General features: G+C 52.2%; 44 protein-coding genes and 1 pseudogene (2 of these 45 cut by a window edge). 35 read left to right on the forward strand and 10 right to left on the reverse strand.

The window, feature by feature from the left end:
* Both NST23_RS03840 and NST23_RS03845 read left to right on the forward strand, forming a co-directional pair.
* Positions 1 to 1,777, forward strand: partial view of a chitobiase/beta-hexosaminidase C-terminal domain-containing protein gene (locus NST23_RS03840; RefSeq protein ID WP_340963148.1) — the final stretch only. Its footprint begins 3,629 nt before the window's first position; the window shows 1,777 of its 5,406 coding nt (coding positions 3,630–5,406); its start codon lies beyond the left edge, outside the window; the stop codon is at positions 1,775 to 1,777.
* 308 nt (positions 1,778 to 2,085) lie between these two features.
* Positions 2,086 to 2,958, forward strand: a complete 873-nt coding sequence (locus tag NST23_RS03845; protein ID WP_281869621.1) for a class I SAM-dependent methyltransferase — start codon at positions 2,086 to 2,088, stop codon at positions 2,956 to 2,958.
* 88 nt (positions 2,959 to 3,046) lie between these two features.
* Here the strand turns inward: NST23_RS03845 and NST23_RS03850 are convergent, their stop codons facing one another.
* A complete protein-coding gene (locus NST23_RS03850) occupies positions 3,047 to 3,562 on the reverse strand; it encodes a DoxX family membrane protein (protein ID WP_229049817.1) in 516 nt (171 codons plus the stop codon).
* Positions 3,563 to 3,885: 323 nt separating this feature from the next.
* On the opposite strand from NST23_RS03850, the gene NST23_RS03855 reads away from it, so the two are divergent.
* The 16 genes from NST23_RS03855 (at position 3,886) to NST23_RS03930 (ending at position 26,895) form a co-directional block, all read left to right on the forward strand.
* Positions 3,886 to 9,291, forward strand: coding sequence for an Ig-like domain-containing protein (locus tag NST23_RS03855; RefSeq protein WP_340963150.1), 5,406 nt, complete (start codon positions 3,886 to 3,888; stop codon positions 9,289 to 9,291).
* Between the two features lie 353 nt (positions 9,292 to 9,644).
* Positions 9,645 to 10,583, forward strand: a complete 939-nt coding sequence (locus NST23_RS03860; protein ID WP_340963152.1) for an ABC transporter permease — start codon at positions 9,645 to 9,647, stop codon at positions 10,581 to 10,583.
* An 88-nt stretch (positions 10,584 to 10,671) separates the two neighbouring features.
* Positions 10,672 to 11,472, forward strand: coding sequence for an ABC transporter permease (locus tag NST23_RS03865; RefSeq protein ID WP_371736949.1), 801 nt, complete (start codon positions 10,672 to 10,674; stop codon positions 11,470 to 11,472).
* Positions 11,473 to 11,524: 52 nt separating this feature from the next.
* The gene (locus NST23_RS03870) at positions 11,525 to 12,514 is read left to right on the forward strand and encodes an ABC transporter ATP-binding protein (protein WP_122966354.1); all 990 of its coding nucleotides are present in this window, start codon (positions 11,525 to 11,527) and stop codon (positions 12,512 to 12,514) included.
* On the forward strand, positions 12,511 to 13,479 hold the full coding sequence (locus tag NST23_RS03875; RefSeq protein WP_340963154.1) for an ABC transporter ATP-binding protein: 969 nt from the start codon (positions 12,511 to 12,513) through the stop codon (positions 13,477 to 13,479). Before NST23_RS03870 ends, NST23_RS03875 begins: the two co-directional genes overlap by 4 nt.
* Before the next feature lie 52 nt (positions 13,480 to 13,531).
* Positions 13,532 to 14,638 carry an aminopeptidase gene (locus NST23_RS03880; RefSeq protein WP_340963157.1) on the forward strand — a complete coding sequence of 369 codons (1,107 nt, stop codon included), beginning with the start codon at positions 13,532 to 13,534 and terminating at the stop codon, positions 14,636 to 14,638.
* Positions 14,639 to 14,683: 45 nt separating this feature from the next.
* Complete coding sequence (locus NST23_RS03885) at positions 14,684 to 15,685, forward strand: dipeptidase (RefSeq protein WP_122966351.1); 1,002 nt, start codon at positions 14,684 to 14,686, stop codon at positions 15,683 to 15,685.
* Positions 15,686 to 15,706: 21 nt separating this feature from the next.
* The gene (locus NST23_RS03890; RefSeq protein WP_173598713.1) at positions 15,707 to 17,026 is read left to right on the forward strand and encodes a transcriptional regulator; all 1,320 of its coding nucleotides are present in this window, start codon (positions 15,707 to 15,709) and stop codon (positions 17,024 to 17,026) included.
* A gap of 167 nt (positions 17,027 to 17,193) precedes the next feature.
* The gene (locus NST23_RS03895; RefSeq protein WP_340963160.1) at positions 17,194 to 18,837 is read left to right on the forward strand and encodes an ABC transporter substrate-binding protein; all 1,644 of its coding nucleotides are present in this window, start codon (positions 17,194 to 17,196) and stop codon (positions 18,835 to 18,837) included.
* Between the two features lie 26 nt (positions 18,838 to 18,863).
* Positions 18,864 to 20,504, forward strand: a complete 1,641-nt coding sequence (locus NST23_RS03900; RefSeq protein ID WP_229049819.1) for an ABC transporter substrate-binding protein — start codon at positions 18,864 to 18,866, stop codon at positions 20,502 to 20,504.
* Between the two features lie 24 nt (positions 20,505 to 20,528).
* Positions 20,529 to 21,944 carry a serine hydrolase gene (locus tag NST23_RS03905; RefSeq protein WP_173598724.1) on the forward strand — a complete coding sequence of 472 codons (1,416 nt, stop codon included), beginning with the start codon at positions 20,529 to 20,531 and terminating at the stop codon, positions 21,942 to 21,944.
* A 3-nt stretch (positions 21,945 to 21,947) separates the two neighbouring features.
* The gene (locus tag NST23_RS03910; protein ID WP_173598711.1) at positions 21,948 to 23,411 is read left to right on the forward strand and encodes a serine hydrolase domain-containing protein; all 1,464 of its coding nucleotides are present in this window, start codon (positions 21,948 to 21,950) and stop codon (positions 23,409 to 23,411) included.
* A 7-nt stretch (positions 23,412 to 23,418) separates the two neighbouring features.
* Entirely contained in the window at positions 23,419 to 24,528 is a 1,110-nt protein-coding gene (locus NST23_RS03915) for a mandelate racemase/muconate lactonizing enzyme family protein (protein ID WP_173598710.1), read from the forward strand.
* Between the two features lie 40 nt (positions 24,529 to 24,568).
* Positions 24,569 to 25,042, forward strand: a complete 474-nt coding sequence (locus tag NST23_RS03920; protein ID WP_173598709.1) for a GNAT family N-acetyltransferase — start codon at positions 24,569 to 24,571, stop codon at positions 25,040 to 25,042.
* 17 nt (positions 25,043 to 25,059) lie between these two features.
* Positions 25,060 to 26,157: a C45 family autoproteolytic acyltransferase/hydolase gene (locus NST23_RS03925; RefSeq protein ID WP_287102272.1), complete on the forward strand. Its 1,098-nt coding sequence runs from the start codon at positions 25,060 to 25,062 to the stop codon at positions 26,155 to 26,157.
* 150 nt (positions 26,158 to 26,307) lie between these two features.
* On the forward strand, positions 26,308 to 26,895 hold the full coding sequence (locus tag NST23_RS03930; RefSeq protein ID WP_287102273.1) for a hypothetical protein: 588 nt from the start codon (positions 26,308 to 26,310) through the stop codon (positions 26,893 to 26,895).
* A 129-nt stretch (positions 26,896 to 27,024) separates the two neighbouring features.
* On the opposite strand, the gene NST23_RS03935 is transcribed toward NST23_RS03930, so the two are convergent.
* Complete coding sequence (locus NST23_RS03935) at positions 27,025 to 28,323, reverse strand: MFS transporter (protein WP_287102274.1); 1,299 nt, start codon at positions 28,321 to 28,323, stop codon at positions 27,025 to 27,027.
* Positions 28,320 to 28,943 carry a TetR/AcrR family transcriptional regulator gene (locus NST23_RS03940; protein WP_287102275.1) on the reverse strand — a complete coding sequence of 208 codons (624 nt, stop codon included), beginning with the start codon at positions 28,941 to 28,943 and terminating at the stop codon, positions 28,320 to 28,322. Before NST23_RS03940 ends, NST23_RS03935 begins: the two co-directional genes overlap by 4 nt.
* 332 nt (positions 28,944 to 29,275) lie before the next feature.
* On the opposite strand from NST23_RS03940, the pseudogene NST23_RS03945 reads away from it, so the two are divergent.
* From NST23_RS03945 to NST23_RS03965, 5 genes and pseudogenes are all read left to right on the forward strand, one after another.
* Positions 29,276 to 29,467 (forward strand): annotated as a pseudogene (locus NST23_RS03945) (response regulator transcription factor); the annotation flags it as partial.
* A gap of 14 nt (positions 29,468 to 29,481) precedes the next feature.
* Positions 29,482 to 30,597, forward strand: coding sequence for a sensor histidine kinase (locus NST23_RS03950; protein WP_287102276.1), 1,116 nt, complete (start codon positions 29,482 to 29,484; stop codon positions 30,595 to 30,597).
* A 115-nt stretch (positions 30,598 to 30,712) separates the two neighbouring features.
* On the forward strand, positions 30,713 to 31,651 hold the full coding sequence (locus NST23_RS03955; RefSeq protein WP_122966340.1) for an ABC transporter ATP-binding protein: 939 nt from the start codon (positions 30,713 to 30,715) through the stop codon (positions 31,649 to 31,651).
* Positions 31,652 to 31,668: 17 nt separating this feature from the next.
* Positions 31,669 to 32,796, forward strand: a complete 1,128-nt coding sequence (locus tag NST23_RS03960; RefSeq protein WP_173598703.1) for an ABC transporter permease — start codon at positions 31,669 to 31,671, stop codon at positions 32,794 to 32,796.
* Between the two features lies 1 nt (position 32,797).
* Positions 32,798 to 33,946, forward strand: coding sequence for an ABC transporter permease (locus NST23_RS03965; protein ID WP_173598702.1), 1,149 nt, complete (start codon positions 32,798 to 32,800; stop codon positions 33,944 to 33,946).
* 65 nt (positions 33,947 to 34,011) lie between these two features.
* Here the strand turns inward: NST23_RS03965 and NST23_RS03970 are convergent, their stop codons facing one another.
* A complete protein-coding gene (locus tag NST23_RS03970; protein WP_122966337.1) occupies positions 34,012 to 35,139 on the reverse strand; it encodes an NAD(P)/FAD-dependent oxidoreductase in 1,128 nt (375 codons plus the stop codon).
* 190 nt (positions 35,140 to 35,329) lie between these two features.
* On the opposite strand from NST23_RS03970, the gene NST23_RS03975 reads away from it, so the two are divergent.
* Both NST23_RS03975 and NST23_RS03980 read left to right on the forward strand, forming a co-directional pair.
* Positions 35,330 to 35,971: a prepilin peptidase gene (locus tag NST23_RS03975; RefSeq protein ID WP_122966336.1), complete on the forward strand. Its 642-nt coding sequence runs from the start codon at positions 35,330 to 35,332 to the stop codon at positions 35,969 to 35,971.
* Positions 35,972 to 36,017: 46 nt separating this feature from the next.
* Positions 36,018 to 39,170 (forward strand): hybrid sensor histidine kinase/response regulator, encoded by a 3,153-nt coding sequence (locus tag NST23_RS03980; RefSeq protein WP_173597192.1) that lies wholly within the window; start codon positions 36,018 to 36,020, stop codon positions 39,168 to 39,170.
* A gap of 161 nt (positions 39,171 to 39,331) precedes the next feature.
* Here NST23_RS03980 and NST23_RS03985 read toward each other — a convergent pair whose 3' ends face one another.
* The 3 genes from NST23_RS03985 to psiE all read right to left on the reverse strand — a co-directional run bounded on the left by NST23_RS03985 (position 39,332) and on the right by psiE (position 42,244).
* Positions 39,332 to 41,086, reverse strand: a complete 1,755-nt coding sequence (locus NST23_RS03985) for a DUF4179 domain-containing protein (RefSeq protein ID WP_173597163.1) — start codon at positions 41,084 to 41,086, stop codon at positions 39,332 to 39,334.
* Positions 41,083 to 41,640, reverse strand: coding sequence for an RNA polymerase sigma factor (locus tag NST23_RS03990; protein WP_173597162.1), 558 nt, complete (start codon positions 41,638 to 41,640; stop codon positions 41,083 to 41,085). Before NST23_RS03990 ends, NST23_RS03985 begins: the two co-directional genes overlap by 4 nt.
* A 187-nt stretch (positions 41,641 to 41,827) precedes the next feature.
* Complete coding sequence (gene psiE, locus NST23_RS03995; RefSeq protein ID WP_173597161.1) at positions 41,828 to 42,244, reverse strand: phosphate-starvation-inducible protein PsiE; 417 nt, start codon at positions 42,242 to 42,244, stop codon at positions 41,828 to 41,830.
* Positions 42,245 to 42,465: 221 nt separating this feature from the next.
* Here psiE and NST23_RS04000 point away from each other — a divergent pair, with 221 nt between their 5' ends.
* Positions 42,466 to 43,212: a metallophosphoesterase family protein gene (locus tag NST23_RS04000; RefSeq protein WP_173597160.1), complete on the forward strand. Its 747-nt coding sequence runs from the start codon at positions 42,466 to 42,468 to the stop codon at positions 43,210 to 43,212.
* A 144-nt stretch (positions 43,213 to 43,356) separates the two neighbouring features.
* Here the strand turns inward: NST23_RS04000 and NST23_RS04005 are convergent, their stop codons facing one another.
* Entirely contained in the window at positions 43,357 to 45,003 is a 1,647-nt protein-coding gene (locus NST23_RS04005) for an MDR family MFS transporter (RefSeq protein ID WP_173597159.1), read from the reverse strand.
* Positions 45,000 to 45,449, reverse strand: a complete 450-nt coding sequence (locus NST23_RS04010; protein WP_173597158.1) for a MarR family winged helix-turn-helix transcriptional regulator — start codon at positions 45,447 to 45,449, stop codon at positions 45,000 to 45,002. Before NST23_RS04010 ends, NST23_RS04005 begins: the two co-directional genes overlap by 4 nt.
* A 271-nt stretch (positions 45,450 to 45,720) precedes the next feature.
* Here NST23_RS04010 and NST23_RS04015 point away from each other — a divergent pair, with 271 nt between their 5' ends.
* From NST23_RS04015 to NST23_RS04035, 5 genes are all read left to right on the forward strand, one after another.
* Positions 45,721 to 47,487 carry an amidohydrolase gene (locus NST23_RS04015; protein WP_173597157.1) on the forward strand — a complete coding sequence of 589 codons (1,767 nt, stop codon included), beginning with the start codon at positions 45,721 to 45,723 and terminating at the stop codon, positions 47,485 to 47,487.
* A gap of 188 nt (positions 47,488 to 47,675) precedes the next feature.
* Complete coding sequence (locus NST23_RS04020) at positions 47,676 to 48,353, forward strand: MBL fold metallo-hydrolase (protein ID WP_173597156.1); 678 nt, start codon at positions 47,676 to 47,678, stop codon at positions 48,351 to 48,353.
* A gap of 251 nt (positions 48,354 to 48,604) precedes the next feature.
* Positions 48,605 to 49,603 carry an ABC transporter substrate-binding protein gene (locus NST23_RS04025; protein ID WP_371736948.1) on the forward strand — a complete coding sequence of 333 codons (999 nt, stop codon included), beginning with the start codon at positions 48,605 to 48,607 and terminating at the stop codon, positions 49,601 to 49,603.
* Between the two features lie 279 nt (positions 49,604 to 49,882).
* The gene (locus tag NST23_RS04030; protein WP_122966328.1) at positions 49,883 to 50,650 is read left to right on the forward strand and encodes an ABC transporter ATP-binding protein; all 768 of its coding nucleotides are present in this window, start codon (positions 49,883 to 49,885) and stop codon (positions 50,648 to 50,650) included.
* 12 nt (positions 50,651 to 50,662) lie between these two features.
* Complete coding sequence (locus tag NST23_RS04035) at positions 50,663 to 52,555, forward strand: ABC transporter permease (RefSeq protein WP_122966327.1); 1,893 nt, start codon at positions 50,663 to 50,665, stop codon at positions 52,553 to 52,555.
* 211 nt (positions 52,556 to 52,766) lie between these two features.
* On the opposite strand, the gene NST23_RS04040 is transcribed toward NST23_RS04035, so the two are convergent.
* Positions 52,767 to 53,234, reverse strand: a complete 468-nt coding sequence (locus NST23_RS04040) for a hypothetical protein (protein ID WP_280649166.1) — start codon at positions 53,232 to 53,234, stop codon at positions 52,767 to 52,769.
* An 87-nt stretch (positions 53,235 to 53,321) separates the two neighbouring features.
* Here NST23_RS04040 and NST23_RS04045 point away from each other — a divergent pair, with 87 nt between their 5' ends.
* The 4 genes from NST23_RS04045 to NST23_RS04060 all read left to right on the forward strand — a co-directional run.
* Positions 53,322 to 53,714, forward strand: coding sequence for a hypothetical protein (locus tag NST23_RS04045; RefSeq protein ID WP_122966325.1), 393 nt, complete (start codon positions 53,322 to 53,324; stop codon positions 53,712 to 53,714).
* 261 nt (positions 53,715 to 53,975) lie between these two features.
* Positions 53,976 to 55,013, forward strand: a complete 1,038-nt coding sequence (locus tag NST23_RS04050; RefSeq protein WP_280649167.1) for an ABC transporter substrate-binding protein — start codon at positions 53,976 to 53,978, stop codon at positions 55,011 to 55,013.
* On the forward strand, positions 55,010 to 57,100 hold the full coding sequence (fhuB, locus tag NST23_RS04055; protein WP_122966323.1) for a Fe(3+)-hydroxamate ABC transporter permease FhuB: 2,091 nt from the start codon (positions 55,010 to 55,012) through the stop codon (positions 57,098 to 57,100). Before NST23_RS04050 ends, fhuB begins: the two co-directional genes overlap by 4 nt.
* Before the next feature lie 119 nt (positions 57,101 to 57,219).
* Positions 57,220 to 57,671 carry the 5' end (the start) of a helix-turn-helix domain-containing protein gene (locus NST23_RS04060; RefSeq protein ID WP_445662485.1) on the forward strand. It continues 1,195 nt past the right edge of the window, so 452 of the gene's 1,647 nt are visible here — the first part of the coding sequence; its start codon is at positions 57,220 to 57,222; its stop codon lies off the right edge, out of view.

The following is a 57,671-nucleotide window of genomic DNA, read 5'->3' on the forward strand; positions in this document are numbered from 1 at the left end:
AACCAACAGCAAAGATCTCACAGCCAGCATTCAGGTGCGAGTCCGTGCTGAAAATGAGCAGGTCCGCAAAATCGTCAAAGTCCGAAACCCGGAAGCGATCGATGATGTAAAAAACGGCACAAGAAAAACAGCCTCTGCTTTGGGACTCCCCGAAGAGGTCAGGGTAACGTTGGATGATGATAGCACACTTGAAGTCCAAGTCAGCTGGGATGTCGACAGCGCCGACTATGATCCTGACAGCGAGGAAAAGCAGCGTTTCACCGTGGAAGGGATTTTGGCCAACCTGCCGGATGATGTAGAAAATCCGGAGCGTTTGGGGGCCAGCGTCAAAGTGACTGTCAGGGCAGCGACGCGGGACAGAGAGCGTGACGATGACAAAAAAGATAAAGAGGAGCGGCGCAAGCAACCGGAAACAACTCCACAGGACCAGACGCGAACTGTCAAAGTCGAGGCAGGTAACGAAGGAATTGTGTTCGAGCCGCTTGAAATCGTACGCACTACCACCTCCAAAAACAAAAAAGCAGACGAAGTCGTCCTGCATCAGGAAACAGCCAAAGCCATTTTGCAAAGAGCAGAGCAAAACAAAAAAGACATCATTCGAATTGCGATTGATGATCTCCCGGGCAGTCCGGCTGATGAAATCTTGGTAACAGTGCCGACAAATGCCCTTGAGCTGATCAAGCAGCAGCGGGTTGCGCTTGAGATTCGCACAAAAGATGTCGTCATTACCATTCCAAGAGAAACTTTGGCGATGTTGTCAGACAAGCTGTATTTCCGGATTGTACCGATTACCAATTCACAAGACAAAAAAGAGATAGCACAGCAAACGATCGACGACGAGATCGTGCAACGAGCAACGGGTGGACAGCAAGTACAAGTCGTGGGCAAGCCGATGACTATTGAAACCAACTACAGCAACCACCGAACGCGTGTCACTTTCCCGTTGGAGGATGTCGAGCTGCCGAAAAATCCGGATGATTTGCAGGCTTTCCTCTCTACACTTGCCGTTTTTGTAGAGCATGCGGACGATGAGAAGGAGCTGAAGACAGGAACCATTCGTTACGACGAAAACGGAAAGCCTGTCGGTATCGAGATTGAAATCAGCAAGTTCAGCACGTTCACGATTCTCTCCTTGAAAGGCAAACAGTTGTATGTAGAACATCCGGCGTATATGGTCGGCTACCCGAACGGGACATTCCAGCCAAACCGAATCTTGACTCGTGCGGAAATGGCTGCGATGTTAGCGTCTTTCCTGCAAGAGACAGGTCAATCTGTTCCACAAGAGAGCGGCGTATTTGCAGATGTAAAAGCTGGCCACTGGGCTGCAGCATCGATTCAAAAGGTGCGCGATGCCGGATTGATGAGTGGAGACGCCAATGGTTTGTTCCATCCGGAGGCAATTGTGACACGCGCGCAAATGGCAAGTATTATCGCCAAGTGGAAAAACTTGTATACGATCAAAAGGGATCTGCCTTTTGCAGATGTACAAGGTCATTGGGCCGTATGGCAGGTTGCTGCTGTTGTCGAGCAAGGCATCATGAAAGGATATGTCGATGGATTATTCCATCCAGATCAGGGACTGACTCGTGCGGAAGCAACGGCTCTGTTCAATCGCGTAACGGGCAGGGGACCGCTTGAAGGCATGACGAAGATGATCTGGAAAGACGTTCCACAGACGCATTGGGCTTTTGCTGAGATTGCGGAGGCCACCATGCCACATGCCGCATACCAGACCGCAGACGGCACGGAGCAACTCGCAGATACAAGCGAGAAGTAAACGGGACGTTTGGACAATGTAACGAGAAACGAGAAATGGGGCTGCCCTTAGTGGGAAGCCCCATTTTTTGGGAGAGGACGGATGATTCAGCAAAGCTGTTTCATGAACGTAGCCCTAACGCCCAGCACGATCACCCGCTTTTTACAGCGACAAAACGAAAAAATGTCAACAAACGGACAAATAAGTCATCTTGACATAAAAATATATTTATGATATAATTTAATATTTAAAACATTGATTATATCCCCATCCCTGCTATACTCCTCCTTGAAGCATACAAACCTGATTGGCAAAAGGGAGGATGTCTGATGAAAGAAAACCAGGTAAGCCTGACTGCAATCATCTCTGCCTACATTCGCGGTTACCACGCCATGAACGAGACTCCTAAAATTTTTGACGATTTTCTGGCTCTGGCTCTGATCCCGGAGGAACGCCGTACACTTATCGAGCAAGGCTTTGCGAGCGGTCTCACATCAGGAGCGGGCGCCGGGGAAATGACTACGCTGCCTGCCCTGCTGCAAGCAATGGGCTTGCCTCAGGTGGTCAGCCGGGCACGGTATACGGAGGAGATTTTGGAGCAGGCTGTAGAGCAAGGAGCAGAGCAGTACGTGATCCTGGGTGCAGGGCTGGACACGTTTGCTTTCCGACGTCCAGAACTGCTGGAGAAGCTTCACTTGTTCGAAGTCGATCATCCGGCGACGCAAGCTTTCAAACAGGAACGGCTGGCTGAACTGGGGTGGGAGATTTCTCCTCAGCTGCATTTCGTTCCAGTGAATTTTGCCAAAGAAAGCCTGGCAGAAGCGCTTCGCCGTACAGCATATGATCCGCAAAAGAAGACGGTTGTTAGCTGGCTTGGGGTCACGATGTACCTGTCACGAGACGAAGTGCTTGCGACACTGGGCTCTATAGCCGAGACGACACCTGCGGGCAGCTCGGTCATTTTTGATTACTTCACTCCCACCAATACAGAGCTGATTATGCAGGCTGAATTGCGAAAAATCGGCGAGCCGTTCCAGACGAGCTTCGACCCGGAGGAGCTTGCACGCGATCTTTCCCGCTTCGGTTTTTCCCTCCACGAGCATGCCAGTCCAGCAGTGATCCAGCAGCGCTATTTCCAGGGACAGACCGATTATTACGCCAGTGAGCACGTGCATTTTGGCTGGTTCACGACGACGAGATAGCATATCAAGCATGACTGAATAGCCCCGTTCTTGCCTAGAGCAGATGCCTAGGACAGAGCGGGGCTTTTTTGTGCCTTAAGCTTCGAGATTATGGATGATGAGACAGGAAAAGCGCGGGGTCTTTTTCGCGTTCAGATGGTGCCCGGCCAAAAGCCCGATCGAGACTGTACGCATACGTGTAGCTTCGGCACAGCAACAAACCGAAGGCGCTGGTGTAGAGCACGAGACTGGTCAGATTCATATTTCCTGACAAAATAAAGTTGATATGCATGAACAGACAAAAGAGAATATCTTGTTTGATAAACAAACCGACCATTAACAAGATGCCGATGGCAATCTGAACGACCGGAATGACGTAGTTGAGAAACATGACGTGATTCAGGGCAATTTCATTGATAAAAACTTTGTAAAAATCGGGCGTTTGCGGTTTTTGTGCGGCCTGAACCAGATAGTCGTGAAGAAATATGCCTGGCTTGGAGTACCAGGATTTTTCCGTAATTTTGGTCAACCCGGCCAAAAACCAGCCTACTCCGAATAAAATACGCATCAATAGAACGAGATACGGAAACGCGTACAGCTTGAACAGCGCTGCTGACTGCTTCAAAAAAATCACCCCGGCATGAATTTGAAAAAATTGCCGTAGTTGAAAAGTATTATCATTCACGCGGGACATCCAAATTTTTATACAAGGTCAATATATTTGTCAAGAAAGACTTTTCGAAAGCAAAAAATTTACATGTAAAATATTTCTTGACGGATGTTGAGGACAGGAGCATAATGATTCATGCCTGTAATTGAGAAGGATTATCATTTTCAGTAAATGACAGGGATACGCGCTGCGAGCCCTGTTTTTTTGCGGCATTATTGATAATGATTATCGTTATATGTTCATTTTTGATCATTATTTATGAAAAAGGAGCAGTAGAAATGAAAAAGAAAACGATTTGTCACGTGGCGATCTCGACAGGCTTCCTCCTGTCGGCAGTTGCGCCACTGTCACCAGTAACTGCGTTTGGCATGTCGAAGAGTGCCCAGACGTATGCAAGTGCTGTAGAGTCTCACGTTGCGCCCAGTTCCAGTGAGAAGCCGTTCGCGATTGCTTCTGCGTCAGCGGTAAACGGTCTGATCAAGGTTGCATTCACGGGCAAACAGGAGAAAAAACCTGTGCAAGGCGATTTCAGTCTGGCACTGGACGTGAACGGCAAACGGCAAAAAACAGTGAAGGTAACCAAATTTGCCTGGGATGAGCAGACATCCACTGCGCTGATCTCCTTCAGTCCGCTTGCTTTTTCCACGAAGGAACAAAAAGTAGATATCGCTATTTCCTACAAAGGCAATGAATCCGTGACAACCAGCTATGAGCTGGCCCGCAGGCAAGAGCGCATGGAGAGTTTGTCCGTCGAGTACATCGGGGCAGACGCCGAACTGGCACTTGGAACCGAAGATGACCGCATGTCTTTGGTGGCTGTTGCCAGAGATAAAGCTGGCCGACAAGTGAAAGATCCGTCTGTTGTCTGGAAATCGGGCAACGAGAAGATCGCTGTCGTTGACAGAAAAGGAAATGTGCGCGCGGTAGGTGTGGGAACGGTAAATATTACAGCGACATCCGGCAAGAAAACCGCTTCGCTCAAGCTGGAGGTAACGCCGGGGGATGCATTGGTGACGAATCTGGAAGCGGCCAATGGATTTGTCTCCATGAAAGTGCATGATGCTGCTGACAGCATGCCATCTGCCGATAATTTTACGCTTGCGACCACGATTAACAAGAAACAGAAAAATGTGTCCGTCTCCCGGGTAGACTGGAACGAGGAAACACAGACCGCTACGCTAGTATTCGAGCCGATTGAACCTGCCAAAAGAGATCAGGAAGTAGGTATGGCTGTAACCTATAAAGATTACGAGGCCAGCGCGAAGCCATTTACGGTGGCAAGAACAGGCACGAAGCCGCAAAAAGTAGAAATCATGCACTTTGGCCACGACGCGATTTTGCATGACAGTGATGCCGAGGATCGCTCCCTTGCGTTGTGGGCTGTGGCAACCGATCGTTCGGGTCGGGTTGTGAGCGGAAACGACGTGAACTGGAAAATCGCGGACGACGCGGTAGCGACGATTAGCGAAAACGGTGCCGTTACAGCGAAGGCAGCCGGAACAACGGAAGTCACGGCGACGATCGCGGGAGTCTCTGCTACGATCGCGATTGAAGTGAGCGCAGGAAAAAGACCGCAGCTGGTGCTGGGCCAATCTCGCGTGACAGAGTCCGCGTCCAATGACGGGCAAATTGCTGAACAGTTGGAAGTAACATTGACAGCTGGAACGTTTGCACAAGATATTGCAAACGAAGATGTGACGGTAGCGAAGCTCCCTGCTGGCTTGAAAGCGAATGTTGTCCGCGTAGATGACCAGAAGCTGCGCATCAGCTTCACGGGAAAAGCAGAGCGACACACAGCTGGCGATAGCGTTTCCCAGCTCAAAGTAACCGTAGCGAAAGAAAAAGTGAGCGGCGCGTCCCGTGATTTGACTACCGATTCGTTTGCAGTTCAATTTTTGGATGCGGTCATTTCGCCAACGACTCCGACTACGCCAACCATCCCGGTTGATCCGAACAGCGAGCTTGCGCCGAACAAAGCCGCAGGCACATTCAACAAATCGTTCCAGCTTTCCAGCTTCGGTTCATATGGGCCTAACAGCGGTTTGACTACAGTGAACGGAAACATTGGCATCAGCACGAACGCAGCAGGCACCATTACTCTGCAAAATCTCGATATTCGCGGAACGGGCGGAAGCAACGGCAGTCTGGTTGTTGATGCGAAGAATGCTACGGTCATTTTGCAAAACGTCAAAGTAAACGGCGTGCAAGTGCAAAACGTTGCGGTGGGAACGCTCGATGTACGAGGAGCCGGAAGCGCGATCCAGCAAATCACGATTACGGACCCGGATGGCGGCAGCGTGAAAGTGGACCCGAACTCTTCCGTTCAGCGACTGGAAATCATGTCCGGTTCCACGCAGCAACCGATCAAGCTGCAAGGAACGATCGCAGGGGATGTTGTGGTCAACGGCAACTCGTTTGTCCAGCTCGATACTGGGGCGAAAGTCGGCAAGCTGGAAGTTGGAAGCACGGTAACAGATGCCAAGCTGGACATTCGCGGCGCATTGGGAGAGCTGAGTCTGGGTACAAGCAGCCTGACATTTGCAAACCAAGACGCAAATGAACTGCTGGCACTCATCGAGAAGCTGACGGCAACGCCGAATGTCGATCTGGGAAGCATCCAAATGGGAGCGCACTCCCTGAACGATCTGAAAACAGCTTTGGACAAGCTCGCTCTGGTGAAAACGGCAGTCGAAGCATACGAATCGCTCGCACTCGCTACCGCGGAAGACATTCAGAAGGCGGTTCAGGATGGCGGACAGGCAGCGCAAGCGGCACTGGATGCAGCGAAGCAAACAATGGCGCAAGCCACAACCATTGCCGAGTGGCAAGCTCGCATTGATGCGCAAACAGCAAAAATTGATGCAGCTTCCAAAGGACAGCCAGTACCGAACACGGATAAAACGATCGTTAGCGTACCAGAGGTTGCGGAAAAATCGTACGAAAACCACACCCCTGCCTATAACTTCGAGCTTCCGAGCTGGGTAGAAGTGACCTTGAGCGATGGAACAAAAGCAGAATTGTATGTGCGTTGGGACTTTAGCGCGTACGATCCTGATTTGTCCAGCAAACAGACCTTTACAGCCGTAGGTACTCTGCGAGGAAGTTCTTGGAGCGCAGAGCTGCCAACAGGTGTGAAAAACGCGCAAAACCTCAAAGCACAGGCGAAAATCACGGTTGAGGGTGCGATGCAAGTCATGAGCGTAGCTTCCGTGCCGATGAAGACGAACGTTGAAAACGGAACTAACTTCTATCAGCTTGGTCTTCCGAATGAAGTAACGGTTACGCTCAGTGATAACAGTACCCAAAACGTGGGTGTTACATGGCAGCAAGGCGATTATGATCCACAAAACCTGGCAGCCCATGTTGTCACGATCAAAGGCCGTCTGGGAGATCGCTACGGATTGCCGCGCGGGATCAAGAACGACCAAAATGTCGAGGCGGAAATCCAAATTTCTGTCAATGCCGCACGGGAAATCGAAAGCATTACGCCAGTCCAACTCACAGGTGTACTGAGCGGAACGGCGAAAACGGCAAAAGCATTGGGCTTGCCGGAAACCGTTGAAGTCGTGTTGTCCGGGGGCAAAAAAGTAGCAGTGCCTGTTCAGTGGGACGTAGCAAGCACAACCTATGATCCTGCCAAAGCAACAGCGCAGATGTTCGAGGTCGAAGGCAACCTGACGAACATTCCGGATGGAATTGTTCCAGGCAGCACACTGAAAGCGAAGGCTACCGTTGCGACTGGAGATGCCGTGCCGATTACCAATGTAGCGACTGTAACTGTTGCGAATGTACCGGGCGGAATCAGCAAAACGTATTTGGCCGCTTACTTGCCGAAACAGGTGGATGTAACTTTGCAGGACGGCAAAAACGCGAAAGTAGACGTAACATGGGATGTAGCGGGATCGACCTACAATGATTCAGATGAGCAAGAGCAATCGGTAGTCGTGACAGGTACGCTGGTAAACCTTCCGCCAGGAGTAGCGGAGAACAATCAGACTGCGACGGCAAATGTTACGGTTCAAGCAGTTCGTTATGTAGAGAGTGTCGATTCGGTTTCCATCAGCGGCATTGCCAACGGGACGAACGCAACAGAAAAAGGCTTCAATCTGCCGACACATGTAACGGTAAACCTGACGGACAACAGCACGATTCAGGCTGACGTGAAGTGGGATTTGCAATCGGTCAATTACCAAAAACAAGATAAAAATGCACAAAATGTAACCGTGACAGGCAGCCTTTTGAACTTGCCGACAGGGGTTAAGGCAAATCAGTCTGTGCATGTTGAAGCAACGGTTCATGTAGACGCAGAGGTTGCACTTGCGGACAGCACAGGGGTGGTTCTGTCAGATGTGGTGACCAGACAGGAAGGAGAGGCGACAACGGAAGTTCTCGGAGAATACTTCCTGCCGCTTTCCGGCACGGTTACAGGAGCAAACGGACAGCCGATCAACGGCCCGGGAACCGCACTGCTCGTACTGAACATGTCGATCAACGGAACGGATGTAAACACGATTGATTACTTGAATCGTAAACTACCTTTGAACATGAAGCTGTATGTCGGATGGGACACAGAGCAAATGCTTTCGGAAGTGGCATCCGTGTTGACAGCAGCGCTTAAACATCACCCGGAAGGAAACAACTACCAAGTAATCATGTCTTCTGATCCGGCGGGAATCATCATCAAGCAAATGCCAGGCGCTGGCGATGAAGCGACTGTGCTGATGAGCGTGGTGGAAAATGGCTCCGGCTCGGCTGTAGAAGGCTTGACGTGGGGTTCGTTCACCACAGTAAGAGAAGGGCACTACGGGCATAAGGGCGAAAATGCGATCTTCCGGGTTAGAGTGACCACAGGAGCTGCCGTTACAGGGAAGGTCATCCTGCACATTGCGGACGGCCAAGTTGATAAAAAACTTGCCGTTGCCGTACAGGCAAACGACAGCGCTGAGCAGGTTGCGGAAAAAATCAGACAGGCAGTCGCTGACGATTTCGAATTGAACAGCATCTATCACGTCGCGATTTCCGCAAATTCGCTGATGTTCGAAGCGAGAGAAGCGGGCGAGAAGCATCTGGCCGTAACGGTGGAAAACGCCGGAACGCCGACCGATCCAGGCACGCCGACTGACCCAGGCACGCCAACCGATCCGGGAACCCCGACTGATCCAGGCACCCCGACTGATCCGGGAACGCCGACTGATCCGGGAACGCCGACTGATCCGGGCACGCCGACTGATCCGGGAACGCCGACTGATCCAGGTACGCCGACTGATCCGGGAACGCCGACTGATCCGGGCACGCCGACTGATCCGGGAACGCCGACTGATCCGGGAACGCCGACTGATCCAGGCACGCCGACCGACCCAGGCACACCAACCCCTTTGCCAGAGCTTGGTGCCCATTTGGAAGCTTCGTCAGATGAGTACTTCTCCAAAGTTGTTCTGCCTTCCGCAATTGATTTTAACAACGTGCGCTACTTGAACACGATGTCGGACAGACAGCCAACTGATAAGTACAAAGCTGGCGATGCCGTTCCAGATGATGCGAAACAGCTGCACGAGTCAGGGGAGTTCCGCGGAGTGCCCGGCATGTGGTTCATTTTGTTCGAGGTTGACGCGAACAATAAGATCGTGAAATACCAAGAAATTTTGATAAAAGACGAAGACGTGAACTTGCCGAATTGGGACTAATCACGCATAAAAACCCGCTTTCTGCCATGCAGGAGAAAGCGGGTTTTCTCTTTTTTGCCTGAAGATGAAAAAGCTGATTGGCAATACTTGTCCGCCCACAGGCTGCCCGCCTAGTTCCCACCACTATCAGAAAAAATCAAAATCACATATTGAACTTTCTATCAATTTAGAATAGACTGATACTCAAATGAATAGCGACTATATAACGACAAATGTCGCTGAAAAACAAACAGGGAGGGGCGGAACGTGTCGATCACCAGAATGCATGGCAAAAAAGTCGGGCTTGGCTCACTGCTTGCCGGCAAGCAAAACGGCAGTTATCTCATCTATCTTTGTAACCAGGTGCCTGCCTCATGACGCAATTTATTCTCAAACGATTGATGTCTGGCGTCGTCGTTCTTTTTGGACTTTCGGTGTTTACCTTCATGCTCATCCATTTCATCCCGGGCGATCCGGTGCGAATTATGCTTGGACAGCGGGCGACAGTGGAGCAAATCGAAGCCTTGCGCGAAGAGCTTGGGCTGAACAAGCCGCTCGTCTCCCAGTATGTCAGCTATGCATCCGGCTTGATTCAAGGAGACTTGGGCACTTCGCTCAAAACGGGCAGGCCGGTCAGTACCGAGATCGCCGAACGCTTTCCGGCAACGGCGAAAATGGCAGTGGCAAGCCTGGGCGTTGCCGTGATCGTCGGAGTGGGGCTGGGTGTGATTGCCGCGAGATTTAAGGACACGTTTATCGACGGGATGATCATGATGTTTTCCACCTTGGGCATGGCGTTGCCCGGTTTTTGGCTGGGGTTGCTCGTCATCCTCGTCTTATCGGTGCATTTGGGCTGGTTTCCGATTGCGGGCGGAACCGGATTGCTGGATATCGTGCTGCCTGCCCTCACGCTCGGCACCTTGATGGCGACAGCACTCAGCAGGCTTACTCGCGCGGGGATGGTAGAAATTTTGTCCAACGACTACATCCGAACCGCCCGGGCAAAAGGCATGGGGGAACGAATCATTTTGCTCCGCCACGCTTTTCGCAATGTGATGATCCCGATTGTCGCCGTCATTGGCCTGGAGTTTGCGGGCCTGTTGGGTGGAGCCGTCATCGTGGAGCAAGTTTTCAATTGGCCGGGAATCGGCACTCTGGCCATCCAGGCGATCAGCTCCCGGGACTTTCCGATGATCCAGGGAACGACATTGTTCATCGGAGCGATTTACGTCGTTGTCGTGATTGTAATTGACGTCTTGTACGCTCTGCTCGATCCCCGGATCAATTTTTCCGCCAAAAGGGAGGGTGCATGACATGAGCGAGATCAACAAGGCCGTAACCGTTCGCTCCATGTGGCGCAAAGAACGCCAGCTTCCCCGCTTCGAATTGCTCGGCAAAATCATGCAAAGAAAAAAGGCGAAATACAGCTTTTTGATGATGCTCGGCATTATCGTGATCGGGATTATCGGCCCGTGGATTGCCCCGCACGATCCGACCAAAACGTATTACGAAGCTTTCATGCAAGGCCCGTCGAAACAGTTTTGGCTCGGGACGGATGCGATCGGCAGAGACATCTTATCGCGGCTTTTGTACGGCACGCGGGTGACGCTGACGGCAGCAGTCATGGCGTCGGCGATGACCTTTGTGGTCGGGACGCTCATCGGAGTGACCAGCGCCTACATCGGAGGATTTTTTGACAATCTGATCATGCGAATCATGGACGTGCTGCTGGCTTTGCCGGGGATTGTGCTCGCTCTGGCAATCGTCGCAGCCTTGGGGCCAAGCCAGGAAAATGCCATGATTGCGATCGGAATCGCCTCCATTCCCGGGTTTTCGATTTTGGTCCGCGGAGCAGCGCTGTCCATCAAAGAGTCCGGGTACGTGGAAGCGAGCAGATCCATCGGCAGCTCGAACTGGTGGATCATCATCAACCAATTGATTCCGAATATCGCCAACGTGCTGATTGTGTATACGACCATGTTCATCGGCGGAGCGATTCTGTCCACATCTGCGCTCGGGTTTATCGGACTTGGGGCACAGCCACCTACCCCGGAGTGGGGAACGATGCTGAACGAAGGCAAAGATTACTTGCGGGAAGCCTGGTGGCTGGCGACTTTTCCGGGGATCGCGATTACCGTCGTTGTTTTTACCGTCTACATGCTCGGAGATGCTTTGCGCGACATTTTTGACCCGAAAGCATGAGTCGGAGCAATCAAGGCAGCGAGTGCTGTAGCTGGAAAGGAGTGCAGACAAAATGACCCATGTGCTGGAGGTATCCGGCCTGACAACTACTTTTACGAAAAATGAAAAGGCTTTCAAAGTCGTAGACGATCTTTCGCTGTACGTCAGAAAAGGCGAGGCTTTGGGCATCGTCGGAGAATCGGGGTGCGGCAAAAGCGTAGCGTCCCTGTCCCTGATGCGCCTTTTGGGCAAGAACGGCAAGACGGAAGGAAGCATTTTGCTGAACGGGCAAAAAATATTGTCGTGCAGCGAACACGAGATGCAAAACATTCGCGGCAAAGAAATGGCGATGATTTTTCAGGAGCCGATGACATCGCTGAACCCTGTCCTGACCATCGGCAGACAAATGAGCGAGGGGCTGGAAAAGCACGAGGGGATGAAGCGTGCCCAGTCCAAGGAAAAAGTGATCGAGCTGCTGACACAGGTAGGCATTGCGCGCGCCAATGAAATTTACCACGAATACCCGCATCGCTTGTCCGGCGGAATGCGGCAGCGCGTCATGATCGCGATGGCGATTGCCTGTAACCCCAAGCTGCTGATCGCGGATGAGCCGACGACAGCGTTGGATGTGACGATTCAGGCGCAAATTTTGCAGCTGATCCAAAACGTCCGTACGGAGCGGGGCACGTCCTTGATTATGATCACGCACGACTTGGGAGTGGTGGCAGAGACGTGTGACCGGGTGATGGTCATGTACGCGGGACAAGTCATCGAATCAGCTGACGTCCGTACGTTGCTGCGCAACCCGAAGCATCCGTACACGATCGGGCTGATCCAGTCGACCCCGCATCGGTCCAAAGGGCAAAAGCGCCTGTACAGCATCGCGGGCAGCGTGCCGACCCCGGAGGAGTACCCGCAAGGCTGCCGCTTCGCTCCCAGGTGCGACAAAGCCATGCCAGTTTGTCTGGAGCAAAATCCGCAACTTTTGGCTGTCGACCAAGCATCCGATTGTCGCTGCTGGCTGTATCAGGAGCACACCAAGGGAACGGCGGTGAATGCATGAAAACACCGCTGTTGGAAGTGAGAAATTTGCAAAAGCGGTTTCTCACCGGAAAAGGGTGGCTGCAACAGCCGACCTGCGTACACGCCGTAAACGGTGTGAACTTGACGGTGACAGAAGGGGAGACGCTGGGAATCGTCGGGGAATCGGGCTGCGGCAAATCGACGCTGGGCAGATGCATTTTGCGCTTGATTGAACCAACCGAAGGCGAAATCGTGTTTCAAGGCAGAGACATTCGCCCCTTCAAAAAAGCGGACATGCACCAGGTCAGACGCAATATGCAGATGGTGTTTCAAAATCCGTTTGATACGCTCAATCCCAAGCTGACGATCAAGAGCATCCTGACCGAGCCGCTGATCGCCCATGGCATTCCGAAAGAACTACGCCAAGCACTGATCGAAGACACGATGGAACTCGTCGGTCTGAGCAAAAAGCAACTGGCGCGGTATGCGCATGAATTTTCCGGCGGACAGCGCCAGCGGATCGGAATTGCCCGCGCGCTGATGCTCAGACCGAAGCTGATTATCGCCGACGAGCCGGTTTCCGCCCTCGATGTGTCGATTCAATCCCAGATTCTCAACTTGCTGCAAGACTTGCAGGAGCAGCTTTCACTCACTTATTTGTTCATCTCGCACGATTTGAGCGTGGTCGAGCATATCGCGGACAGAGTGGCCGTCATGTATTTGGGAGAAGTGATCGAGTTGGCGAAAAAGGAAGACCTGTTTGCCAAACCGCTGCATCCGTATGCGCAATCGCTGCTGTCGGCCGTTCCGGTATCTGATCCCGATGAAAAAAGGGAACGGATTCTCCTGAAGGGAGATTTGCCTTCGCCGTCCAACCCGCCGACCGGCTGCAAGTTTCATCCGCGTTGCTGGGCGTGCATGGATATATGCAAGACGACCGCTCCTGCTTTACAAGAGGTAGAGGGGCGACTGGTTGCTTGTCATCTTTATGAAAGGAACGGGTGATGAGGCAGGCAAAAGAAAAAAATTTTACAGATGACGGAGGTGTCAGGAAACGATGCTGGACTCACGACTGACCAGACTGGCGAATGTGCTGGTCAACTACTCTACCCGCGTACAGCCGGAAGACCGCGTACTGATTGAAGCGATTGAAGTGGATATGTCCATGGTCAAGGAACTGGTGAAAGCGGCGCAGCAAGCGGGCGGGCATCCTTTTGTAAACTTGCGGGATCGCACGGTGCAACGCCAACTTTTGCTAGGCGGGACTGCCGAGCAGTTCAGGGCCGAGGCGGAGATTGATCGGTATCAGATGGAAAAGATGGACGCGGTAATCATCATCGAAGGCGGCCACAACATCAACGAGCTGGCGGATGTGCCTGAGGAACAGATGAAGCTGGCGGCGACTTTTGCCAGCCAAGTACGGCAAGTGCGGCTCCATAAAAAATGGGTGTATCTCCGCTATCCGCATCCTGCCATGGCGCAGTTGGCGAATACGAGCACGGAAGCTTTTGAACAGTTTTACTTCGACGTTTGCACGATGGACTACGCCCGGATGGCGAAGGCGATGCAGCCGCTAAAGGAATTGATGGAACAAACAGACCGTGTCAAAATAATAGGACCAGGCACGGAGCTGGCCTTTTCTATCAAAGGCATACCTGCTGTCCTGTGTGCTGGCGACAAAAACGTTCCGGACGGGGAAGTATTCACAGCCCCGGTTCGAGATTCGGTGAACGGCGTCATTACTTTCAATGCGCCTTCTCCTTATCAAGGCTTTACGTTTGAGCATGTTCGCCTGGAGTTTGCGCAAGGCAAGATCGTGCAAGCGACAGCCAATGATACGAAGCGGCTGACAGACATTTTGAATACGGATGAAGGCGCGAGATACATCGGAGAATTTGCGCTAGGGGTCAATCCTTACATCCGGGAGCCGATGCGCGACATCTTGTTTGATGAAAAAATAGACGGAAGCTTTCACTTTACCCCGGGCCAATGCTACGACGCTGCCTCCAACGGGAACAACTCGACGATTCATTGGGATATGGTTTCGATTCAGCGTCCCGAGTACGGTGGCGGCGAGATTTGGTTCGACGATCGGCTGATTCGCAAAGATGGACGGTTTGTCTTGGCTGAGCTGGAAGCGCTCAATCCTGAGGCATTGAAATAGTAGAGATATGAGAGAGCCTTTGGGAAAAGGAGAGAGACACGGCGTATGACACATGTGATCGATGCTCATTTTGATCTGCTGATGGATGTGGCGATTCAGCGTGAGTTAGGCAGAAAACAAGTCATTGCAGCGGATTATTGGCCGGATTTTATCGCAGGCGGGGTACAGACGGTTGTTTCCGCGATTTATATCGACAGCAAGTTTTTGCCTGAGCTGGGCTTGCGCAAAGCGCTGCAGCAAATCAGCGCCCTGCATGCAGAAGCGGACGAGTCTGCGGACAAAGTGATGGTATGCAAAAGCGTGGCGGATATCGAGACGGCAAAAAAAGCGGGGAAAGTCGGCTTCGTCCTCTCGCTGGAAGGGGCGGAGCCGCTGTACAATGATTTGAGTATGCTGCGCGTCTTTTACGAGCTGGGGGTCCGGTTTCTGGGACTCGTCTGGAGCAGGCGCAATTTCGTGGGCGACGGCAGTCATTTTACACCTGTGCGTGAAGGGCGAAAAGGCGGGATTACCGAGTTCGGCGTGCGGCTGATTGAAGCAGCGGAAGCGATGGGGATGATTATAGATGTGAGCCATCTGAACGACGAAGGCTTTTGGGATGTCGTGGAAATCGCGAAAAAGCCGATCATCGCTTCCCATTCCAACTGTCGGGCACTCGCCAGCTCCATGCGCAATCTGACCGATGAGCAAATCAAGGCGATTGCTGCCACGAACGGAGTCATCGGGATGAATGGGGTCAACATTTTTGTCGCGGATCGGGATGAACAGTCTGATCTCGAACATTTGCTGAACCACGTGGACCACATTACCAAGCTTGTCGGGGTCGAGCACGTCGGAATCGGCCTCGATATTATCGAGCCTTTTATGAAATACGAGTCGCCGGATGCACTCACTTCGCTGACGCGCAAAGATTTTGACGTCGTGAAAGGACATATCCAGGTGCCGGAAATCGTGCGCGGTCTTGCCAGCAGAGGGTATACGGACGAGGCAATCGAGCTGATCATGGCGAAAAACTTCCTCAGAGTCTATCGGGAAGTCTGGAAATAAGACAGAAAAGGGAATGGACTTATGCTCATTAAAATAGCGGCAATCTCTTCGGAAGAATTTCTGCCAAGAATCTTGAAAAACGTCAACGCAGACGCGAATATCCAGATGAAATCGTATACGTACCAGAATCCAAAAGAGAGTGCAGCTATACTCGATCTTGTTGACGATTGCGACGTGCTGCTGTTTGCCGGGCCGCTGCCGTATTTTTTCGCCAGAGACAAGATCGAGCAAAAAAAATGGCCAGCGGTGTACATTCCTTTTGATGAATACACGATCTCACTGTCGTTGTTTCATACCATGCTCAATGTCGAGGGGGGATTGGAGCATATTTCCATCGACATGCCAAAAGCTGCGTATATCGCAAAAGTGGCAGAAGAACTGGACTTGCAGCCGACTTCCTGGCATGTGACGGATTACAGCGAGATTGTGGAAGACGGAGGCACGAGGTTCGACGTCGAGGAAGTGATCCGGTTTCATCGGGAGCATTGGGAGAAACAAGAGAGCAAGTTCGCGTTGACTGGTGTTGACTATGTGCACGTTCGGCTGCGCGAGCTGGGCATACCGTGTGCGCCGCTGATCGTTCCGGACAAGAACATCCGGGACGCGATCAATCAGGCCGTCGCATTCGGTCAGCTGAAAATCAGCAAAAACTCGCAAATTGCCGTCGGGATCGCGACTTTTCATCAGCAGGAGCGGGCAAGCTACGAGACGGAAAGCCAGATGCAGGACGCAGCGATCATTTTGCTGCAAGAGCTGCTCGAACTGGTCAAGGAGACAGATGCTTCGATCCAAAAGCTGGGGATGGATCAGTTCATCATATATGGCACGCGCGGCAGCATCGAGCAAATGATCGAGTACGGCAAGATCGTTCAAGTGTTGGAAAACGTCGAACAACTGAGCAAAGTAACAGTGACGATGGGCTTCGGGTTTGGCCTGACGGCGAAGGAAGCGGAGGCGAATGCGCGAATTGCGATTTACCACGCCCGGAAGCAGAATGAGAACAGCGCCTACTTGGTCACGGATGAAAAAGAAGTGATCGGCCCGGTCAACGCCCAGGCGAAGACGTTCCAGCTCAAAAGCGAGAACAAGACCATTTTGGAAATCGCCGAGAAAACAGGGTCGAGCGTGGCGACGATCAACAAGCTCGTCCAGTATGTCAGGCTGCGCCGCGACAATCGCTTTACAGCTACCGACCTGGCGGATTATTTGCAGATCAGCCGCCGCAGCTCGGAGCGCACCTTGAAAAAGCTGATCGACCACCAGGTAGTGGAAGTCATCGGCGAAGAACAGCCGTATCAACAAGGACGTCCTCGCGCTGTCTATCGGTTGAATTACCAGTAAGCGTACACCCGACAGTCCCCGGTTTTCCTATGCGAAATGTGCGAAAGCCGGAGCGATTGTCAGGCTGCTAGTTTCCTGTCCGCCAGCTCAACAGGGAAATCTCAGCGGCAATTAGCGACTATATAGCGACAATGAAAATTTGGCCAAGGCCATAAAAGGGGGCACCCATGCTACAGAAGCTTTTGGATCGCCGCATGTCGTATTTGTTGCTTGTCTGTTTACTCGCTTTGTCGGCAGTCGGATGCAGTTCTGCCACAGCTCCAGTTGAACAAGGCAGTGCGGAACAGCCAAAACCGCCAGCCAGCCTAACTCCGAAAACGGGCGGCACCATCACGATCGGTTATCAGGTGGAGCCAGACACGCTCGACCCGCAAAAGACCGCGCTCTCCGCAGGCAATTTTGTCGGCGGTTTGCTCGGCGGAGCCTTGATGGTGCTCGATCCGTACACGTTTGAACTGAAGCCGCATTTGGCCGAGTCGTATGCGATCTCGGAGGACGGGAAAACGTGGACGTTCAAGCTGCGAAAAGGAGTGAAGTTTCACGACGGGACGCCGCTGACCGCTGCCATTTTCAAAGAAAGCATGGAACGGGCCATCGACCCGAAAACAGCGTCTCCGGTAACCGGACAGGAGCTGACCACGATTCGCTCGATTTCTGCTCCCGACGAGTCAACTTTGGTTCTGCAATTGGACCAGCCGACCGCGCCACTGCTTGGTTCCTTGTCGTACGCAGGCTATCAGCAGCCGATTTTGCCTGCGGCGCTGCAAAAATTCGGCAGCGACTTCGGACGAAATCCTGTAGGGGTTGGGCCGTGGAAGTTTGAGAGCTGGAAGACAGGAGAATCGATCACGCTTGTCCGCAACGATGACTACCAATGGGCAGCCCCGTTCGTCAAAAACCAGGGGCCAGTCCGTCCTGACAAGCTCGTCATCAAATTTATCAAGGACAACCAGACGCTGATCGCTGCACTGGACAGCGGCACGATTGATATTGCCGGCGTTCCTGCCAAAGACGTGAAGAAGTACAAGGACGACAAAGACTTCACCGTGCTGGAAGGAATGCAGCCAGTGGAGAGCTTCATCGGCATGAACATGGAGAATGAGATTTTACGGGAATTGGAGGTGCGCAAAGCACTCAATCTGGCGATCAACAAGGAAGCGCTCGTCATTGCCGATTTGCAGGGAGAAGGCGTGCCTGTTTACGGGCCGATCCCGCCCACGATGTTTGGCTACGATCAGGCGGTGGAGCAGTACGGCTACAAGTACAACCAGGAAGAGGCGATCCGGCTTTTGGAGGAAGCGGGCTGGAAGCCGAACGGACAAGGTATCCGCGAAAAGAACGGCAAAACACTCAGCCTCACGATGATCGTCGATGATCCCAAGCCTGGTCATCAGCTCATCCAGAGCATGTTCAAAGAGATCGGAATAGAACTGAATATTCAAAATTACGAATCCGCGACAGCGCATGCCCAAGCGGTGAAAGGCTCTTTTGACTTGATGGCAACTGATCACGGCAGCATCGATCCGAACATTTTGGACTTGTTCATGAACTCGAACCAGATCGGCGGATTGAACTTTTTCCGCATCAAAAACAAGGAGCTGGACTATTTCCTGGAAAAAGGCTCCACAGCAACGGACGCGGGTGAGCGAAAGAAAGCGTACGCCGCCATTCAAAAACTGGTCGTTGATCAGGCGTACTGGATTCCGCTGTATTCGGCAAAAACGTTCCAGGTCGTAAGCAACCGCATTCAAGGCGTGGAAGCCAATCCGCTGGGAACGTTGACGATCCAGGATATGTGGGTAAACGAATAGCCATTGTTCATGAGGGAGGGATCATTGTGGGGAAAAGAAAAGCAGTTGCCAGGTGCATCGGGTGCCTGTTCACCTTTTGCATGCTAATCAGCTTTGTCATCGGTTGCAGCCAGTCAGCGACTCCGTCGAAGCCGCCGGAAGCAACCGGACCAAAGGCGGAGGGCGCGCCGCAGGCAGGGGGAACGATTACGCTGGGGCTTTCGGCAGAGCCGGATACGCTCGACGTGCACAAAACAAACATGGACGTGAGCGGAGTCGTGTCGAGGTTAATTGGCGGTTCCCTGCTGTCGCTCGATCCGCAAACAAACGAAATCAAGCCGTATTTGGCGGAGTCGTACAACATCTCCGCCGATCAAAAAACTTGGACCTTCAAAATTCGTCCGGGGGTGAAATTCCACGATGGCACGGCGCTGACGGCTGCTTCTTTCAAAGAGACGTTCGAGCGGGCGATGGCGCCAGAGACCGCATCGCCAGGAGTGGGACCACTGCTCAGTGTGATTGCCTCCATCACTACCCCGGATGAGCTGACACTCGTCATCCAGCTCAAAGAACCGTCTGCTCCGCTGCTGTCCTACTTCGTGCAAGCGAACGTGACGCAGCCGCTGTCCATGGAGGCGGTGCAAAAATACGGCAACGAATATGGACGGCACCCGGTCGGGGTAGGGCCGTGGAAATTCGAGAGCTGGAAGACCGGAGAGTCGATCACGCTCGTGCGCAATGAAGCGTACCAGTGGGCAGAGCCTTTTGTCCAAACACAAGGGCCGCCGATGCCGGACAAAATCGTGTTCAAATTCATCAAAGACGCCCAGACGACGATTGCCGCGCTGGAAAGCGGCTCGATCGACATCGCTTCCATCTCGCCGCGGGAAGCAGCCGGGTACAAGCAAAGCGACAAATTCGCAGTGCTGGAAGCGACGAAGCTGGGGGTGAATTTTATTCAAATGAACCTGGAAAACCCGATTCTCGGCGACCTGCGTGTGCGTCAGGCGCTGAACATGGCCTTGAACAAAAAAGCGATCATCCAGGCTGACCTGCAAGGCGAGGGAGAGAGTGCTTTCGGGCCATTGCCGCGGAAAATGTTCGGCTACGATCCCGCTGTGGAAACATACGGCTACCCGTTCAATATCGAGGAAGCCAAAAAGCTGCTGGAAGAGGCCGGATGGAAGGAAAGCGGACAAGGCATCCGGGAAAAGGACGGGCAGCCTTTGAGCCTGCAATTGCTCACAGCAATGAGCTCGCAAAGCATTCCGCTGATGCAAAGCATGTTCAAGGAAATCGGCGTCGAGATCAAGGTGCAAAACGCGGAGCTGGGCAGCGTACTGGATTTGTCGGCAAAAGGACAGTTTGACTTGAATGTGCTCGGCTACACCGACTTTGATCCGGACATTTTGTATTTGTTCATGCATTCCAGCCAGATCGGCGGATTGAATCACGCCCAGATCAAAAACGAGCAACTGGATACGCTGCTCGAACAGAGCCGCACTGTCGGCGATCAGGAGAAGCGGAAGCAAATTTTTGCAGAGATCCAAAAAATCGCGGTGGAACAAGCCTACTGGATTCCTTACTCGGAAGAAAAGACATTCCTTGCCGTAAACAAGCGGGTGCATGGCGTCAAGCTCGATTCGCTTTACGGAATCATGCTGGGAGACAGTTGGGTGCAGCCGTAAACAGAAGGGAACGGGGTGGAGAAAATGGATTGGCAAGAGCAATTTGAACAGGCAGCGCAGCCGATTATCGACCAGTGCCAGGTACCGGGCGTATGCGTGGGCTTGAACCAGGACGGGAAGAGCATGTATCGCCGCGGATTCGGTTATCGGGACAAAGAGCGCCACTGGGAGATTACGCCTGACACGGTAATGGGTGTCGCCTCGATTACCAAGTCGTTTACATGCGTGGCGATCATGCAGTTGCAAGAGGCTGGAAAACTGGAGGTGCACGATCCGGTTTTGGCCTACTTGCCGGAGCTTGTTACACCGGATCAGGCGTGCACCGAGCGGATGACGATTCATCATTTCATGACCCATACAGCCGGATTCCCGCTGCTGCCCACCGATTATTTGGCGATCAAGGGGCTGCCGGACGTCGACATTGCAGACGAGAATCATCCGATTCACAAGCAAATCAAAAAAGAACAGCAAAAATGGGTGAACACCCCCGAAGACTTCATGGAGGTCATGAGCCACATCGACTACCAGCTGTTGGGGCCGCCCGGAGCGCAATTCAGTTACTCCAACGACGCTTATACCCTTTTGGGCGCGATCATTGAGCGAGTCAGCGGGAAAACGTACGAGCAGTACATCATCGACCACATTTTGCTGCCTGCGGGCATGGCGAATAGCTCCTTTGCCTTGCAGGAGCTGTCCAAGTACAAAGAAGTGACGACGATTTACCGTTTGGCGGAAAAAGAGGGAGGGCCGGAAGTGTACCCTGATCCGCAGTGGGAGGAAGGGCCAGTCGTGCTCGCATCCGGCCATTTGAATACGACGGTCAACGACATGCTGCGCTACATGGACATATACCGGACTGGTGGATTGGTCGGCGAGGAGCGGATTCTGTCCAAAGCGAGCGTGGAGCAGATGACTTACCCGCATGTTCGCATGGGATACGGTCAGTATTACGGCTACGGCTTGTTCGTCACGCCGGACTACTACGGAACGACCAAGCTGGAGCACAGCGGCGGGTTGAAAGGAGTCGCATCGCAGATGGTCATCTTGCCAGAGCGCGGCATTACAACGATTGCGATCGCCAATTTGGCGGAGACACCGATTGTCGAGCTGCTGAATTTTGCCATCAACACGCAGGAAGGTCGCCCTGCTGACGCACCGTCTGTTCCTTTTGGCGCGGAGCAACCAGTCGCTGCGGCTGATTTGCAGGCGTACACCGGGACGTATCGGGTCACAGTCGACCGCAAGCTGCCAGTGACGGTTGACAGCGATGTGCTGACGCTCGGCCTGGGTGGCAAGCAGCTTGCCTTGCGCCCAATCGGGGACGATTATTTCGTCATGAAACAAGATATCGAGGAGCAGGCGATCCGGTTCCACCGCGATCAGAGCGGCCAGGTAACGAGTCTGTCCGTAGGCGTCGTCCGCTTGCCGAAGGAGGTGTGAACCATGCATCAACCAGATTGGGTAAGCGCATACGAGACGCTCGCCGAACAGACGGTCCAAGAGAGCCAGGCTCCGGGGGTGATCATCGGCATCAATCAACATGGCGACAGTCTGTACCGAAAAGCATACGGCTATCGGGATGCGGAGCGCAAATGGGCGATAACGCCAGACACGGTCATGGGGCTGGCTTCGGTCACCAAATCGTTTACGTGCATGGCGATCATGCAGCTGCAAGAAGCGGGCAAGCTGTCCGTTCACGACCCGGTTGTCGCTTATTTGCCCGAGTTTCGGACACCGGATCAGGCGTGTACCGAACGGATGACGATTCATCATTTCATGACGCATTCAGCGGGAATCCCGCCGCTGCCTGTCGATATGCTTGCCGTCAAAAACTCTTTGTTTGATACGATCCCGGAGGAAGACAACCCGATTCACCGTTTTCTCAAAAAGGAGCAGCAAAAGCCGATCCGCACGCATGCCGATTTGCTGGAGGTGTTAGCCCACGTGCAATATGAGCTTTTGGGCGAGCCGGGCCAGCATTTCAGCTACTCGAACGAGTGCTATGCCCTGCTCGGGGCGATTGTCGAGCGAGTGAGCGGAAAACCGTATGACGTCTACGTCAAGGAGCACATCCTCGCACCTGCCGATATGCGAAGCAGTACCTTTTGGCTCGGCGATCTGCCGCGGTTCCCGGAGGTCACCACGATCTATCACAAAAGGGACAATCACGGGAAGCTGGAAGTGTACCCCGACTTTGATTGGGAAGAAGGGCCAGCGGTGATGGCTGCGGGACATTTGAACTCGACCGTCCGCGACATGTTGAATTACGCGGAAATTTTCCGCACGGGAGGATGCGTGGGCAAGGAACGGATTTTGTCGGCCGAAAGCGTAAGGCAAATGACGCTTCCGCATGTGGTCTGCAACTATAAAAAGCATTACGGCTACGGCTTGATGGTGGAGCCGAATTATTACGGGGGCACGCTGTTGAAGCACGGCGGGGCGATCAAAGGAGTGGCGGCGCATCTGGCGATTGTCCCGGAAAGAGGGCTGACAGCAGTCGTCTTGGCTAATCTAATCGGCACGCCTGTCGAAAAGCTGACATTGACTGCGCTGAACCTGATCGAGGGAAGAGAAGCCGCAGAGCCTTTGACCAAGTACGAGGATTATTGTGTATCCCCGGAGCGTTTCCAGGCGTATGTCGGCGACTATGCTTCCGGCGAAGGGATGAACGTGAGTGTGACCGTCGAGGAAGGCGCGCTTGTGCTGACGAATCATACCGCTCTTTTCCCGAATGAAAAAGGCTTAAAGTACCCGCTGCTGCCGATTGCCGAGAATTATTTCCTGGCACAGATGGATGGCAGCGAGCTGACCGTTGGATTTGCGAACCAGGCAGATGGACAGGCAAAAGCCGTCTCCGTCGGTTACCGGCAAATCCCGAGAGTTTCCTTAACCAAGCCGGAGGTGTAAGAAGAACATGAAAATTACGTCTGTCCATATACATGCCATTACGTTGCCGCTGGTGCGCCCGTTTATTGTGGCGTACGCTTCTTACAACGAGATGCCTTCCATTATTGTAAAAGTAGAGACTGATCAAGGCTTGGTCGGCTATGGCGAATCCGTGCCGGATCAGCATGTGACGGGGGAGACATGGGAAAGCACGTACGCCATGCTCGTTCACAGCCTGGCTCCGGCGATCATCGGAGAAAATCCGTTTGCTCTGGAACGCATTCACCATTTGCTCGATCAATGCGTGTACAAAGCGCCAGCAGCGAAAGCAGCGATTGACCTGGCGTGCTATGACTTGATGGGAAAAGCGACAGGTCAGCCTGTTTATCAGTTGCTCGGGGGCAAGTACCACAGCGTGCTCACTCTTCCGTACGTGCTCAGCATTTTGCAGCCTGAAACGATGGCGGCAGAAGCGAAGCAGGCTGTGGCGGATGGCTTTGACTCGATCAAAATAAAAGTAGGCTCCGACTTGGCGACGGACATCGAGCGCATTCGTGCCGTTCGTGAAGCCGTCGGTCCTGATATAAGACTGCGGGTAGACGCCAATCAGGGATGGGAAAATCGGACGAATACATTGACGGCTCTCAAGCAAGTAGAAGATTGCCGGATTGACTGGATGGAGCAGCCTGTCGTCGCCCACGATCTGGACGCATTGGCCGACATTCGCAGACAGACATCCATCCCGATCATGGTCGACGAAGGATTACTGGGAGCGAGCGAAATGCGCGAGGTGATCGCGAAAAAAGCAGCCGATAAAGTGAACATCAAGCTGATGAAGTGCGGCGGGATTTACCCAGCGGCCAAGCTGGTTCATCAGGCGGAGATGGCCGGGATGGAGTGCCAGATCGGGTCGATGCCGGAATCGTCTATCGGGAGCGCGGCGGGGGCGCACCTGTCGATCGCGAAGAAAAATATTGTTTCCAACGAGCTGGCCGGACCGTTCATTTTTGCCAAAGACGTCGCTAACTTGACCTGCCAGGGAAATCAAATTTTGCTGTCCGACAAGCCAGGATTCGGGGTGGAGCTTGACGAAGCCGTATTGACACAATTGACAGTCCGCCAAGAAACGGTTTCATAAAATCGCCCCTCATGTCCAGGGAAAAGGAGAGATCGGCGCTATGCATACAACAAGAGCGACAACGCTTGCGATTGTAGAGACATTGACAGAGCAGCAGCTGACCATGCTGAAGGAGCTGGAGCAGGAAGCGTTTGGCGTGCACGGAGCGATCGACGAATGGGTGCTGGTCCCACTGGCGAGACACGGCTGCCTCGTCCTGTTTCAGGAAGAAGGAGATGCGAAGCCTGTCGGTGTCTGCGAGCTGATGCGTGATTTTCGCAACCCGGATCATGCCTACATGTACGGATATTTGATTCGCTCGGATAAAAAAGGCTTGGGGTACGGCTTTGCTTTCTTGGAGCAAATACTGGATCGGCTGCGCAAGGATGGATTTGCCAAAGTGTGCCTGACGGTCAGCCCGGACAACAAAGGCGCGGTTGCGCTGTATCAAAAGGCGGGTTTTCAAATTGTGGAGACACGCATTGCCGAATATGGCAGCGGAAACGATCGCTACTATATGGAAAAGAGCTTGTAAAAGGGGGAGCACTGTCCATGAACAGATTTCCTGTCTTTCGGATCAGCGGTACGCCGCGCGAGCGCGGGCGGCAATTCGGCCAACTGGCGAGTGAGCAAATCAGGAGCAACGTTCGGGCGTACGAGCGTGCTTTTCGCGAGGGAGCCGCGATCCAATGGAAAGACGCCACAGCGTATGCGGCGCAGTTCATCCCCTGGATCGAGCAGTACGATCAGGAAATCATGGAGGAGATCAGGGGCATCAGCGAAGGGGCCGAGCTTGATTTGCTCGACGTGCTGGCGTTGAACGTGCGCAGCGAGATTATAACGAATCTGGGAGACACCTCAACCTCACACAAGGCGGACGGTTGTACGTGCATCGCGGCTGTTGCGCCAGCTACGCAGAACCGGGAGACGCTGCTCGGACAAAACTGGGATTGGATCAATCTCGTGGGCGCCGGGCTTGTCGTGGTAGAGATCGAGCAGCCGCCGCGCCCAACCATTTTGATGATCACCGAAGCGGGAATAGTCGGGAAAATCGGCATGAACGCAGACGGGATCGGCGTGTGCCTGAATTTTTTGCGAACGAATGAAAAAGCGCTCGGAGTGCCGATCCACATCGTTTTGCGGGGCATTTTAAACAGCCGCACGCTGCCGCAGGCCATTCGCCAAGTGACAAGGCTGCCGCGAGGGACAGCAGCCAACTATTTGATCGCCCATCGGGAGGGCGAGACGGTCGGAATCGAGACTGCCCCGGTTCGTTACGAGGTGTTTTATCCGCCAGACGGCCATATCGTCCACACCAATCATTTTGTCGGAGAGCGCATGCAGGCAGAGGATTGTGTCCGCATGGGGGCGGCTGACACGTATTTGCGGTTGGGCCGCACCTCCAAGCTGCTGGCAGCCAGACAAGGAAGCATAGATGCCGACTGCTTCAAACATATTTTTCGCGATCACGCCGGAACCCCCGAAGGAATATGCCGTCACGGGGAAGCAACAACAAGCGAGTCAGACGAGATGGTAGACTGCACGCTATTCTCGATTGTGATGAATTTGACGGCGGGCACGATGGAATTGACGCCGGGCAAGCCCTGTGAAAACGTGTACGAAACATATGGATTTAGCCAAAACGAATAGGATGAAGCCAGCTCCACAGTCGTCGCACAGAGCGTTTGTTGCGGCGGCTGTTTTTTTCTCAAAAAGGAGTGAAGAAAACGGGGATGGCAACGTCAGACCGAGATTGATCTGCAAGGATTTCAAGCTCTCGATCTGGAGCCGCTTGCCAAATTGCCGAAGCTAAAAAAGGCATCGTTCAGTGTTGTGGCGATTGCCGATGTCAGTCCACTCCAGCGTATTGAGGATTTGAGCATGCACTACGCGGAGGTAAAAAATATCGATTCACTCAAACAATTGAAGCAACTGCAAAAGCTGTTCATATACAGATATAGCGGAGCGACCGATGTCAGCCAACTGCTGGAACGCCTGCAAAACAGCACACGAATGAAGGAAATCCACGTAATTGACAACGAAGTGACGAACCTGCAGCCGCTTGGTCAGATGAAAAATCTGGAGGTGCTGCAACTCGTCATAGACAATCCGCTACATGATCAAACAGTAAAGCCGCTGGCAGGGCTGCGCAATTTGAAGGCGCTCATGGATGGCACCGCTGCAATCCATGACGAAGCTGATCTGGCTGAATCTGAAACAGAACCAAGTCAAAAACTTGGACGGATTGTTGCTCAATGTACAGAAAGGCGGCTTTGCCCCCAAAGGTTATATATGCTTGTCGATGAATCCACTGCTGGAAAAAGCCAGTGCCAAAACGAAGCAGGAGCTGGCCACTTTGGCCAAAAAAAGGCATCCAGGTGGAGATAGACGAGAGCGGTAGTCCACAATTCGACGAAGTTTTGCCAGAGGAATTGTATTTTTGGTAGTCAGCCGTAAAAAGAAACGAGCCGGAAACCGCCTCAAGTGGGGGTCCGGCTTTTTGCGTTCCATTGTCTGCTATGCTTTTTCTTCTACCGTTCCCAGCTTCAGCTCCCGGATTTTTTGCACCCGCCCGATCACGATAGCGAGTACAAAAACCATCACACCGGAAAGCATGAACAAAAAGCCGATCCCTCTGCCTGCTCCTGTTCCGATGAGCTGTCCAACCGTGTCAGCAAGTGCGCCATTTTGTGCGAGAAGGGGAGAGAAAAAATGGTCGGCGAGAAAGCCTGCCGAACCGAAAGCGAGCAGCAAGCCTACTTGGGATATGGCTGACACCATCGACCAGACGCGCCCTTGCTTCTCATTGTCGATATTCGTTCGGATCAATACTTCCAGACTGGTGTTGACGAAAGGCAGCGCGGCGAAAAAGAGGAAGCCGAACACGACGATCGGAACGACTGCCGGAAACGTACCCATCAGTGCATAAAACAGCCCGGCAAGCGCCAGTGAAAAGGAAAGAATCTTCGGCTTGTTGTTGCCAAGTCCTTTCACCCCGATGAACAGACTGCTGGCGAGCATCCCGGACGCCGCCAGGGAAAGCGAGATTCCCAGCACTTTGGAGTCGGTCAACGTCAGCATCATCGGACTGAACAGCGATTGCAGAAGCCCGATGTAAAAGCAAACGACAGACATGAGCAGGACGAGCAAAAACACGCCTTTTTGCGAGAGCAGATATCGGAACGACTCGGACAGCTCGCCGAAAAAATCGCGGCTTTCATCCGCGGGCTGTGGTTTGCTGCCCTTGTTCATGACCAGCAGCACAGCCACAACCGCCAGCAAAAACGTAAGCATATCGATCAGCAGCACGATCTGGATGTCAAAGAAGCCAAGCAAAAAGCCTGCGAGGATCGGCGACAGGAGATACTGCGCAGAACCTGCCAGTTGAATCAGGCCGCTCGCCTGCGAGTATTGCTCTTCCGAAACCATGTCCGTCACCGCCGCTTTATAGGCGGGCGTCTGGAGCGCAGTCGAGATCGAACTGATCCCCACACCTGCGTATATATGCCACAGCTCCATTTGTCCGGTCCAGATGACAAACCAGATGAACATAATGCCGATAATCGAGCCGATATCACCGATGATCATCATCCGGGTGCGATCGAAGCGGTCTGCCAGCACCCCGCCAAAGGGCAGGAGCAGAAAGCTCGGCAAAAAGGAAAAGAGGATGACCAGCGAGAAGCTCGTGCTGGAATGGGTCGTCTGAAAGACGTAGACACCCAGGGCAAAAGCGGTCAGCCCGCTTCCGACCGCCGACAAAAACTGCCCGGACCAGACGACGAGAAATTGCCGAAATGCTTTGGTTTGGGCGCTCAAATGGCACCTCCCAAAAAAGCAAACGCGCCCGGCTCGGCACCCAATGCTCGCTCAATGATCGTCTGCATGGCCCGGCTGCGCGCGAGCTGTTCTTCCCGATCCCAGCCGAAAATATTCGATTCCAGGAGAAACTGCGAGCCTGCGAGCAAAAACTGGATCGTTTCCAGAGGGGCTGCTACATCAAACACGGACTCCTTGTTGCCCTGTTCGACGACCTGCGCGAAGACAGGGGCGATTTTTTGCACGATCGCCACATTCAGCCGCTCGTGCAGTTCTCTGTTTTCCGGACGATGCAAGCTGTCCATCCATTCCTGTTCGTGCTGCGCGATCCGGCTTTGCCCCCGCAGCATCTGCCGCAGCTTTTCCAGAGCAGTCTGCTTTGGATCGTCTGCCAGTGTCTGATATGCGGCAGCGAGACGATCGACCATTCCTTGGACGAAAGCTTCCAAAATCTCTTCTTTCGACTTGAAGTAGTAGTAGAACGTTCCTTTCGCTACGCCAGCTTTCAGGATGATTGCGTTCACGGTTGTATGGACATAGCCTTGCTGCCGAAAAAGCTCTCCGGCTGCTTCGAGTATCTCGGTGCGACGAGTAACGGGGTCTTTGACGATGCGTCTCATGATTTCCTCCTTTTGGAAAACGGACGGTAGTTGGTTGTAAATTACCATATGACTGACCGTCAGTCTATAAGTAATTGTTTTTTTCGTTCGAACCGTCATACATTTCCAATGCATGGCATCTGCATTTACTTTTTTTGTTATAATAGTTTTGCTAAAAATGCGGCTTCATCCAATCATACAGACGCCGGAATCGGCAGCCAGTGCGGTGAGGGGCTTGAAGGACAGGGGGCAGCCCACGATGAAGATCAAGGTGTTGATCGCGGACGACAACTCTTTTATAGGAGAAGGCATGAAAATCATTTTGACGAGCTTTTCCGATTTTGAAGTGGTGGGAACGGGAGCTGGGAGTCATCGAGCAGATTGCCAAGGGATTGTCGAACAAGGCAAGCGCCAAAAAGCTGTTCATTTCGGAAGGGACAGTCGCGAATTACATTACTTCTATCCTGAGTAAAACAGGCCTGGAGCACAGGACACAGATCGCCATTTACTATCTGACAGGCGAGACGAGAATGTCTGGAGAATAGGAGAAGATTCATCGATGGATCGTTGGACGATTGGAAATAAGGCAACGGTGCTTGGCTATATCATGATCGCTTCGTTTCTCGCCCATCTTGCTTCCGAAGTGAACCCGTGGCTCATCCTGATCTATTTGCTGTACGTTGCGCTCAACATTTCCTTGCTGATTTTCAAAAAGCCGCAGTTCAAGCGTTTGCTGTCCGCTTTGTCTCTGGTGCTCGTGGCGGCAGGTGCGGTTTTTTGGGAGCCTTTACTCTGGCTGCTTTTGCCGATGAACATATGTGAACTGCTTCCTTCGTCAACCATTGGCAAGGGATTGGGCATTGTCCTGATCGGAGCAGGCGGATTTTTGCTCCCGCTGGAACTGGTTCCTGTATACCTTTTAAGCGGCTTGCTCAGCTATTTGTTGTTCACATGCAGCAGCATGCTGTCGGAAAAAATTCGTTCCCTGGAGGGCGAGCGGGAGCGGCTGCGGGCGGATTTGCAGCGGCTGTCGCGTTCATTGAGCGAAAACAACGAATACATCAGGCAATCCGAATATACGATCAAGCTGGAGGAGCGCAATCGGCTTTCCCAGCAAATTCACGACGATGTCGGACATGCGGTGGCTGGCGCTTTGATCCAGATGGGGGCGGCGCGCATGATGCTTGCTACCGACCAGGAAAAGGCCAGTGAGCTGTTGGGCAATGCGATTGCGATTTCCAAAGAAGGGCTGGAGCGCATCAGGCTGACGCTCAAGGAAGTGAAGCCGAGGCCGGAGGAGCTTGGGATCAATCGGCTCAGACTGTTCGTGGACGAACTGTCGGCAAAAGGAACGGTGGCTGCTACGCTCACGTTTGAAGGAGATATTGACGCTGTGACTCCGATTCAGTGGAAAATCATCCAGCAAAACGCGACCGAGGCTGTAACCAACTCGCTCAAATACGCCAAGGCGACAGCCATCTCCATCGAGGTGCGGGTGCTGAACAAGTTCATCAAGGCTGTTGTCGAGGACAACGGAGTCGGCACGGCAAAGGTCGTCAAGGGACTGGGCATCTTGGGGATGGAGGAGCGGGCCGCTTCTGCGGGAGGCACGGTCATCGTTGACGGGACGAAAGGCTTTCGCGTCACGACCCTTTTGCCGCACAGAAACGAATGATGTTTCTCATGAAAACAAGTGAAAAATCTCACGGCGAGGGGATGAACTTATGCACTGACATAGGGGCATCCTCTTTGATTACAATACTGGCATAACCACGAAGGGACTGAGTCGGATGAGCCATGTACTCGAAATCCGCAACTTGACCAAAAAATTCGGCGATTTTATCGCTGTGGACAATATGACGTTGAACATCGGCGAAGGAGAGATTTTTGGCTTTTTGGGGGCGAATGGAGCGGGCAAAAGCACGACGATCAACATGATTGCGTCCTTGTTGCGGCCGACAAAAGGAGAAATCGTTCTGCTCGGCAAAAACATCGTGAAGGACAGCAAGTTCGCCAAAATGAATACGGGCATCGTACCCCAGGAGTTGGCGATTTACGAAGACATGACCGCGTATGAAAACGTCAGCTTTTTTGCCGGCTTGTACGGTCTGCGGGGAGCGATGCTGCGGGAGCGGACGGAAGAAGCGCTCGCGTTCGTCGGATTGGGCGACAAGCACCAGAGCTTCCCGAAAAACTTTTCCGGCGGGATGAAGCGGCGGCTCAACATCGCTTGTGCCATCGCTCACCTTCCCAAGCTGATCATTATGGATGAGCCGACAGTCGGGATCGATCCGCAGTCGCGCAACTACATTTTACAGTCGGTTCGCAAGCTCAACGAGATGGGCTGCACGATCATTTACACGAGTCACTACATGGAAGAAGTCGAAGAGATTTGTACCCGCATTGCCATCGTGGATCACGGCAAAATCATTGCGGAAGGCACAAAAGAGCAACTGACATCGATCATTACAGACACGAAAGAAATCTGGATTGGCTTTCGCGCGGATGGAGCGATCTCCATCGAATCGCTGCAAGGAATCGCTGGGGTCACTGCCGTGCGCCAGGAAGAAAACACGCTCAAAATCGTGTCGAAGTCGGAAGTCAACAATTTGAACCGGATTATCCAGCAGTTGATTAAAGACCAGGTAGAGATTCGCTCTGTCGAAGAGCAAGCCCCTAATCTGGAATCGGTGTTTCTGACATTGACAGGCAGAAACTTGCGGGACTAGAGAAAGGGAGATGCCAGATGGCTATTTGGAGAATTGCGTTAAAAGAGATTCTTTCCAGCGTGAGAAATCGGCAAACGTTTCTCTTCATGCTCGCCCTGCCGATCATCCTGATGCTGATTTTGGGTGCGGGCTTGTCCAATGCTTTTTCGTCAAAGCATTCGGTCGGGGAGGTTCGCCTGCTGTACAAAGCGACTTTTTCGGAAAACGACATGTCTGCGTACTGGGACAGCTTTACGAAAGCGATCGGAAAAGAAGGGGTGGAAGTCGTCCCGATCAGGCCGGGGATGGATTGGCGCCAGGAAGTCAGCTCCGGGCGCTATACGGCTTATGCGACGATTGACAAGGACGGCATTGCGTTTTTCGGCAGCAGCAAAAATACAGTGGAAAGCGGCATTTTGCAAGGGATGCTGGTCGCCTTTGCCGATCGTTATGCACTCGGCACGGCCGCCTTTCAGGCGAGTCCGGGTGTCGGCACAAACATCTTGAAACATGCAGCGGAAAGCAAAGATTTTATTCAGGAAACAACGCTTGTAGCAGACAGAAAACCAGGCTCCATCGATTACTACGCCGTGTCGATGACAACGATGATCGCCCTGTTCTCGATCATTTCCGCCAACTATTTGTTCGGTGCGGAACGGGCGCGGAAGACGGCAATCCGCCTGATGGCAGCGCCGATCAGCAAGGGAGAAATTCTGGTTGGCAAAATGATCGGCAATGTGTTCATCAATACACTCTGTGTGCTGGTCGTCGTGCTGTTTAGCAAATTTGTCTATCATGCTTACTGGGGCAATCATTTTTGGCTGGTTCTGCTTGCTTTGTTGACAGAGGTACTCTTGGCGGTGAGCCTGGGACTTGGCATCGGGTTTCTGCTGACCAAACAGGAAGGCTCGTACATGGTAGTGATGATTTTCTTGCAGTGCGCTTCGTTTTTTGGCGGCGCGTATTTTCCGATTGAGAACACGGAGGGCATCTTGACGCTTCTGACCAACTTGTCTCCTTTGCGTTGGATCAATACGGCTTTGTTGGAGCTGATCTACATGGACAATATCGTCGCCGTCTGGAAAGTGATCGGACTGAATCTTGGAATCGCAGCTGTGTTTCTGGTCTTGACGGTCATCTCCATTCGCAGACGGGAGGCATTTTAACATGGATGAAATGGTGTGGCTCATTCGCAAAACGCTGAAAGATACGTTCCGCAAGAAAAAGAACTGGTTCTTGTACTTTGGTCTGCCGATTGTCGGGATTTTGATCTCGCTGTTTTTTTACAGCAATGCAAGTACAGGAACGATCCGGGCCGGGGTAGTCAATCAAGATGGCAGTCAGGTGGTCACGAGCGGAGTCATCCGTTACTTGGAGGGGCTTGGTCAAGTTCAGGTAACTCCATTGGATGAGGAGACGCTGCGTGCACGCATCGCTTCGGGCGATCTGGACTGCGGCATCATTTTCGAGCAAGGCTTTGCGGATCGTGTGAAGGCAGGCGAGCCAGGGCACATCCGCATCGTTTCCGTCAAAGGCGAGTCGGTCACGGCATACATCAAAGCGATGCTGCAAAGCTATATTGGCAACGTGGCTGCGATCGGCAAGGAGACAAAAGGCGATGAAGCGGCTTTTGCCCGCATTTACGACAGCTACAGCCAACATCCTTTCAAGCTTAAAGCGACGGCGCAGCCTGACACCTCGAATGAGAAAATGATGTCGTACCAAACGATTGGCTACTTGATCACGTTCATGATGTTTTCTGCGGCCAACTTGTCCGAGATCATCCTCAAGGAAAAAGAGAACCGGACGTTCTTGCGCTTGCTTTCCTCGCCGATGTCAGCGAGAGCGTACGTGCTGTCCAATGTCGTCGTCAGTTTGCTGCTGATCTTTTTGCAGATTGTTGTCACGCTGGTGGCGATGAAGCTGATTTTTCATATCGATGCGGGGATGCCGACCTTCCCGTTGATTGTTGTCCTGCTGCTGTTTGCTCTCACGGCAATCGGGCTTGCGCTGACGATTGTCGCATTTGCCAAAAGCACATCGGCAGCAGGAGCCATGCGCAATATGATCATTACCCCGAGCTGCCTGCTCGCAGGTTGTTATTTCCCGGTGAACATCATGCCTGAGACCGTGCGCAAAATATCGAGCTTTTTGCCGCAGCATTGGCTTTTGGACAGCATCGATCAGCTACAGCAAGGCCAGAGCTTGGGAAGCTTGTATGTGAATTTGCTCATTCTCGGAGGATTTGCCCTCGTGTTTGCCCTGATCGCGGTTTATCGGTTCGGGAAAAACAATGACAGCAGGCAGTTTGTATAAAGCTGAGCGGTATGAAATGAAGCGAGGTCTTATCCCTTTACAGGATAAGACCTCGTTGCTGTTAGCTAGGATTGTGCCGCAATGGCACCTGACACGTCGTAATGCTCTAACGGTATGTCCACTTCCAGATCGAGAGCGAGCTTCGCCATCTGATAGCCGATATAAGGACCCATCGTCAGGCCGGATGCGCCGAGGCCGTTGGCAACAAAAATGCCTTCCCAGCCGGGCAGCGGGCCGATGACAGGCAGAAACCCTGGCGTGAACGGACGGAATCCCACTCTCGCTTCGACGAATGTACTGTTGGCAAGCTCGGGAGCGATGTCCAGTGCTTTGGCAAAAACTTCGTGCAAGCCGCCTGGCGTAAGGCGTGTATCGAAGCTTGGCACATCGTTCTCGTGTGTGGCGCCGATCACCATTTTATGTTCATCGAATGCCAGCAAATATTGGTCGTTTGGAGGAATGACAACAGGCCAGTTGTCTGTCTGCCTGTCTGCGTATTCCAGATGAACAATTTGCCCTTTTTGGAAGGTGACCTGGAAGTTTACGCCCAGCGGCTGCAAAATGTGATTGGCCCACGCTCCGGCGCAGATCACGACAGAGTCGGCTGTGATGCTCTCCGTTCCAGCCTTTACCCCTGTGATCCGGTTCCCGTCGTAAACGAGTTCAGCGCTTTCGTACAAAAGGGACGCTCCGTGTTTTTGCGCGGCGCGCAGCAAAGCATCCCGCAAGGCGCGGCCATCCACGCGAGCGGCTCCTGTGACATGGACAGAAGCATAGCTTTCGTCCAGGGGCGGGAACAGCGCTTTTGTGTCGTCAGCTGAAAGCGTGGAGACATCCCCCAGCTCCGGTGCATCATCTTTGCGCGTGAGTGCCCGTTTTTCCAAAGTCAGCAGCTTGTCTTTGTCTGTATGGATGCTGAGTGCTCCCACCCGGGCATACCCGGTGTTCGTTTCTCCGCTTTGTTCCAGCTCGGCAATCAGCGAGGGATAGAAACGCGCCCCCTCCTTGGCCAACCTGTACCAGGCTTGATTGCGTCTTTGCGACAGCCACGGGCAAATGATCCCGGCTGCGGCATCGGTTGCCTGTCCTTTATCTTTTCGATCGACAATCATTACTTCTGCGCCTCTTTTTGCCAACTGATACGCCGTCGAAGCGCCAACAATTCCGGCACCTACAACAATGATTTTTCGCATGGTTCGCATCCTTTTTCATGAAGGGTGTACAGTGCATTTCCTTCCTTACTATAAACTACGGGAGAAAGAAAAGGTATCACCGCTATCAGCTTGCGCATGGAAGAGAGGGGAGCGAGCGGCTTTTTTTGTCTCAACTTGCAAAGCTAAAATGAGGGAAATAATTCCGGATTCCGTGGAGTGAGGTGATGAGATGTCTGCAATCTTGCTTGCGCTTGGCTTGGGCTGGAGCGGTCTGCTGATTGGTTCTGCTTGCATAGCGCTCGGGATGCGGGCGGTTGGCATGCGTGACCAAAAAGATCGCGAGCGATTCAAGAGAGGCGCTTGGTTTATGAAAGCAGTGACAGGGCTGTGTTTTCCCCTTACGTACTGGAAATACGGCTGGACAGCGGAATTGCTGCTGGGCCTATCGCTTGTTTCTTTCCTCGTGCTCGTCACGGTGGCAGACTTGGCTGACCGCCGCATTCCCAATAGCGTGCTGCTTCCTTTTTGCCTGTCCGTTCTTTTGCTGCGCGGCTTGTTTCCTTATCAGGGCAGCGATTTTAGCGCTCAGCTGATCGGAGCGGCAGGCGTGTTTCTGCTGTTGTTGCTGATCGCAGTCGTGACGGATGGCGCAATCGGAGGAGGAGACGTCAAGCTGTACGGGGCGATCGGCCTGTTTCTTCCGCCGGATTTGCTTGTGTGGGCGATGATCTACTCGTCTGTTTCGGGGGGATTGTACGGTTTGGCGCTGCTCATAGCCGGGCGGGCGAGCTGTCAGTCAAAGCTGCCTTTTGCACCGTGGATCGCTTTTGGGACGCTTGTCGCCTATTTTTCGGGGGAGCGGTTTGCGTAGGCGGATAAAGGGATAAACATGTTGATGTCGAAAATATGCAACTATGATGAAACGACATAGCCGAACCATACCTCATTACGCAGCAGCGCCTCTCTGGAAGTATGCAATCATCCTGACTTTTTTTCTTGCGCTGCTTTTGGGACTGCGCTGGATGTGGTACTCGCTCAATGCAGACCCAAAGCATCCTGATGTAGAGCAAGGTGTCCTGGACATGCGTGGATGGGACTTTGAGCGTTCTCCTTCCATTTCGTTAAAAGGGCAGTGGGAGTTTTACCCGAATGCTTTTCTGAGCCAAAAAGATTTGAAGCAAGTGCCGGAAAGGGAGCGGCAATACGTTCAAGTACCCGGTGACTGGAGCAGCGCTTTTCCGAATGCTGCTGATTCGTACGGCTATGGAACGTATCGGCTGCGGATTTTGGTCGATCAGCAGTTGGAGCAACCGTATACGTTCTGGATTCAGGAAATCGAGGCAGCTTCCCGTATTGAGATTAACGGAGAGCATATCGGTGGACTTGGCGTGCCTGCTACAACAGCAGAGACGACCAAGCCGTGGAAGGCTTCCTACACAGCCACGTATACGGCAGGAGACGCCAAGGTCATTGAACTGCTGATCCAGAGCGCCAATTTTCAGCGGCCGCACAACGGAGGAATCATCAAAGACATTTACTTCGGCTCGCAGGCGGCGGTTGATACGGAACGGTGGTATTCGATTGGCCTGCAAATGGCGACCTTTTTGATTTTGCTGCTGCACGGGTTGTATGCGGGTATCCTGTTTGTCTTCAAGCCGCGCCAAAAGGAATTTTTATTCTTCTTACTGTTGTTGTTTTGCGTCGCGATCAAGACAGTGATTGACTACGACAACCTGATGCTGCTCTGGTTCCCGATTCCGTACGCGTGGGCGCTCAAAATCGAACTGCTGTCTTACATCTGGCAGCCTTTGCTCATGATCTTGCTGGTGAGAAGACTGTCCAATGCGGGAGGAGAGACAACCTCCAGACTGTTCCGGGTTTACCTGTTCTTGCTCAGCCTGTACTCGCTGTTCCTTTTGCTGGCATCGTCCGAGTGGGTGTACCTTTCTTCCAAGCTGCTTTCCTTGTATTATTTAGGGCCGCTGCTGCTTTTTGCTTTTATCATTGTCCGCATGCTGATGCGCAGTCAACAGGATGCGATGTTTTTGCTCATCGCCGCTGTCAGTGTGTATTCCAACGTGATTTGGGGCGTGTTGCAGCAGTATCAGCTGATCGACATGAAAAACGTCTATTATCCTGTTGACCTGATCGCCGCTCTGGTCAGCTTCTCGGCGTACTGGTTCAGAGGGTATTTCCGCCATGCCGAAGAGCGGGCGATGCTGACCGAGCAATTGAAGAAAGCCGACAAGCAAAAAGACCAGTTTCTCGCGCATACATCTCACGAGCTGCGAACGCCTTTGCACGGCATCATGAATATTGCGGAGACGGTCGTCATGAGCGAAAGACACGTCATGGGCAGCCGCAGCACACAAGACATGGAGCTGCTCATCACGATCAGCCGCAGAATGTCCCACCTGCTGGACGATTTGCTGGATGTTGTCCGCTTGCAGGACAAGCATATTGTGCTGGACAAAAAGCCGCTGCGCATTCAGGCGGTCACTTCCGGTGTGATCAGCATGCTTGCCTATATGGCCGAGGGCAGGCCGATCCAGTTGCAGATGGAAGTTCCCGATTCGACGCCGCCGATTCTCGCAGATGAAAAGCGTCTCGTGCAAATTTTGTTCAACCTGATTCACAACGCTTTGAAGTTTACGGAACAAGGAGCGATCACCGTTTTTGCCGAGGCAGTAGGCAATCAGGTGGAAATTCGTGTGTCGGACACGGGAATCGGAATGGATGAGGAGACGCAGGCGCGAATATTCAAGCCGTATGAGCAAGGTGGCCAAAGAGTGAACAACGGCGGAGGAATTGGCCTGGGGCTTGCAATCTGCGCACAGCTAGTAGAATTGCACGACAGCAAGCTGCATGTGCATTCCGAGCCAGGCAAAGGCTCGCATTTCAGCTTTCTACTTCCGGTGGTGGCAGAGCCGGAAAGCATGGCAAGTGTGGAGAACAACCGGGAGCGGGAGCGTTCGGGCGAAAAGGTGTACCAGGTGCCTGTATTAACCAAGTCCGCGCGCAACGAGTTTTACCCTTCCTGGTCTTCCCTGCACACGGCGGCCCGTTCATTTGCCGAACGAGGTGCCAACATTTTGGCTGTGGATGACGATCCGGTCAATCTCAAAGTGCTGGAGCGAATTTTGTCGCCGTATCAGATTACGACGTGCACGTCAGCGAGAGACGCGCTTGATCTGCTTTTCGCCAAGCAGTGGGACTTGATCATTATGGATGTCATGATGCCGCACATGTCGGGCTATGAGCTGACGCAGAAAATCCGGGAGCACTTCACACTGTCTGAACTGCCGATCTTGCTTTTGACCGCGCGAAGCCAGCCGGAAGACATATACACCGGGTATTTGGCCGGGGCCAACGATTATATTTGCAAACCTGTCGACGGCATGGAGCTGAAATACCGGGTCTGGTCGCTGACGACGCTGAAACAAACCGTCGATGAGCGCTTGCGCATGGAGGCAGCGTATTTGCAGGCGCAAATTCACCCTCATTTTTTGTTTAACACACTCAGCTCCATCTTGGCTTTGAGTGACTTCGATACAGAAAAGATGCGCAATCTCGGAGACGCGTTTACTTCGTTTTTGCGGATCAGCTTCGACTTCCTGAACACAGGCGAACGGGTGCCGCTCTCCCACGAGCTGGAACTGGTCGAGTCGTACTTGTACATCGAAAAGGAACGCTTCGGCGAGCGCTTGTCCATCGAGTGGGAGGTCGACCCTGGCTGCGAAACCGTGCTCATCCCGCCGCTCACCATCCAGCCGTTGGTCGAAAATGCCGTCAACCACGGCCTTTTGAGCCAGATCGAGGGCGGAACCTTGCGGATACGAATTGTGCGGCAGGAAGACGCTACCCGGTTTGAAGTGCAGGACGACGGTGTCGGAATGAACAAGGAAATCGTGGAGCGAATCCTGGACCTCGCCACGAAGGAAAAAGGCGGAATCGGCGTGTCCAATACGCACCGCAGACTGACGCAAATGTACGGCAAAGGCTTGTCCATCCAGAGCAAGCCGGGGGAAGGGACGACGGTGTCGTTTGTGATCCGCGATCAAGTCAAATAGGCATAAAAAGAAGGCATTCTGCATCGCTTTTCATCGCAAATTTCTTTCAATCAAAAGACCGTAAGTGCCCGCAGCCACTTTCATGAACAACGCCGGGACACTTCCATAGAAAAAGGCTGACAGTCCGCTGAACTGCCAGCCTTTTTCGTATGAATGTTTACTTACTTGCCATTCAAAATCCGCACTTGCCATTCAGCATCGTCATGTTTGACCATGCGCTTCGTCGAAGTAATGATCAGCTCTTTCGGAAGTGGTTCGCTGTCCTTCACCAGCATCGTTCCAGCAAAATGCGCCAGGCCGTTTACGAGTTCGGATTTGTCCGTGTAGAAGTCTGTGTCATGCTCTTTTCCGGTTTCATCTGTGATCGTCCAATACGCAGGAGCTGTTAAGAGCGGCGCGGTATTTTTGCCTAGCGTGATGTCATAGGCGATATGGTGCCCTTCTATTTTCGTTGTAGTGCCATCCGGGTTTACCTTGTATGCGCCATCGTCGTATCCTTCCACATCAACGGCTCGATCAGGGTCCTTCACAAATTTTTTGAAGGTGAAGCGGTCTTCGTGATCTGCGGCGAGCACAGGCTGTTTTTCGAGTTGTTCTAGGTCGATTTTGACGCGAAAATCAGTCGGTTCCTCCGTGTAGACGGAGCCTAGCTTGAAAGACAGCTTCGTTTTGGGATCGATTGGCTGGAAGTAGTGGAAGTTTCGGTAGCCCCCCTCAATCGACTGGAACGGGACGTCTGACATGGAACGAATGTCGTTCTGTGACTTGTTCACTCTCGCGGTAAACATCTGGGGATCGCGAGCGGCAATAACAGTGCCGCGATCATCCACAAGCTCGTAGCTGTAGCTGGCCGATTTGTCGGTGTTTGCGCTCCGGTCAATGACCAGCTCGACCCCTGTTGGGGCAAACGTCATCTCTTGCAACGTAAAAGTAATTCCTTGCGGCGTCGTGTAGCTTTTGTGAATCGCCTGTGAGCGCGTCGCCGCTTTTGCTTTTTGCATATTCACAGGAACGGACAGCTTCCAGTTTCCTTTTGTCTCGTCCATTTGCTGGATGGAGAACTCGACAACAAGTTCGTCAGGAATCTTGCTTGCATCCGGGAAATACGTTTTCAGCTCGCGTTCCAGGAAAAGTTGTCCAGCCATGTTTCGCTGGCTTTTCCACTCGTCGTTCGGGTTTTCCCAGCGTCCTGCCTCAGCGAGATCAGCAGGCTGCAAAATGTTTCCTTGTTTGTCTTTCAACGTCACGACGGGTTTTTTTGCTCCTTGCTGATACATATCCTGCCAGAATACTTCCAGCGGTTTTCCCGCTTGATCGGTGATGGAGGCTGCCAGTTGAATGCGAAGCGGGTCTGCGATTACCTCTTGAACGGCAAAAGTGATTCCTTGATCAGTCACTTGTGCCTGCGGGAATTGCGTGAATCCGTTTTGGACTGCCTGGCGTATTCCGTCGTCGCCAAATTGACCCAGGATGGTTTTGGAGACAGCAGGCGCAGGAGCTTGATTGTTTAGCGGCTTACTTGCAAAAGCAGCATTGACATAGCTGGAAAAAGTAGGAGAAACGAGCATTCCTCCTGAAACGACAAGCGCTAATGCCGCAGCGGCAATGGATACATTTTTCATGACGGTCATACTCCTTTTTTTCTGGCGAGCGGGTGTAGCTGCACGGGCATCGGCAGTGCGGCTTAAAATGCTCACAGGATGCGGCGAGAGTGACTGGATAACTTTTTGCTCCAAGTCCGCACTGATTGTTTCAGCCCATGGTTCATTCGCTTGGGCGAGACAGTCGATGTACGCTTCAAGCTGTTGCTGGCAGCGGGGGCAATGATCGAGATGCTGCTCCCACTTTTGTCTGTCTGTTTGCGCTAAACGGTCGTCCAGATAAGCTTCCAGTTCTTGCGGCGAAAGGCAATTCACAGCGGGGCACCCCCTTTTTTCTCCTGCTTTTCAAGCTGTTCCCGCAGCTTTTTGCGGGCGTAGGACAAGCGCATTCGTACGGCATCTGGCGATAACGACAGCTTGCTGCCAATTTCCTTGTAGCTGAGGTGCTGGAGATAGTGCAAATCAAGGATCGTCCTGTACGACTGATCCAGTCTCTTCAGTTGCTGCCATAAAGTGTGGCGTTCTTCTTTTGCCAAATACTCTTCCAGCGGGACAGGGCATTCGTCCTGTAGCTCCATGTTCATTTCCGTTACGGCAGGCGTGCGCTTTCGTTTGCGCAACTCGTCAATTCCCCGGTTGATGGCAATCCGGTACAACCATGCCGGGAACGAGTGGGCCGGGCGATAGTCGGGCAAGCTGTAGTACGCCTTGATAAATACTTCCTGGACAATATCTTCAACCTCAAGGGAAGGGCTCAAGTTTCGCCGGAGTATCGATGCGATTTTTCCTTTGTATTTGTTGACGATCAGAGCATAAGCTTCTTTATTGCCTGCAAGAACCTCCGCAATGACCTCCCGATCGTCCTGCATGATGCAATCCTCCTTGCAAAAAAGGTGCTGCGCAGCACTCGGCAAAACGTTCATGACCGTTTTGCTTGCTTACATTACTATAGACGATCAGCAGCAGTGCCCCCTCTCAAACTTTTTTTGAAAAAGAAAAAAGAGGATGCCTTTTCCGTGAAAAAGACATCCCCGATTTGCAGGCATGATGCGTTATTTACTTCCCTGGCCGCTCGACCGGAGTTTTGTTGATGATGTAATAGCTGACAATCAAAATCAGAATCACGCCGGAGTAAATCAGTGTGTTGAGCGGATTGTGGTGATCGACGATGATCAGGCGAACCATCGCCGTGATGCCGATGTACAAAAAGTAGCGCAGGGGAAAATGATAGTTTTCGCGAAAATACTTCACGATCATGGCGATAAATTCGAAGTAGAGAAAAAAGGCGATGATGGCTTCCAGAAATTCGTTCAAGGTCGAATCGGCAGAAAGCATCATTTTGCCAAAGTGGATCAATTCCTTGACGAGCAGGACGCAGAGGATGACGGCCAAAACAATCAGAGAGATGTTCAAAATCAACTGAAGCAAAGACGGAATCGAGAATTGCCTGAGCACCGATTTGACATAGTTCATGACAGCAGCCTCCTGTTGCAAAAGGTTCGTCCGAGCCAGGTTCTTTAAATGCGTTATACTAATATTAGCTAATTTCGGAATTTAATCAATCTATTTAACGAAAGTGACATACTATTTACAGAAAGTTTGAATACCCGGCTGTTCTCTTCATTTTGCTGGAGCATCCAGGTGTGGAGCGGTATGATGGATGATAAGCACTATGTGAGAAGGAGCGATCTGTCTTGAAGCACCATCATTCCATAGCCGTTATCTCTGACATACATAGCAACGTTTATGCGCTCGAAGCTGTACTCCAGGACATCGATTCACGGGGGATTCAAGTTATCGTCGATCTGGGGGACACGCTGTTCGGCCCGATTGCTCCGGTCGAAACGGCACAGCTTTTGATGAACCGCCCTTCAATCGTTTCCATCATGGGCAATTGCGATCGGTATTTGTTGCAGGATCATTTCGAATCTCCCACCTATGAGTATGTGAAGCCGCTGCTTGGTCAGGAGGTGCTGGATTGGCTGCGGACATTTCAAAAGTCATATGTGTACGAGGATGCTCTGTTTTGCCACGGAACGCCTTTTGCCGACGATGCCTACTTGATGGAAAGGGTGGCGCCGTACGGGACTGACGACAAAAGCGTGACTGAGTTGATGATTGAGCTTGCTGCTGTGCCGCAAAAGATCATCGTTTGCGGGCATACGCATGTGCAGCGGTCCATGTGGCTGCCGGATGGAAAGTGGATCGTCAATCCGGGAAGCGTGGGGCTGCCAGCTTATTTTGAGGAGACGCCTTATCCCCACTCGATGGAATCGATGACGCCGCATGCCAAATACGCCGTTTTGCAGCAGCAGGATGAGGGGTGGAAGTTGGAGCAGGTGTTGCTTCCGTACGACTGTGAACAGGCGGCCCAAAAAGCGGAAGCGGCGGGCCGGATGGATTACGCTCATGCCATTCGGACCGGGCGAGCCGAGTTGTAAGGGAGCAAGCGGTGCGACGAGGGGCTGGCGCTTGTGGTTGAGGAGCGCGATGCAACGCAAAAAGACGCCAGCACGATACTGGCGTCTTTTTGGCGTCTCCGTTTCCGAAAAACGCGGCGAATGATCCATGTTTATGATCAATGATCAAGCTTTTCCAGGCTGAACGCCGTCCCACTCACTGCTGTTGTCAGCTGCGCGTTTTTCCGGTTGCTTCTGGCTTTGCCCGCGCAGCGGGATTTCTTTCAGGAACAGAGCGATCACGACAGCGAAGCCAGCCACGATTGCTCCTGTCAAAAAGGTCGTGGTAATGCCGTAGCTCATGGCATCGCGGATCATATCCAGCACGTGAACAAAGGCGGCTTGCGATTCCGGCGACAAGCTGTGCAGAGCTGCTTCGATCTTCGGCTGATCGAGCAGATTTTGCGGATTGCTAAACAGCGCCAGCTTCTCGGCCAAGGCCGGATCGTTCGGCATCGCGCCTGCCTGCCCCATTCCAGCGGAGAGCTGGGTCATTTTCGTGGTCATGCTGGCGCTCATGACGCTGCCCATGACTGCAATCCCGATCGTACCGCCGAGGTTGCGGAACAGTTGGGAAGTGGCGGTCGCGACCCCAAGCTCTTTCGGAGCGACGGCATTTTGCACCGTCAGGGAGAATACTGGCATGGCGATCCCCATACCCAGTCCGAGAATGATCATGTACAGGACGAGCAAATAAATCGGGGTGCTTGGCACCATGAAGTACATCAGCACCATCCCGGCTGTCATGACGAGCAGTCCGCTGATCGCCATTTTTTTGTACTTGCCTGTCTTCGTCATCAATTGACCGGCGAGTGCCGAGGTCACGAGCATGGCAATCGACATCGGCATGGCGACGTAGCCGGCCATGGTTGGCGAGATGCCTTTTACCCCCTGGACGAAGAACGGCACGTAAATGATCGCACCCATCATCCCGGCGTTCAGGAAGAAGCCGACCAGGTTGGAGACGGTAAACACGCTGTTTTTAAACAAGCCAAGCGGCAGGACGGGCGTTTTTACTTTTGTCTCTGTCCACAGGAAGATGCCCAAAGAGACGACGGTGACAGCGAGCAGACTGATGATTTGCCAGGAGCCCCAGGCGTATTTGTTCGGGCCGTCTCCTGCCCAGGAAAAAGCAAGCAGCATCGGCACGATGGTCGTCGTCAAAAACAGGGAGCCGAAGTAGTCCACCGATTCACCCTGACGTTTTTCCACGCGCGGGAAGTGAAGCAGGATCAAAGTAAAAGCGATCACGCCAATCGGCAAGAAAATCCAGAACACCCAATGCCAGTCCAGATGATCGACGATATACCCGCCCAAGAGCGGGCCAGCCACACTGGAGACGCCGAACACAGCGCTCATGACCCCTGTCCATTTGGCTCTTTCCCGTGGTTCGTACAAATCGCCCATGGCGGTAAAAGCGGTCGACATAATAATCCCGGCACCAGCGCCTTGAATCGCCCGATAGGTGATCAATTGAAAAATCGTTCCCGAGAAGCCAGACAGCAAGGCCCCGATGCTAAACAGTCCAATCCCGGCCAATAAAAACGGCTTTCGTCCATAAATGTCCGACAGCTTTCCGACCAGTACGGAGGCGACTGTTGACGTCAGCAAGTAAATCGTGATCGCCCACGAGTAGTAATCCATCCCGCCCAGCTTGGCGATGATGCGCGGCATGGCGACACCGATAATCGTTTGGTTGATAGCTGAAAAAAACATGGCGGTAATGATCGCAATCATGATCGTAATTTTCTTCTTGTCCGTTAACTCACTCATGCTTGATTCTCCTCTCTTGCGCTTTCGATGTTATGCAAAACTTGGCGGTAGATACGGTTCAGCTGTGCCAGATCTTCGTCTGACAATCCGGCAAACAAATCTGCCACTGTCCGCTTCAGCTCGATTTTGTACTGCTGCAAAACCTCGCTGCCTCGCTCGGTTATTTCCAGATAGACCACCCGACGGTCGTGACTGACGCGACTTCGGCTGGCATAGCCACAGGCGATCAATTTATCGGAAAGACTGGTGACGGCTCCGGGAGTAATGCGCAGCTGCTCTGCCAGAGTGGAAGCTTTTTGCGGGCCGTTTTTGTCGAGCATGCGCAAAATCATGGCTTGGGAAGCGGATACGAGCGGGTCCAGGCGCTTGTGCCAATTGGCGGATACACTTCGCTGCACCTGGATGTAGAGCTGTTCGAAATCGGTAAGGGAAGACTGACTGGACATGTTTATCGCTCCTGCTTTCCATGGTTAATAGTATCGTTAGTTAATAATTAATCACATGAAACATTAATTAGTGTAAATGTTCCTTCGTGCGATGTCAAAGCAACCTTTTTCCAATTGGCGAGCGATTTCGATGAAAGTCGAGCAATTTCGGCAAAAATCGGGGAAAAATACGAGTTTTCACAAGGGATTTCATGGAATTTTCTGAGTTGCGATGCTACAATCAGGTTTGTCGTGTTTTTTACCAAAGATAAAGAGATAGGTGGGGATTGTGTTGTTTGCAAAAAAATGGACCAGCGCATTGCTGGCAACGGCATTGATGCTGCCACTGCCTGCTTTTGCTGCCCAAGGGACAAGCCAGGGAGTCGGACAAGCGAGTGCTCCTGTGCAAAAAGCGGCGGTACAGCCAGCGGATGTCGTCCTGTCGGGCGGTGCCGTATATACGGTAGACAGAAACAGAAACTGGGCAGAGGCTGTCGCCATTCGTGGAAACGAGATCGTCTATGTCGGCACGAACGAAGGCGCCAAGGCGTACATCGGAAAAACGACGAAAGTGACCGATTTGAAAGGGCAAATGGTGCTGCCAGGCTTCATCGACAGCCATACCCATGCGAGCAAGACAACAGGACTGATCTATTCCATCGACCTGTTTGACGCAGGTACGATGGAGGAATACACCCAAGTGATTTCCGAGTTTGCCAAAGCGCATCCGAAAGAAGTCGCTTTCCAGGGCCGTGGCTGGAGCAATCCGGTAGCACCTGGCATCGGGCCGCGCAAAGAAGTGCTGGATGCGATCGTCCCTGCGATTCCGATTGCCTTGACTTCCGATGACGGACACTCGTTGTGGGTCAATACGGCTGCGCTGAAGCTTGCTGGCATTACAAAAGAAACGAAAAATCCGGAAGGCGGCATCATCGAGCGCGACCCGAAAACGGGCGAGCCATCCGGGACACTGCGCGAAAAAGCAATGGATTTGGTCCTGTCCAAAATCGGCGGCTACACCGTGCAGCAGTACAAAGCAGGGATCGAGGAATATCAGCACAAAGCGGTTGAACGCGGAGTTACAACGGTTCGCGACCCGGACATGCTGCGCTATCCAAACGTGCTGGAAGCATACGAGGAACTGTCCCGCGAAAACAAGCTGACCATCCGTTTCCGCAATGCGATCACGGCAAACCCGGACAAAGGGCCGGAGCAGATTGCCGAGTTTGTCAAAATCCGTGAGCGCAATCAAAACCCGTTGTTCCAGGTGAACGCGGTCAAAATCTTTATGGACGGCGTTGTCGAAGGTGCTACGGCCTATCTGGAAAAGCCGTATGAGCATAAACATACAAACGGCGAACTGATCTGGAAGCCGGACGTCTACAACAAAACAGCAGCGGCTGTCGACAAGGCAGGCTTCCAATTGCATGTGCACTCGATTGGTGATGCTTCCACACGGGTCGCGCTCGATGGCATGGAATATGCCGAAAAACAAAACGGCAAGCACGATGCTCGCCACTCTCTCGTTCATTTGCAGCTCGTCAACAGCGATGATATCGCCCGCTTTAAAAAGCTCGGTGCTGTCGGCATCGTTCAACCGTTCTGGTTCATGCAAGAGGAAGGCTACTACGATGAGATCGAAGTGCCATACCTCGGTCATGAGCGCGCAGAACAAGAATACCCGATGAAAAGCTTCCTGAATCAAGGCGTGCATATCGCTTCTTCTTCCGACTATATCGTGACGCCGGAGTTCAACCCGCTTCACGGCATCCAGCAAGGCATCACCCGGATCGAAGACGGCGTGACAGACCCGGCGAAAATCGCCAATCCGAATGAACGCGCCACTTTGCCTGACATGATCGCCAGCTTTACGATTGACGGGGCTTACGCCAACCACGTAGACGACATCACAGGCTCGCTCGAAGTGGGCAAAAAAGCCGACCTCATCGTTCTGGACAAAAACTTGTTCGAAATTCCGGCCACTGAAATCAAGAATGCGAAGGTCATTTTGACGTTAGTAGAAGGAAAAGAAGTGTACAGCCAAAAGGCAGGGAAATAATAAGGAAAAGAAATGGCCGTCCATGAAGCGACGGTCATTTTTCTTTTAGTCAGTTGACGCCCGATGCAAGAGCATGTCGCACGTCGCATGCCCGTCCAAACTCTCGCGGCCAAAAGGATTCTTGCTGGCGGTCAGGGAACATAAAAGAGGAGATTTTTCCATTCGACTAGATGCGGGAGGTGTTTGATGTGGCTGCACGCGAAGGAATACAAACAATCAAACTGGAGATGGATGCAGGAGGAAGCCCATTCGTCGTCCACACGGCTGTGTTGTGGGATGAGCAAGAAGTGGTGCTCATAGATACAGGGCTTGCAGGTCAGCTGCCGCTCATTCGGGACACGCTCGCCAAGGCAGATATCCCTCTGGAAAAGCTGACGAAGATCATCATTACCCACCAGGATCGCGACCATATCGGCAGTCTGTTCGAGCTTGTCTCATACGGCGAGGGAAGAATCCAGGTGCTTGCCCATGAAGTGGCGATTCCTTATCTGGCAGGGGAAACTGCTCTGTTGAAAAGCGGTGCTTTTGCTACTCCGGTAAAAGTGGATCAAGCTCTTCATGATGGAGATATTCTTCCGTATGCAGGCGGGATTCAAGTGATTTACACACCTGGCCACTCCCCGGACCACATTTCTTTGTACCACATCCCGAGCAAAACGCTGATTTCAGGCGATGCTTTGACAGCAGAGGATGGCGTCCTCCTGTCATTCAATCCGGATTTTACCCCGGACCGGGCAGCCGCGGTGCAATCAATCGCGAAGCTTGCCAAGCTGGATATCGAGAGCGTAATTGCCTATCACGGCGGCGTCTGTACGAAAGATATAAAAGGAAGGCTTGCCGAGCTGGCCGAAACGACTCCGGCATGAATGGAACTGGCAGGCCCCGTCCCTGCTTGTGACGGCTGGTTTTTGAAGGAGTTGTTTGTCGGTTCTGATTTTATTGGAAAGCTGCTGAGCAAAGCTTAACAAACAACGCATGGGGCGAACCTGTGCGTTGTTGTTTTGTGTTGGGCGTACGCAACGATTGACAGTCAAAGTTACACTTGCTATGATTTTTGATGATAATGAGAATCATTAACAAAATATTGAGCGTACTCTTACATAATGGAGGTTTCATCGTGAGAAAAAACAACATGGTCATTGCCGTCCTCTCCATGGTTTTCATGCTCTCGCTGCTGCTGACAGCATGCGGAGGAACTGGCAGCTCGAACAACAGCGGGGCTGCCAATCAACCCGCAGGAGAGCAAGCTGCGGACAAAGCGGCAGAGAAAAAAACGCGCAGCTTCGGTACATCCAAAGGAGCTATCCAAATTCCTGAAAAGCCGCAACGAATCGTAACGGACTACTATGCAGGCGAACTGCTGGCAGTAGGCGGAAACGTCATCGGAGCGGAAACGATGGCGTTCAAGAACCCGTTCATCATCGAGCAGTTGAAAAGTGCCCAGGATGTAGGCGAGCGGGTCAACCCGGAAAAAGCTTTGGAACTGCAACCTGACCTGATCGTCGTCATGTATGACGACAACTACGAAGCCCTGTCCAAAATCGCGCCGACCGTTTTTCTCCCTTACGGCACGACGACGAACATTTACGACACAGTGAAGCTGTTTGGCGACCTCGTGGGTGAAAAGGAAAAGGCAGAGGCGTTCATTGCCGACTTTGACAAAAAGGCTGCCGAAGGCCGTGAGAAGATCAAGGGCATCGTGGATGAGAACGCCACTGTCGGTCTGTACGAGCTGACCAACAAAGGCGACTTGTGGGTATTTGGCGACAACGCCGGACGTGGCGGACAAGCGGTCTATAACGCATTGAAGCTGAAAATGCCGCACCCGGACACCACTAAAAACCAGACTCTCCAGTTGTCCATGGAGACACTGCCAGAGTACGCGGCTGATTACATGTTCCTGACTTTCTACGACCCGGAGAAAAATAGCGAGGCGCTGAAAAACTTGCAAAACTCGGCTGTCTGGAAAGCCGTTCCGGCAGCGAAAAACAACCGGATTTTCTACAACGATTTCGATACTTTCTATCGCTACGACCCAATCGCGATCAAGGCGCAAATCGACCTGTTCGTCGACATGATCGTGAAAAGGGAGCAGGAGAACAAAAGCAAGAAATAAGAGCCAAAAAAGCCATTCCACTACGGATGGCTTTTTGTGCTTTCAAGCGTCCAGTGCAGCCGCTCGACAGGCACTCCAAAAGCGGTGGCGTTTTTCCCGCGCCATCTCCCGCGGCATTTTTGTCTGTGCAATCTTTCAGTTGCCTCCCCCCACCTTACAAAAACGAAAGCAAACTGTAAGGTAGTTCAATAGCTCTCAAACTGGAAACTGGTTACAGTTAATAGGGAAGAGCAACACGGAAGACCGCTTGGCGCGGAAAAACGAATGGAGGAACAACGCGTGAGTACAGCTGTATTGGAAGTCAAAGACGTTGAAAAAGTATACGGATCAAAAGGCGAGAGTCAATCGCATGCGCTAAAAGGAGTATCGCTGACGATAGAAAAGGGAGAATTTGTAGGAATCATGGGGCCGTCCGGATCGGGAAAAACGACGCTCTTGAACGTGATCTCCACGCTTGATCGGCCATCGTCAGGTTTTATCCAGATCGCCGGAACCAACATTACACAAATGAAACAAAACCAGCTTGCCGATTTTCGCTCGCAGAAGCTCGGGTTCATTTTTCAGGATTTTAACCTGCTGGAAAATTTGAGTGTATACGAAAATATTGCGTTGCCGCTATCGCTGCAAGGAGTGGCATCCAAAGAAATCCGCGCAAAAGTAGACAAAGTGGCTCAAACGTTGGGCATCAGCGAAATTTTGCAAAAGTACCCAGTACAAATCTCTGGAGGCCAAAAACAGCGTGCTGCCGCTGCTCGCGCGCTCGTGCATGAGCCTGCGATTTTGCTTGCCGACGAGCCGACAGGTGCCCTTGACTCCAAAAACGCCAAAAGCCTGCTGGAGACGATGACCGATCTGAATGAAAAACACCAAGTCTCGATCATGATGGTCACACACGATGCTTTCAGTGCCAGCTACTGCAAACGCATCCTCTTCATCCAGGATGGCAGCTTGTACACCGAGATTCATCGCACAGGGGACCGTCAGCAATTTTTCAAACAAATTTTGGATGTACTGGCCGAGCTGGGTGCATCTCATGATGTGCGCTAGGAGGGAACATCCATGTTGTTGAAGTTATCGTTATCCAGTATGCGGAAAATGATGAAAGACTACCTGGTGCTCCTGGTAGGTCTGGTCGTTTCCATCTCGATTTTTTACATGTTTCAGACGCTAGCCATGAACTCCGATTATGTGAAAGCGAACTCGATGATCCGCTCTATCGGCATCGTTTTCAATGTAGGGGCCTTTCTGTTGGCGTTCATTACGATCTTCTACATCTTTTACGCGAACTCGTTTTTGCTTGCGCTAAGGCGTAAAGAACTCGGGATGTACATGGTGCTCGGGGCGAAAAAAGCCAAGATCAGCCAGATGTTGTTTGGGGAAACATTGCTGATGGGCATAGTCTCCCTGCTGATCGGTAGCCTCGTCGGCATCGCGCTGTCCAGCGGAATCGGGCAATTGCTGATGAGCTTGCTCGATATTTCCACAGAAGGGTACTTTCCATTTTACGTACCGTCTTTGCTGATGACATGGGGCTTTTTCCTCGTGCTGTTTCTGCTCACCTCGACGATCAACGCCATTCGGCTGGCGCGGGCGACCGAGCTGGACTTGATTCGCGCCGATCAGCAAAACGACCAGGTCAAGGCAAAAGGCATCGGGACGATTGTAGTTGCGATCCTCGGCATTTTGCTGGTCACTTTCGGCTACTATTTGCTGACGCATCTCAGAGATTATGTCGCTCCAGGCTTCATTGTCGGGGCGGTCGTGACGACGATTGGAACTTATCTCGTCTTCATCTCGTTGCTTCCGGTATTCGTGCAAATTTTGAAAAACAACAAAAAGCTGAACGATCGTCAGCTGAATGCTTTCACGTTTGCCCAACTGCGTTTTCGCGTGAACAATTTGACGAAAATTTTGGGTACGGTCGCCATGCTGATCGCACTCGGGGTCGGAGCGATGGCGGGCGGTATGGCTTTCCAGCAAAACGTAGAGCTGGTTGCCAGCATCGGACGCGGCTACGACGTTACACTGCAAGACCCGGGCCATGAAGATTTTCAGGCGCTTGCTACCATGCAAGTCCTGGAGCAAAACGAGTACCGCTACAAAAAAGACGGAAAAACCATCTATTACCTCAAGGATGATTTGCTGGCGCACCCTCCGCTGATTTCTGCCAACACGATGGAGAGCTACTCGCCGGAAAATAGCTTGAAACGGGCAAGTCAGCCTTTGACGGAAAAAGCATATATCATGTACCGCGATGAGGACGACAAGCAACAGCCTAAAGAGCTTCCAGAAGAGTGGAGCCAGGCAATCTCGCGAGAATTTATGAGCAGCTACAAAATGGAAAGGTCGCACGCTGTGCAAGTTGTAGACCCTTCGATTTATAACCAAGTCAAGGGCAGCGAGCACAAAGTTGTTTTGGTGAAGCTGGACGAATTTGTCAAGTACAAAGAACAACTGAAGGCCATGGATGCCCGGCAAAAGGAACTGCTCAAGCCTGAGTATATGGACAAGGATGCAGACAACGACGAGGAATTTTCGCTTGAGACTAAATACAGCGTCTATGAGCAAGCGTATGCATTCACAAGCGGAACGCTGTTCATGGGCTTCTTCCTCGGCGTAGCCTTCTTGGCGATGATGGCAAGCTGCCTGATGTTCAAGATTTTGTCCGGGGCGACTCGTGACAAAGACCGCTACAGCATGCTGCGGAAGATCGGCGTTCGCAAGGAAATGCTCGTCGGCTCCATTTACAAAGAGCTGTTCATCGTGTTCATCTTCCCGGCTGTCATCGGTTTGCTGCATGTGCTGATCGGGATGGAGATGTTTTCGATCATTTTGCTTGAGCCGTATAAAAACATCTGGATTCCGACATCTATCTTCGTTGTGATCTACGCGTTGTACTATTTGATTACGGTTCGCCTTTACCGGGGAATTGTGTTGCCGAAAGAAGCGTAAAATCCGGAAAAATCCTCCCTCCTTGTTTGGAGACAGTAACAATGGACGTTACTTTTATTGCCTAGATACTTTCGTGATACACCAAAGAAGGTACTGCTCCCCATCTCATTTTGGGTGTCAGTACCTTCTTTGGTTAAATGACTTTTTTAGTGGTCTCAAGTTTAACGAAGCGCTTTATCATAGTCTACCTCTCCCTGACAAGGTAGGATTATTAAAACGCGTATGTAAACAACGTACCTGAGACATTTCCCACAACCCTCAATCGATAAGTATGACCTTGCCCAGCGTCATAATAGGTTTTAGTTGAAGTACCTGATTTGAACGTATTTGTTTCAACTTCGGCCCAACCATCTGCCCACGCCTGTTCTTCTTCAAGAACAATGTCATAGCTAGAGCCTAGACCTCTGGTTTTTGCGGTAGATGCGATCTTAAGTCCATACTTACCTGTGGGAATACTGAAACTTTTTTTAATTTGATAGTGCGTGGTCACATCGAAATCAGCACTAAATAATAGTTTTTCCTCCATCAGTGGGGTAATCGTTGACTCATGGACTTTAGCATTTCCTGACTCGGGTGTTTTGATAACATCCCCAGGCTTGGCTAAAGCCATAGGAGTTGCAAGTGTAAGTATAGCTAAAGATGTTAAAAGTAAAGTTTTTAGTTTATGACTAAACTGCATAATATCAAAATCCTCCTAATTTTATGAAATTATGCTACAATCTATTTATAACACATTTAAGGATAAAAATGGAAGGTGGTTTTTGTGTTGAAACAAAAAATTCTTAAATATGTAACACTCATTGTTGCAATCATTTTCGCAGCATTTATTTATTTTCAATACTTTGGATGGCATGCTACAGCAGAAGGAACACTTGATAAGTACCTGGAAATGGTTCGAACAGGACAAGCAGAAAGTGCGTATGATTTAATTGATCAAAGCAATCCTGGACAATATCCTGACAGGGAGAAGTTTATCGATTCAGTAAAAAGCGGGGGCTTAATTGACTATCACATAAAGGAAGTAAATTATAAAAATAAGGATCTAGCAGAAATTCAATTCGTTATGAACTATAAAAATGTTGAGCAAAAGAAAACCATGAAAGTCAAAAAAATTAATGGCGAATGGAAGGTACTTATTAGAAAAGTTGTCGAAGAATAAAAGGTCTTACAAAGTAATCAGGATCAACTTACCTTCATGCAGGCATTAAAAAAGTGTCTTCAATTCTAAGAAAAAGGGCATTTGTCTCTTGACTGAGCAGGTGTCTTTTTTTCATGTAGTAAATGACTCAGGCTATTGATTTATTTGCATATTCTAATATTGACAAGGAAAATGATAATCATTATCATGCATAGTGGAAGACATGACCATCACCAGTAATCATCTTTAGAATGCTTGCAAAGAAAAAGGGGGAGTCATTACATGCGTTTCATGAAATTGCCGATCCTGCTCGTCTTTTTGTCGGCTATGCTTTTGCTGGCAGCGTGCGGGAACGGAGGAGCCGCTAACCAAAATACGCAATCCGGTTCCGGACAGGCACAGCCAAACGCGGCAACGCCGCAGCCGGAAGCAGACAAATCTGCCGAGCAAGTACGTACGGTAAAGCACTTGATGGGAGAAACAGCAATCAAAGGTGTTCCTAAACGCGTTGTCGCACTGGAATGGAGCAGCGCTGAACACGTGCTGGCTCTCGGCGTACAACCTGTAGGGATTGCAGATATTCCGAATATGAAAAAATGGGTGAAACTCCCTGTAGAAATTGCCCCAGAGGTAGTCGATGTCGGCAGCCGCGTCGCACCAAACCTGGAATCGATCATGCTGGCGAAGCCTGACCTGATCATTGGGATGAAACGAAATGTGGAAGCCAACTACGACGAATTGAGCAAAATCGCTCCGACGATCGCGTTTGATTCCAATCCGGCTGAAGGCCAGGGCGATCAGTATACCCGCATGATCGACACTTTCAAAGAAATCGCGGATATTTTGGGCAAAAACGCCGAAGCAGAAAAAGTATTGCAAGACCTCGACAAGACGTATGCCGAAGCAAAAGAGCGCATCGTCAAAGCAGGCATGGACAAAACGCCAATCGTACTGGCGATGGGCTACAGCAACCAGAATGCCGTAGAATTTCGTCTATCCACAGACAACTCCACAGCGATTCAAATCTTGAACCGCGTCGGTCTGACCAACGCTTACAAAGCTAAGAAATTCGAAATGAACGGAATGACCACGACGGATGTCGAGGCTCTGCCTGCGCTCCAGGATGCGAACTTCCTACACATCATTCAAGATGATGATAACGTCATCGAGAACCAGCTGAAAAACAATCCCGTCTGGAACGGTCTCAAATTTGTAAAAGAAAACCGCATTTACGCATTGGGCGGAGACATGTGGCCATACGGCGGTCCGTTGTCCGCACAGATCATGGCGAAAAAAGCTGCTGATTTGCTGGCGAAATGAGTCTCGCCAAGCGTGAAAGCTATGCCCAAAGCGGCGTCCATCAAGCCCCTTCTTCTTCAAGAGGAGGCTTGAGGCCGTTATGGATGCTGCTTGGCGGCCTCGTTCTGTTGGTACTGCTCACGTTTGTCAGCCTGACGCAAGGCTTGGCGGATATTTCGGTGCGCACCGTCATTGAGGCGATCACTGCTCCCAAGGATATTGCGGACCATCAGATGATTCAGGGCGTACGACTGCCCAGAACGGTGATGGGGCTTTTGTCAGGCGCAGCTTTGGCGGTCGCCGGAGCGATGATGCAAACCGTGACGCGAAACCCGCTTGCTTCGGAAACGACTTTGGGCGTCAATGCGGGTGCCTACATGTTTGTCGTTTGCGGACTGGTTTTCTGGCCCGCGATTTTGCACCAGTATCCGTTGCCTTTTGCCATGGCAGGGGGAATACTGGCTGCCGCTGCTGTGTACTACATGGCTGGCGGGCGAAAAGGAACACCGATACGCGTGGCGTTATCCGGGATGATCGTGACTCTCGTGTTTTCATCGTTGACCAGCGCCATCATTTTATTTAATGAAGAAACGACACAAGGCATCTTCATCTGGGGATCAGGCTCTTTGAAGCAAAACGACTGGTCAGGGGTACAGTTCAGCTGGCCGCTGATTATGCTTGGAATTATGTTAAGCTGTCTGATGGCAAGACAACTCGACGTCCTCAGCTTCAACGAAGAAACGGCTCAATCGCTTGGGCAAAAAGTAGGCAAAACGCGTCTTTTCGCCATGCTCATCGCGATCTTGATTACGTGTGTCAGCGTCAGCGTGGTCGGGCCGATCGGCTTTATCGGCCTGGTAGCTCCGCATTTGGTGCGGCTGAGCGGACTGACACGGCACATTTGGCTGTTGCCGATCAGCGCGATTTGGGGGGCAGCGCTTCTCGTTGCTTCCGATACGATCTCGCGTACTTTTATCAACGCCTATGGGGAATTGCCAGCTGGCGCTGTGACGGCAGCGATTGGCGGGCCGTGGCTGATTTGGCTGGCTATGCGAGTATCTCGCAAGCTGAGCGGCAGCACTGGCTCCGGGGCGCAGACATCCATGAGCGTAGGTGGCTGGCAGCGCTCTGTTCCATATCCGCTAATTGTAATTTTGCTCTGTGTGCTGCTTGCTATCGTCTGGATGTCCGGTTTGGCGATCGGCAATCTGTATTTGCCGTGGTCCGAGATTATCGCCGTGTTCATGGGGCAAGGCAACGAGATGTACAGCCAGCTGTTGTTTGAGTTGAGAATGCCGCGGTTATTGACAGCGATGCTTGCGGGCGTAGCCTTGGCGATCAGCGGCAGTCTCATGCAGAGCGCTGTGCGCAACCCGCTGGCAGACCCGCAAATCGTCGGGGTGACGAGCGGTGCGGGCGTAGGGGCGATTTTGCTGCTACTTGTGTTCCCGCAGTTTTCTTCCTGGATGCCGCTTGGAGCCATGCTCGGCGGGATCGCCGCCGCTGCGATTGTGTACGCGGTATCGTGGCGCAGAGGGTTAAACCCGGTTATTCTTACATTGGTAGGTATCGCGGTAGCCGCTGCTGGCGCGGCCTTCATTAATATTTTGATTGTCAAAGCGCAGCTTTTGGCGGCTCCGGCGCTCGCCTGGATGGCAGGCAGTACATACGGCCGCGGCTGGACAGAAATCAGTCGGCTGCTCCCCGCAATCGTCATCCTGACGCCGCTCGCGTGGTGGCTGGGACGACGTGTCGATTTGCTCGCTTTTAACGACGAGAGTTCAGTCGGCTTGGGGCTGAAAGTGCGCCAGACGAGGCTGGCCGTAGCAACGATTGCGGTATTGCTCGCTTCTGCGGCAGTCGCCAGCGTGGGGGCCGTCGGCTTTATCGGCCTGCTCGCCCCTCATGCGGCGCGGCTTTTGGTTGGTGCCCACCATCGCAAAGCCGTCGTCGTTTCCGCATTATTGGGTGCGGTATTGCTGGCTGCATCTGATCTGTTGGGGAGAGTCGTGATGATCCCCAAAGACATCCCTTCCGGCATCGTCGTTGCGCTATTGGGAGCGCCGTATTTGTTCATCTTGATGTTTCGTGCAGCAAAGATACGCTAATAGAAACCCAACATGCTCCAACGGGAAAAAGTAGTACAGGCAAAAGATTTTCAATCATGCTTGTCTACTTTTTTCTTGTATAGGACCGATGTTGAGACGAAAGCAGGGATGTGAGTCTGATGAGGAATGGCCGGAATTGTCATGCATATGTATGGACAGCTTTTCGCAAGCATCGGTTGAAAAAAGGGTTTCGTCTGGAGCAGCTGCGAGTGAGTGATTACGTCCTGTGCTACGTGGCGGAGGGAAGCGGGGAAATTACCGTCAACGCGAAAAAGCATGTGCTGGAAGCAGGCAAGCTCATCATGCTGACTCCTGCGATGCACGTAGACGAGCTGGTTTTCCACGCGGGGCCGGTTCACATATACCGATTGCAGTACGCACGGACGGGAGCGCTGGGAGCTGCCACGAGCACTGGCAGGGATGAGGAAGTGGCGCTGCACACAGAGCCGCATCCAGCCAAACAGTGGACAGGAGCGGAAGTATTCCCTGTCTCTTCGGCGGTGTCGTTCGCGGCGAAGCTGGAGGAGCTGTTCCGGCTGGGACAGGAAGCGGAAGAAGATTGCGTCTCGTA

The organism is Brevibacillus sp. FSL K6-0770 (assembly GCF_038000275.1).
GTDB lineage: Bacteria > Bacillota > Bacilli > Brevibacillales > Brevibacillaceae > Brevibacillus > Brevibacillus parabrevis.

Bases quoted from the DNA above. Each gene is read 5' to 3' on its own strand.
- NST23_RS03845 (WP_281869621.1), top strand. From the start codon at position 2,086: ATGAAAGAAAACCAGGTAAGCCTGACTGCAATCATCTCTGCCTACATT.
- NST23_RS03855 (WP_340963150.1), top strand. From the start codon at position 3,886: ATGAAAAAGAAAACGATTTGTCACGTGGCGATCTCGACAGGCTTCCTC.
- NST23_RS03860 (WP_340963152.1), top strand. From the start codon at position 9,645: ATGACGCAATTTATTCTCAAACGATTGATGTCTGGCGTCGTCGTTCTT.
- NST23_RS03865 (WP_371736949.1), top strand. From the start codon at position 10,672: ATGCAAAGAAAAAAGGCGAAATACAGCTTTTTGATGATGCTCGGCATT.
- NST23_RS03870 (WP_122966354.1), top strand. From the start codon at position 11,525: ATGACCCATGTGCTGGAGGTATCCGGCCTGACAACTACTTTTACGAAA.
- NST23_RS03875 (WP_340963154.1), top strand. From the start codon at position 12,511: ATGAAAACACCGCTGTTGGAAGTGAGAAATTTGCAAAAGCGGTTTCTC.
- NST23_RS03880 (WP_340963157.1), top strand. From the start codon at position 13,532: ATGCTGGACTCACGACTGACCAGACTGGCGAATGTGCTGGTCAACTAC.
- NST23_RS03885 (WP_122966351.1), top strand. From the start codon at position 14,684: ATGACACATGTGATCGATGCTCATTTTGATCTGCTGATGGATGTGGCG.
- NST23_RS03890 (WP_173598713.1), top strand. From the start codon at position 15,707: ATGCTCATTAAAATAGCGGCAATCTCTTCGGAAGAATTTCTGCCAAGA.
- NST23_RS03895 (WP_340963160.1), top strand. From the start codon at position 17,194: ATGCTACAGAAGCTTTTGGATCGCCGCATGTCGTATTTGTTGCTTGTC.
- NST23_RS03905 (WP_173598724.1), top strand. From the start codon at position 20,529: ATGGATTGGCAAGAGCAATTTGAACAGGCAGCGCAGCCGATTATCGAC.
- NST23_RS03910 (WP_173598711.1), top strand. From the start codon at position 21,948: ATGCATCAACCAGATTGGGTAAGCGCATACGAGACGCTCGCCGAACAG.
- NST23_RS03915 (WP_173598710.1), top strand. From the start codon at position 23,419: ATGAAAATTACGTCTGTCCATATACATGCCATTACGTTGCCGCTGGTG.
- NST23_RS03920 (WP_173598709.1), top strand. From the start codon at position 24,569: ATGCATACAACAAGAGCGACAACGCTTGCGATTGTAGAGACATTGACA.
- NST23_RS03925 (WP_287102272.1), top strand. From the start codon at position 25,060: ATGAACAGATTTCCTGTCTTTCGGATCAGCGGTACGCCGCGCGAGCGC.
- NST23_RS03940 (WP_287102275.1), bottom strand. From the start codon at position 28,943: ATGAGACGCATCGTCAAAGACCCCGTTACTCGTCGCACCGAGATACTC.
- NST23_RS03950 (WP_287102276.1), top strand. From the start codon at position 29,482: ATGGATCGTTGGACGATTGGAAATAAGGCAACGGTGCTTGGCTATATC.
- NST23_RS03955 (WP_122966340.1), top strand. From the start codon at position 30,713: ATGAGCCATGTACTCGAAATCCGCAACTTGACCAAAAAATTCGGCGAT.
- NST23_RS03960 (WP_173598703.1), top strand. From the start codon at position 31,669: ATGGCTATTTGGAGAATTGCGTTAAAAGAGATTCTTTCCAGCGTGAGA.
- NST23_RS03965 (WP_173598702.1), top strand. From the start codon at position 32,798: ATGGATGAAATGGTGTGGCTCATTCGCAAAACGCTGAAAGATACGTTC.
- NST23_RS03970 (WP_122966337.1), bottom strand. From the start codon at position 35,139: ATGCGAAAAATCATTGTTGTAGGTGCCGGAATTGTTGGCGCTTCGACG.
- NST23_RS03975 (WP_122966336.1), top strand. From the start codon at position 35,330: ATGTCTGCAATCTTGCTTGCGCTTGGCTTGGGCTGGAGCGGTCTGCTG.
- NST23_RS03980 (WP_173597192.1), top strand. From the start codon at position 36,018: ATGAAACGACATAGCCGAACCATACCTCATTACGCAGCAGCGCCTCTC.
- NST23_RS03990 (WP_173597162.1), bottom strand. From the start codon at position 41,640: ATGCAGGACGATCGGGAGGTCATTGCGGAGGTTCTTGCAGGCAATAAA.
- psiE (WP_173597161.1), bottom strand. From the start codon at position 42,244: ATGAACTATGTCAAATCGGTGCTCAGGCAATTCTCGATTCCGTCTTTG.
- NST23_RS04005 (WP_173597159.1), bottom strand. From the start codon at position 45,003: ATGAGTGAGTTAACGGACAAGAAGAAAATTACGATCATGATTGCGATC.
- NST23_RS04010 (WP_173597158.1), bottom strand. From the start codon at position 45,449: ATGTCCAGTCAGTCTTCCCTTACCGATTTCGAACAGCTCTACATCCAG.
- NST23_RS04035 (WP_122966327.1), top strand. From the start codon at position 50,663: ATGTTGTTGAAGTTATCGTTATCCAGTATGCGGAAAATGATGAAAGAC.
- NST23_RS04040 (WP_280649166.1), bottom strand. From the start codon at position 53,234: ATGCAGTTTAGTCATAAACTAAAAACTTTACTTTTAACATCTTTAGCT.
- NST23_RS04050 (WP_280649167.1), top strand. From the start codon at position 53,976: ATGCGTTTCATGAAATTGCCGATCCTGCTCGTCTTTTTGTCGGCTATG.
- fhuB (WP_122966323.1), top strand. From the start codon at position 55,010: ATGAGTCTCGCCAAGCGTGAAAGCTATGCCCAAAGCGGCGTCCATCAA.